The following is a 56,936-nucleotide window of genomic DNA, read 5'->3' as shown; positions in this document are numbered from 1 at the left end:
CATCGACGGCCTGCTGGTCAGCTCCGCGGGCACCGGCTCGGCGATGCTCCGCGAGGCCGCCGGCGCCGGCACGCCGCTCGTGCTCCTCGACCGCACGGTGCCGGGCGTCGCCGCCCCCTGCGTCCGGGCGGAGGGCCGGGCCGCGCTGACGGAGCTCGCGGCGCACCTGGCGGCACTGGGACGGCGTCGGCCGGCCGTCATCGTCGCGCCGGCCGGGACGCCCGTCGGGGACGAGCGCCTGGAGCTGTTCCGGGCGGCCCTCGCCGCCCACGGCATCGCCCTGCCTCCGGAGCGCGCCGGCGCCTCGCCGGACCTGCGCCCGGAGGGCGGCCGGCAGGTGATGCGGCGGCTGCTGGACCTCCCGGAGCCGCCGGACGCCGTGCTGGCCACCGACAACCTGATGGCGCTCGGCGCCCTGGACGAGGTGCGGGCGCGGGGTCTGCGCGTCCCCTCCGACGTCGCGCTCGTCGCCTTCGACGACGTGGCGTGGTTCGCCCACCTCGACCCGCCGCTCACGGCCGTCGCCCAGCCCACGCGCGCGCTGGGCGAGGCCGCCGTGCACACGCTGCTGGAGCGCATCGAGGGCCGCGAGGCCCCGTCCGTGCTGCTCCCCGCCCGGCTCGTGAAGCGCCGCTCCTGCGGCGAACCGGCACCCCGCTGACGGGCGGACCGGCAACCCACTGACATCAGGAGAGGGGCAGCGCATGACCGGCGTCAACGACGACGTTCCGGACGGCCGCGAGCTACTGCGGGTCGAGGGGGTCACCAAGGCGTTCCCGGGCGTCCGCGCCCTGGACGGCGTCGACCTGGACCTGCGCGCGGGCGAGGTGCACGTGCTCCTCGGCGAGAACGGCGCCGGCAAGAGCACCCTGATCAAGATGCTCGCCGGCGTCCACCGGCCCGACACGGGCCGCATCCTGGTGGCCGGCCGCGAGGTCGCGGTCCGTTCCGCGCAGGACGCGGAACGGCTCGGCATCGCCACCATCCACCAGGAGTTCAACCTCGTGCCCGGCCTGAGCGTCGCCGAGAACATCTTCCTGGGCCGCCCGCCGCGCACCCGCCTCGGACTGGTCGACCGGCGCACCATGCGGGCGCGGGCCGCGGAACTCCTGCGCCGCGTACGCCTGGACGTCTCCCCCGCCGCCCCGGTCGCGGAGCTGGGCATCGCCCGCCTGCAGATGGTGGAGATCGCCAAGGCCCTGAGCCTCGGCGCCCGCGTCCTGATCATGGACGAGCCGACGGCGGTGCTCACCTCCGAGGAGGTGGGCACGCTCTTCGGCATCGTCCGCGAGCTGCGCGACAGCGGTGTCGGCATCGTCTTCATCACCCACCACCTGGAGGAGATCGCAGCGCTCGGGGACCGGGTCACGGTCCTGCGCGACGGCCGCTCGGTCGCCGAGGTGCCCGCCACGACCGACGAGGACGAGCTGATCCGGCTGATGGTCGGCCGCGACATCGCCGAGCAGTATCCGCGCGAGCGGCCCGCGGAGCCCGGCGCGCCGCTGCTGCGCGTGCGCGGGCTGACCCGCGAGCCCGCCTTCCGCGACATCGGCTTCGACGTCCGGGCCGGCGAGGTCGTGGGGCTCGCGGGCCTGGTCGGGGCGGGCCGCACGGAGGTGGCGCGGGCGCTGTTCGGCGTGGACCGCTACGACGCCGGGACCGTCGAGGTCAGCGGCCGGGAACTGGCGCGCGGCGACGTCCGGGCGGCGATGCGGGCCGGGCTCGGTCTCGTCCCCGAGGACCGCAAGGGCCAGGGCCTGCTGCTGGACGCCTCGCTGGGCGACAACCTCACCCTGGCCCGGCTGGAACGGGACACCCGGGGCGGCTTCGTGGACCGGCGCGGCCAGCGGCGGGAGGCGGCCGCGGTCGCGCAGCGGCTGAAGGTGCGCATGAGCGGCCTGGAGCAGTCCGCGCGCACCCTCTCCGGCGGCAACCAGCAGAAGATCGTCATCGGCAAGTGGCTGCTGGCCGGGGCCCGGCTGCTGATCCTCGACGAGCCGACGCGCGGCATCGACGTCGGCGCGAAGGTCGAGATCTACCGGCTCGTCAACGAGCTGACGGCGGCGGGCCACGCCGTGCTGATGATCTCCAGCGACCTGCCCGAGGTGCTCGGCATGAGCGACCGGGTGCTGGTCATGGCCCAGGGCCGGATCGCCGGGGAGCTGGCGGGCGAGCGGGCCACGCAGGACGCGGTGATGGAGCTGGCCGTCCGGCCGGTGGACGGCGGCAAGGTGTACGAGGCGAGCGCGATGGAGGGCTCCGATGTCGGCTGAGGTGCTGCGGGCGCCCGGGAGCAGCGCCCCCGGGCAGTGGTTCGCGAGGGCGGTGCTCCGCAACGGCCCGCTGGGCGGGCTGGTCGCCCTGGTCGTGGTGATGGCGGTGCTGTCCCGGGACTTCCTGAACGGGCAGAACCTCCTCAACGTGGGCGTGCAGGCGTCGGTGACGGCGATCCTGGCCTTCGGCGTCACGTTCGTGATCGTGTCGGCGGGCATCGACCTGTCCGTCGGCTCGGTCGCCGCCCTGTCGGCGACCGTCGTGGCGTGGTGCGCGACGAAGGAGGGCCTGCCCGTCTGGCTGTCGGTGCTGCTCGGCCTGGCCGTGGGCGCGGCGGCGGGGCTGGTCTCCGGCGCACTCGTCGCGTACGGGAGGCTGCCCGCGTTCATCGCCACCCTGGCGATGCTCTCGGTCGGCCGCGGGCTGGCCCTCGTGATCTCCGGCGGCTCCCCCATCGCCTTCCCCTCCGCTCTCGGCGGGCTCGGCGACACGCTCGGCGGCCGGCTGCCCGTGCCGGTCCTCGTGCTGGTCGTCACGGGAGCGCTCGCGGCGCTGATCCTGGCCCGTACGTACACCGGCCGCGCGATGTTCGCGATCGGCGGCAATGAGGAGGCTGCCCGGCTGTCGGGGATCGACGTCCGGCGCCGCAAGCTCGTCATCTACGCGTTGTCCGGGCTGTTCGCGGCGGTGGCCGGCATCGTGCTGGCCGCCCGGCTGACGTCGGCGCAGCCGCAGGCCGCGATGGGCTACGAGCTGGACGCGATCGCGGCCGTGGTGATCGGCGGGGCGAGCCTGTCGGGCGGCTCCGGCAAGGCGTCCGGCACGCTGATCGGCGCGCTGATCCTCGCGGTGCTGCGCAACGGCCTCAACCTGCTGAGCGTGTCGGCGTTCTGGCAGCAGGTGGCGACGGGCCTGGTCATCGCGCTGGCCGTGCTGCTGGACACGCTGCGCCGCCGGAGCGCGCGATGAAGCGCGTCCCGGCGGTGACGGCGGCGCTCACCGCGGCCTTGGCCCTGTCCCTGTCCGGCTGCGACCGTGGCGGGAACACCGACCTGGGGCTCGCCCTGTCGACGATGAACAACCCCTTCTTCGTCGGCATCAAGGAGGGCGCCCGGGCGGAGGCGGAGGCCCGCGGCCTGAAGATCAACATCACGGACGCGCAGAACGACCCCACCCAGCAGATCAGCCAGATGGAGACGTTCACCAGTCAGAACGTCAAGGCCGCCGTCATCAATCCGGTCGACTCCGACGCCGCGGTCCCGGCCGTGAGCGTGGCCAACCGGGCGAAGGTGCCGGTGATCTCCATCGACCGGGGCGTGAACGGCGGCCGGGTCGGCTCGACGATCGCCTCCGACAACACCGAGGGCGGGCGGCTGGCGGCCAGGACGCTCGCCGGTTCCCTCGGCGGCCGGGGGAAGGTGGCGTTCCTGGAAGGGCAGCCGGGGACGTCGGCGGCGCGCGAGCGCGGCCGGGGCTTCGAGGAGGGCATCAGGGCCTACCCGGGCATCGAGGTCGTGGCGCGGCAGCCCGCCGACTTCGACCGCACCAAGGGCATGGACGTGATGGCGAACATGCTCCAGGCGCACCGGGACATCGCGGGCGTCTTCGCCGCGAACGACGAGATGGCGCTCGGCGCGGCGAAGGCCCTGGGCTCCGCATCGGGCAGGAGGGTGAAGGTCGTGGCCTTCGACGGCACGCCGGACGGGCTCGCCGCCGTCCGGGCGGGGACGCTGACCGCGACCGTCGCCCAGCAGCCGCGGCTGCTGGGGCGGCAGGCGGTGGACTGGGCGGTGAAGGCGGCGCGGGGCGAGCGGTTGCCGGCCCGTGTGGAGGTGCCGGTCGTGCTGGTGACCAAGGAGAACGCGGACGGATTCGATGGGTGACGAGAAGATGTACGACGTACTGGTGGTGGGGTCGGCCAACGCGGACCTGACGGTCCGGGTGGAGCGCCGGCCCGGCGCGGGCGAGACCGTGCCGGGCACGGATCTGGTCGAGTCGGCGGGCGGCAAGGGCGCCAACCAGGCCGCCGCGGCGGCCCGCCTCGGCGCCCGGACGGCGCTGCTGGCCAAGGTCGGTGACGACGCGTTCGGCGAACTGCTGCTGGCCGGGCAGCGCGAGGCCGGCACGGAGCTGCGGCACGTGCTGGTCGAGGCGGGCGCGCGGACGGGCACGGCGATGATCGTCGTCGGCCCGGACGGGGACAACAGCATCGTGGTCTCGCCGGGGGCGAACGCCCGGCTCCTGCCGGAGGACGTCGAGGCGGCGCGGGAGGTCATCGCCTCCTCGGCCGTGGTCTCCCTGCAGCTGGAGATCCCGCCCGCGACCGTGCGGGCGGCCGCCGAGACCGCCCGGGACGCGGGCGCGCGCGTGGTGGTCAACCCCTCGCCGGCGCCGGACCGGCTGGACACCGAGGTCCTCACGGCGGCCGACCCGCTGGTCGTCAACGAGCACGAGGCCCGGCACCTGACGGAGCTCGTCGACGGCACGCCGGACGCGTGGGCCCGCGCCCTGCGCGACCAGGGCGCCCGCTCGGTCGTCGTCACCCTCGGCGCCGAGGGGGCGCTCACCCTGGACGCGGGGGCCCGGGAGGCGGTGGCGGTGCCCGGCATCAAGGCCGAGGCCGTCGACACCACCGGCGCCGGGGACGCCTTCACGGGCGCCCTCGCGGCCCGGCTGGCCGCCGGCGCCTCGCTGGCCGAGGCGGCGCGCTTCGCCGTACGGGTCGGCGCCGCGTCCGTGACCCGGCCGGGTGCGCAGCCGTCGTACCCGACCCTGGCGGAACTGCCCCCGGAGCCGGGACAGTTCACCTGATTCCCGGCGCACGGCCGTCACCCGCCGGGAGGAACTCCCTTCCCCGGCGGGTGAAGTCTTCGTGACGGGAATTGTGCGGGCGCCATACGCCGGGTGGGGTGAACGCACCGGGAGCGGGGTACGTGGGAGCCCGACCCGTCCGTACGAGCCGGAGGTGCCCGATGCGCCTGATGCGCCGCCAAGCCGCCGCCGTGGCCGCTGCTGCCGCCGTGGCGGCCACTGCCGTCGCCGTCGCCCTGCCGTCACCGCAACCCGCGGCGGCCGACGGGGAGAAGAGCCTCGCCCTGACCGCCGTGCACCGCACCGGGAGCCCGCCCGAACACCCCCGGGAGGGCGACACCTGGGCGGTCTACGCCGACCTGCAGGACCCGTCCGGCAAGCCGGCCGGGGACGGCAGCGCCGTCTGCACGGTCGTCCTCACCCGGTACGAGGGCGTGGTGGCCCAGTGCCGGTACGTGCTGCGGGGGCCGGACGGCACCCTGGTCCTGGAGTCCATGGAGAACCGCTTCGGCCGGGGCCCGTACCGCACCGACGCCGCCGTCGTCGGCGGCACGGGAGCGTACGCGGGCGCCAAGGGCGAGGTGCGGCTCACCGTCGAGAACCGGCGCACGCTCTACCAGGTCCGCCTGAAGTGACCCGGTGAGGCCCTGACCGGCGCCCGTCCTGCGCGGGAGCCGCCGGTCACGGTCACGGGACGGCAGGAGGCGCCGGGACCACCCGGGCGATGAGCAGGGCCACGTCGTCCTGGTCGTTGCCCGGGCGCAGGGACGTCAGGAGGAGGTCGCAGGTGGCCTCCAGGCCGGCGGGGGCGTCCTTCAGGACGGCGAGGAGCGCTTCGAGGCGGGCGTCGATCGCCTCGTCGCGGGTCTCCACCAGGCCGTCGGTGTAGAGGACGAGGCCGTCGCCGGGCGCGAAGTCGACGGCCGTGTTCTCGAAGGGGACGCCGCCGACGCCCAGCGGGGCACCGGCGGGGAGGTCGAAGAGGGCCGGGGGGCGGCCGGGGCGGAGGCGGACGGGTGGGAGGTGGCCGGCGTTGGCCACGCAGCAGCGGCCGCTCCGCGGGTCGTACACGGCGTACAGGCACGTCGCGATCATCTGGTCGAGACCACTGGCGGTGTGGTCGAGGTGGTGCAGCACCCGGGCCGGGTCGAGGCCGAGCTGGGAGAGGGTGCGGGCGGCGGTGCGCAGCTGTCCCATGGCGGCCGCGGCGTTGATGCCGCTGCCCATGACGTCGCCGACGACCAGGGCGCTCTTCTCCCCGTCCTGCGGGATGACGTCGAACCAGTCGCCGCCGACCCTGCTGGCGCTGCCGGCGGGCTGGTAGCGGAAGGCGATCTCCAGGCCGACGGGGTCCTGGGGCCGCTGGGGCAGCAGGCTGCGCTGGAGGGTGAGGGCGGTGGCGCGCTCGCGCTGGTACCAGCGGGCGTTGTCGATGGAGACCGCGGCGCGGGCGGCGAGCTCGGCGGCGAGGGCGGCGTCGTCCTCGCCGAAGGGGCGGGGGTTGCTGATGCGCTTGAGGTCGAGGGCGCCGAGCACCTCGCCGCGGGCGATGAGCGGCACGGCCATGTAGGAGTGCAGGCCGGCGCGGGCGAGCAGGCGGGCCGCGTCGGCGTCGCGGGCGATCTCCGGCAGGTCCTCGGCGTGCACGCGCGAGACCCTGACCGGGCGGCCGGTGCGCACGCAGCGGGCGACGAGCCGGTCGTGGTCGTACTTGGCGATCCGGCCGGGCGGGTCGGCGGCCCGTACGGCGTCGGCGCAGGCCGCGGACGCCGCGGCGTCGGTGCCGCGCGCGGCGGCGACGGCCAGGGCCCGGAAGACCGCGGCACGGCCCGCCGGGGCGCCGGTGCGGCCTTCGACGACGCTGTCGAGGACGTCGACGGCCGCGACGTCGGCGAGCCGGGGCACCACGACCTCGGCGAGCTCGTGCGCGGTCTGCTCCAGCTCCAGCGTGGTGCCGATCAGCACGGAGGCGTCGGCGATGAGCGCGGTGCGGCGCCGGGCCTCCTCGAGGGTGCGGTGGCGGTCGCTGACGTCGACGAGGGAGGTGGCGACGCCGAGGATCTGGCCGCCCGGGTCCTCCAGGCGGTAGTACGAGACGAGCTGGGCCTCCTCCTCGCTCGCGCCGCCGCCCTCGTGGCCGACGGCGATCCGGTCGAGCAGCGGGGTGCCGGTGGCGAGGACCTCGCGCATGGCGGCCTCGATGGCGCCGGTGTCCGCGCGGGGCAGCACCTCGCGGACGGTGCGTCCGGTGCACTGCTCGGCGCGCAGGCCGTAGATGCGTTCGAGGGCGGGGTTGACCATGACGTAGCGCAGGGCGGTGTCGAGGACCGCGAGGCCGATCGGGGACTGGGTGACCAGGCCGAGGGAGAGGGCGAGGTCCCGCTCGACCTTGCGCAGGACCTCCCGGTCGGTGGCGATGCCGAGGGCGAAGAACTCGCCGTGCCGGTCCTCCAGGCGTACGTTGCGGAATTCGACGAGCCGGGTGCCGCCGTCCTTGTGCCGGGCGGGGAAGACCACGGCGAAGGTCTCGCCCCCGCCCATGACCTCGGCGAACAGCGTCAGCACCGCCTCGACGTCGTCCTCGGCGACCAGCAGCCGGGCGGCGTACTGCCCGAGCGCCTCGGCCGCGCTCCAGCCGAAGAGCCGCTCGGCCTGCGGGCTCCACAGGACGATCCGGCCCTCGCGGTCCAGCACTCCGGCGGCCACGCCCAGCACGTCCAGCAGGCCGCCGGGCACGTACGGCGCACGGCCGGAGGTCTGCTGGACGGGGCGGGCCCGGAATGCGTCGGTCGCGCCCATCGAGGACCTCCTTCCGCCCGCCGCAGCGACTCCATGGTCTCTCCGAACCGGGCGGGCGCGCAGCCGCGGGGCGGCCGGGCGACTGCCGCGCGGCGGCGCGGCTAGGGGAGGCGGAGGGTGAACCAGACGGTCTTGCCGTTGCCGGAGGCGTGGTGGCCCCACTGGGCGGCGATCTGCTCGACGAGCCACATGCCGCGCCCGTTCTCGCTGTCGGGCCCGGCCTCGCCGCAGCGGGGCAGGTAGCCGCCGGGGTCGGTGACCTGGGCGACGAGGTGGCCCTCGCCCCGGCTCAGGACGAGCTGGATGCCCTGGGGCGTCCCCGGCACGTGCACGACGGCGTTGGTGACGAGCTCCGAGAGCAGGAGGGCCGCGTCGTCGGCGAGCTCGTGCAGGCCCCACTCGGCCAGCAGGGACCGGGAGAACCTGCGGGCGGCCGCGACGGAACGCTCCGTCGCCGGGAGGGAGAGGGCCTGTGTGGCGCGGCCGGGCGGCCGGGTGCCGGGCGGCAGGCCGGGGTGGGGATGCCGCCGGGAGAGCGGGCCGTGCATGCACAGGGGGATGTGGGGACCCCAGGGAGCGGGGAGCTTCCGCGGGGAGGCGGCCCAGAGGGCGATCGCCGGGTCGGTGGCGCTGGTGAGGGCGTCAGCCGAATGCAAGGGGCTCGCGGTGTCGCGGCTGGTCGCATACATGTGGCTCACGTGCAATCGGGATAGCGCCGAGGGGCGCTGGATGTGGTTCCCCCCACAGTCGCCTGCTTTTCGCCAGAGGTCTATACCCACTTGGTCACGGTGTCCGTGCGCAGTGCGATCGCCGCAGGTGGGGGCCGGTGGGGGCGGCGCAAATTCGCGCCGCCCCGGTGAGCGGCGCCGCTACTTTCTCGGGCACTCCTTCCAGGCCAGGTGGTAGATGGTGTTGAGGTCGCCGTCGGTGGAGTCCATCGTCATGAAGCTGGTGGTCTTGGACGGGTCGGAGGTGCCCGCGTTGACCCGCAGCTCCGTGTTGATGTTGAAGTTCCGCTTCTCGCCGCAGGGGGCCCAGACCAGCGCGGCCACGTCGACGCGGTCGGTGGCCTGCCAGTTGTCCGCGTAGTTGCCGCGGAAGGTGTGGCTGATGGGCGTGGTCACGGAGGACCCCTGGAAGTAGTACGAGGCCTTCTCCGTGCCGCTCGCACCGGGCTCCAGCTTCGCGTAGCCGCGGTAGTCCGCGCTGGCGATGGCGTACGTGAAGCCCTGCGGGACGTGCACGATCAGGTTGAGCTGGCAGTTCTTGCGGAAGTCGGTCGGCTTGGACCCCACGCCCACCTGGGCGAGGTAGTCGCTGTAGGTGACCGTGAAGGCCGTGTTGTCGGGCGCGACGGCCACCGCGGCCGTGCCCGCGGGGCAACCGGAGCCGTTGACCGTGGCGATCTCGATCACGATCTTGTCCGGGGGCGGATTGACGATGATCGACGCGTCGTACGTGGATATCGGTGAGGCGAACAGTGCCGCGAGCGCGGCTCCTGCGATAAGGCCGCCGGGCATGGCTCTCCAATCGGTTGTCCTCGGAATGAGCGACTTCATTTCGGCCGGGATCCCGGAGGACGCCGGACCGGAATGGGTGGGAGCATGGTTCGGTTAGGGCATGAACATGCCATGCCCTGCCTCCCAAGAACCCCTGGGGACGGGGAGCGTTCGAATGGTAGGAGGCGCCACCCGAGTGCGCCAGACTGCGCGTAGGACAACCGTTCCCCGGTTCCCGTCAGCCGCCGGAAGGCCAGGTGAGCGGGGTCGGTGGGCCGTCACAACCCTGCTGCGCCTGTAGACACTTGCTCAATACAGGGAAAACGGCGGGACCGGGCCGCACCCGGAACCGTGAATTCACCCCGATTTTCCCGGCGCCCGCCGGCGGCCGCGGAAGCGTTCCGGAATTCGGGCGGGCGCCGGGCGTAACCCGGAGGGGCCTCAGGGCGTTCCCCTTAGCCCGGGAAAGGCCTGGCCGAGATGGACACAGAGCATGGAGATGAGAACCGCGGCCGTGATCACACCCAGGCACCCCAGCACATCGCGCAGGGTGCTCGCCAGCGGACCCAGCGGCTCCGGCGGGGCCGGCAGCGGCGTGTGCGGGGGGGGTGCGGCGGGCGGGACGGCCGCGCGGTCCTCAGGTCTGGGCGGGCTGTGCATGGGGCGAACTCGTGCGCCGGGCCGGGGCGGTGGCCGTGGCGGGAGCGGGAGCCGGACCGGGGGCGGCACCGGCGGCGGACTGCGGCGCACCGACGCCGTACTGGGCGGCCTGGAGCTCGTACATCGACCGGTACAGGCCGCCCTCGACGGCCATCAGCTCCTCGTGCGTGCCCTTGCCCACCACCCGCCCGTGGTCGAGGACGTAGATGAGGTCGGCGGTGGCCGTGGCGGCGAGCCGGTGGGTGATCAGCAGGACGGTCGTGCCGTCGTCGGTCAGCGTGCGCAGCGACTGGAACGCCTCGGCCTCCGCGCGCGGGTCGAGGGCCGAGGTCGGCTCGTCGACGATCAGCAGGGGCGCGCGGCGGTAGCGCGCGCGGGCGCTGCCCAGGCGCTGCCACTGGCCGCCGGAGATCTGCGTGCCGCGCTCGAAGCCCTTGACCACGAGGCTGTCCCACTGGTGCGGCAGGGACGCGACGACGCCGGTGGCGCCGGACTCGGCGGCCGCGCGCTCGATGCGGGCCTGGTCCGGGGGCGTCCCGGGGCAGCCGATGTGCACGTTGGCGCGGGCGGTCATGGGCCAGCGGGGGAAATCCTGGGAGAGGACGGCCACGTGGTCGAAGAGCTGGTCGCGGTCGGCGTCGCGGATCTCGACGCCGTTCCAGTACAGGTGCCCGGAGGTGGGCAGGTACAGCCCGGCGACCAGCTTGGACAGGGTGGTCTTGCCGGAGCCGTTCGCCCCGACCAGGGCGACGACCTTGCCGGGCGGGACGGTCAGGCTCACGTCGCTGAGCGCGGCCGCCGGGGCGCCGGGGTAGACGAAGGTGACCTTCTCCAGCCGGATCTCCTTCACGCCGTGCGGCAGCGGCGTGCCGCCCGCGGGGATGGCGTGGCGCTCGGCCTCCGCGCAGGCGCGCTCCAGGTCGCCGAGGTACATGGCCTCCTCGTAGAGGCGGTTGGTCTGGGTCACCAGCGCGGTGAGGCTCGCGCCGGCGGCCCGGACGGCGATGACCGCGGTGCCGGCGACGGCCAGCGGCATCCCGCCGGAGGCGAGCAGCAGCCACAGCACGCCGTAGACGGCGAGCGCGCCGCCCCCCGAGAGGGCGGACGCGGCGCTGCACGTGAGCGCTTCGGCGCGGGCGAGGCGCTGCTGCTCCTTCTCGACGGTGGCGGCCATGTCGTCGTAGGCGCCGACGAGCATGCGGCCGGCGCCGTGCACGCGGATCTCGGCGGCGGTGTCGTGGCCGGTGAGCGTGGAGGTGATGACGGAGATGGCGCGCCGGTGCTCGATCCAGGCGTGCCGGGAGGCGTACTGGCGCCGGGCGGTGACGACCGCGCCCCAGCCCTTGGGGGCCGCGACGAGGACGAGCATGAAGACGAGCGAGGGGTGCAGCAGCGCGAGCACTCCGGCCGAAGCGGCCAGTCCCACGAGGGCGTTGACGACCGTGACGGACGAGCCGATCATCAGGCGGACCGAGTCGGTGCCGAAGCGGCCGGCGTCGAGGAGGCGGTGGAAGTCCTTGTCCTCCAGCACCGCGAGCTCGACGCGGACGGCGCCGCGGTAGAAGCGGGCGGTGCACACCCGCTCCACCTTCGGCTCCAGCTGTCCGGCGGCCGCCAGGGAGACGGCCGAGAGCAGGACGGTGGTGGCGGCGACGGACGTGACCGCGAGCAGCGACGGCAGGGCTTCGCGCAGCCGGGCGGGGGTGGGGCCGGCGGTGAAGAGGGCGGTCAGGGCCCGGTTGGCGGCGACCAGCCCGAAGGCGCGCGTGAGGCCCTGGCCCAGTTCGGCGCCGAGCAGCGTGCACAGCGCCCGGGGGTCCTCGTGCCAGGCGGCCCGGGCGACGGTGGCGACCATGGCGGGCAGCTGACGGGCCATCGCCCAGAAGGAGAGCCGCAGCAGGGGCCGTTCGTGGGTGACGAAGGCCTTGTCGGGCCGCAAGGCCCCGCCGAACAGCAGGAGTTCGCTCTCCGACACGGGGAACGTGCGCGGCGGCCGCCGCGCGAAGGGCGTCACCGTGGCTCCGGTGCGGGGTAGGCTCGCGGGCCGGTCGCGGGCGCGGTGGGTGGCGCGCTGCGTGACGCCGCGGTGGACGCGGGGCGGGACATGGAAGCCTCCTGAGGGCGGTGGGACTGGCCGGCGGGTGCGGGCAGGAGGGCGCTGGTGCTTGGCGGCGAGACGCGTCGGTGAACCGATCCGTGCCAAGGGCATGGCCGAGGGGCACGCCGGGGCTGCGGTACGCGGCGGCGTGCCGTGGAAGTCGGACTGAGGGTGGTGGACGGGACCCCGGCGGACGGCTGCTCGTCCGGTGCCGTCGGGGTGTCCGCGGCTTTCCGGTGCCCGTTTCCGGACAGGTAGGACTCTAACCGCCCCGGCCCGCGGGAGCGTTCGCCAACCCGCAGTTCCCCGCAGACTGTTCACTCGTTCAGGTATAAATCACCGCTGGTTCCTGGGAGTTGGTACAACGCGAGCCCGGACCCCCGACGGGGTCCGGGCTCGCGGGCCTGGAGGGAGGGCGGGCGGTCAGTCCTCGTGCGCCGCGGAGGGGAGCCGGCGCAGGTTCAGGGGCGTGTGCTTCTTGAAGGCGTAGTCGAGCATCTTCGCGGCGTCCGGGTAGCGGCTCGCGGCGTCGTTGAGGATGACGCCGACGACGGTGCGGCCGCCGTTCCGCGCGGCGAAGACCAGGCAGGGGCCCGCGGCGGAGGTGGTCCCGGTCTTGACGCCGGTGACGCCGCCGTACGAGCCGAGGAGCTTGTTGGTGTTGTACCAGGTGTAGAGCCGGTTGACGTTCTTGGCCTTCTGCTGGGTGTTCAGGGCGCCCGTGACCGTGCGGAAGGTGCTGTTGCGCAGGGCGTACGCGGAGAGCTCGGCCAGGTCCTGCGGGGTGGAGTAGTTCCGGCCCGCGGAGGAGATGCCGTCGAAGGAGTCGTAGTTGGTGCCGCTCAGCCCGAGCCGGCGGGCCTTGGCGTTCATCTTGGCGACGAAGGACTTGGTGCGGGCCGCCTCGTCGGGGCCGGTGCCGAAGGCGTCGGCGAGGGCGTAGGCGGCGTCGCAGCCGGAGGGGAGCATCAGCGCGTAGAGCAGCTGACGCGCGGTCAGCTTGTCGCCGGTGCGGAGGTCGGCCGTGCTCGCCTCGGTCCGCTGGACGTAGTCGCGGTAGGACTGCTTGATCTCGATCTGCCGGTCGAGGTCCGCTCCCGGGGTGTCGAGGACGACCACCGCGGTCATGATCTTCGTGGTGCTGGCCATGGGCCGCCGGACCGTCGCCGCCTTGCCCCACAGGGAGCGCCCGGAGCGGGCGTCCATCAGGTAGGCGCCCTTCGCGCCGACCGAAGGGCCGGGTGCGGCCTGCGCGGCCGGTGCCGGGAGGGCGGCGGCGACCGCCGCGGCCGTCGCCGTCACCGTTGCCGCCAAGGGCGCTCCCCACGCTCCCCGGCGGCGGTCCTGCTCTCCCCCACGTCGCTGCATCAAGGCTCCATTCCTCGGGTGTCGGGTCGGGGCGAGCGGCATCGTCGCACCGGCCCGCGCGGAGGAAGAAATCCGAACCCCTCACGGGTGAACGGGACTTCGGATGCTGACGGGACGCGCGGGGGCTGGTGTGGTACGAGGAAGAGCCCGCCCGGGGGACCCGGGCGGGCTCTTCTCTTCTCGGGGCGGCCGGTCGCGGGCCGCCGCTCAGCTCGCGGGCGCCGCCGTCCGCGCCTTCTCCCCCGGCGCCCCGGCCCGGGGGGCCAGGAGCCGCTCGGCGAAGTGACCGAAGACGAGGCCGAAGCCCGTCCACAGCAGGAGCTGGATGGCGAGGGCCGACAGGCGGAACTTCCAGAGCAGGCCCGCCGGGAAGTCGTCGGGCAGCTCGTTGACCGAGGGCAGGAACGCGTAGGCGAGGCCGACCGCGACCACGAAGGCCGCGCCCGCCGCGACGGCGGCGTTCCAGTTGCCCAGGCGGGGCGCGAGGCGCTTGCCGAGGATGACCGCGGCGACCGCCAGCAGGACGCTGAGCGCGATCATCAGGAAGTACAGCGCGGTGCGCTTGCCGATCGAGTCGGGGTCGCCGACGGACGGCGGGTTCGCCGGGTACTTCAGGAACGGCACGACGTAGACGGCGACGAGCGCGCCCATCGAGACCAGTGCGGCCGTGGCCCGGGGGCCGAAGCGGCCGATCCGGCCCAGCGCCGCGCAGAAGACCAGCGAGGCGATGCCGCCCAGGGCGACGCCGTACACGAGGATGCCGGTGGCCAGGCCGGCCGTGGACTGCAGGGTGCGGCTGACCGGCTCCTCACCCCCGCCGTGGTCGTGGCTGTGCGCCTCCTCGAAGGCGATGGCCGAGTCCACGTGGGGCTCGCCGAGCAGATAGGCGACGACGAGGGCCAGGACGCCGGCGGCGAGGCCCGCGAGCATGCCGCGGACGAGCAGGGCTCTGACGGAGATCGAGTTCACGGTGGTACCCCCCGGCCGGTCGTCAGTGGCAGGGGAAACCGAGCAGGTGGCGCCCGTCGTGGACCCACTCGTGCACGTTCTCGCCGGAGATGACGGAGGTGGCGCCCTGCTCGGCGCCGACGAAGTACAGCAGGACGAGCATGAGGACGCCGACGAAGAGCGCCCACGGGGCGATCTCCTTCAGCGAGATGGGCGCTACCGCGGGTATGGCGGTGGACGCAGCGGGGGCCGGGGCGGTGGACTGGGCCATGGCAGAACCTCCTGGGAAAACACGCGTCCCAATAATCGGGGCCTAGGACGACAGTGCGGGGTCTGACTTCCCTGCGGGCGTTCCGCCGGGTACACAGTGGCGCGACCGTGCCGGGTTCTCACCGGACTTCCGTCACACCGTCGTCATTGCCACGCGACCGTACCGCGCGCCGGTGGCCTGCGCCACGGCGTACGGATGCGCACCCCGGCGCACGGCCCCCGTGGTGTCCGTGATCTGCTGATTCGCGGCGGACACCGCCCGTTGACAGGCTTACCGGCCAAGGGAGATGACGACCACCATGACCGTCCGTGTGATGCTGATCTCACCCGCCGCGGCCGCCGCGCACGAGGCCCGGTTCGGGGACGACGGCCCTCTCGACGCGACGGCGCTGCGCCGTACGCGGGAGGCCGGACGGCTGCCCGCGGCGGGCCGGGTGCTGACCACGCCGTCCCCCCGCTGCCGGGAGACGGCGGCGGTCCTCGGCGCGGACGGCGCCGGGGCCGAGCCCGCCCTCCGCGACCTCGGCGCGGGCCGCTGGGAGGGCCGCGCTCTGGCGGAGCTCGGCGCCTCCGAACCCGAGGCGGTCGCCGCCTGGTTGACGGACCCGGATGCGGCGCCGCACGGCGGCGAGTCGGTCCGCGGCGTCGTCGCGCGCGTCGGGGCATGGCTGGACGGCCTGGAGGACGGCAGGGTCCTGGCCGTGGCCGCCCCGGCGGTGATCCGCGCCGCGGTGGTCCACGGCCTGGCGCTGCCGGCGCAGGTGTTCTGGCGTCTGGACGTCCAGCCCCTGTCGCTGACCGAACTGACGGGCCGCGGCGGCCGCTGGAACCTGCGCTGCGGGGTTCCGCTGGCGCGGGGGCACGAGGGAACCCCGGGCGATCGAGGTCACCCCACCTCGCCTGCGGGAACACAAAGTTCTTAGGCTAGCCTTACCTTATGACTGTCTCGCAAGTGGGCCCCCCGGAGGTGCAGCCCGCCGGCCAACAGGCCCCGGCGGGGCGCGTGCACGGCAACCGGGCCGTCCTGACCGCCTCGGCCGCGCTCGTGCTGGCGGTCCTCGTGCTGTCCGCCCTGTCGCTGTCCGTCGGGGCCGGCGAGGTCGGGGCCGGGGACGTGCTGGACTACGTCCTCGGCCGGCACGGGGCGCGGGACAGCTCCCGCCTGTCGCTGGTCGTGGGCGACCTGCGCCTCCCCCGCACGCTCACCGCGCTGGCCGTCGGCGCCGCCCTCGGCACCGCCGGCTGCCTGCTGCAGGCCGTCACCCGCAACCCCCTGGCCGAGACCGGCCTGCTCGGCGTCAACGCGGGCGCGTCGCTCGGCGTCGTCGTCGGCATCGCCTTCCTCGGCGTGCACAGCGGCTACGGCTACCTGCTGTGGGCGTTCGGCGGCGCCGTCCTCGCCAGCGCCCTGGTGCTGCTCATCGCGAACCGCCGCGGCGGCGGCTCCCCGATGCGCCTGGTGCTCGCCGGGTCCGCGCTGGGAGCCACCTTCGGCGGCATCACCAGCGTGCTCATCGTGAACTCCGCCGAGACCTACGACCGCTTCCGCTTCTGGGTCCTCGGCTCCCTCGCGGGCGTCGAGGGCTTCACCAAGCTGACGAGCCTCGCGCCCGTCCTCGCCGCCGGCTTCGTCGTGGCGCTCCTCATCGCCCGTCCGCTGTCCGCCCTCGCCCTCGGCGACGACCTCGCCAAGGGGCTGGGCCACCGGCCCGGCGTCATCCGCGTCGTGGTGGCCGTGGCCGTGACCCTGCTCACCGCGGCGTCGGTGGCGCTCGTCGGCCCCATCTCCTTCCTCGGCCTGCTCGCCGGATTCCTCGCGCGGGCCGTCACCGGGCCCCGCCTGACGGCGCAGCTCGTGCTCGCCGGCCTCATCGGCGCGGGCGTGCTCACCGGCTCCGACGTCCTGGCCCGCGTGGTCTCCCGCCCGTTCGAGGCGCCCGTCTCCGTCATCATCGCGCTCTTCGGCGCGCCCGTCCTCATCGGCATCGTCCGCTCCCGGCGGATGGCCTCGATGGGCATGACCGACCCCGCCGCGGACGAGGGCCCGAAGGGCGGCCGCGCGGCCGCCGTCCGGCGGCCGCCGCCCCGCAAGGCAGACGGCGGCGACAGCCTCGTCGTCCGCACCGGCTCCCTGTCGCTGCTCGTGCACCGCCGCGCCGCCGTCGCCGCGTTCGCCCTCGCCGCCGTGCTCGTCGGCGCCGTCGTGCTGTCCGCGTATGCCGGGCAGAGCGAGATGGGCCTGGGCCGCACGTTCAGCGCCGTCTTCGGGTCGGGCGACCGCTTCGACGTCCTGCTCGTCCAGAAGTTCCGGCTCGGCCGGATCGTGGCCGGGCTGGCCGCGGGCGCGGCCCTCGGGCTCGCCGGCTGCCTGACGCAGACCCTCGCCCGCAACCGGCTCGCCACGCCCGAGCTGCTCGGCGTCAACGACGGCGCCACCGCCGCCGTCCTGCTGTCGGCCACGCTCAGCGGCACGTTCGGCGCCTGGTGGGCCGGGCCGCTCGGCGCGCTCGCCGCCGTCCTCGTCGTCACCACCGTGTCCGGCGGCCTCGGGCAGCGCGGCTACCGCGTCCTCGTCGTCGGCCTCGCCATGTCGGCGCTCGCCTCGGCGGTCACCCAGGTCGTGCTCTCGCGCCGCTCCCTGAACTCGGCCAGTTCGCTGTACGTGTGGACGTCCGGCAGCCTCAACGGCCGCAGCTACTCCGCGGCCGTCCCCGTCCTCGTCGGCCTCGCCGTGCTCGTGCCGCTCGCCCTCGTCGTCGCCCGCCACCTCAACGTGCTGCGGTTCGACGACTCCACCGCGGCGTCGCTCGGCGTCGCGCCGGGACGGGTGCGGCTGGTGTGCATGCTGCTCGCGGTCGGCCTCGCCGGCCTGGCGGTCGGCATCTGCGGGCCCGTCGGCTTCATCGCCCTCGCCTCGCCCGTGATCGCCGGCCGGCTGGCCGGGCCGCTGCGGGTGCCCGTCGTCGGGTCGATGCTCGTCGGTGCGACGCTCGTCGTCCTCGCGGACACGGTGGGGCGCGTCGCGCTCGACGGGGCGGAGATTCCCGTCGGGATCGTCAGCACCGTCCTCGGCGGACCGTTCCTGCTGTGGGTGCTGCTGGGGCGGTCGGCGGCGACGCGGGTGTAGTACCGGGGGCTTCCCCCTGCCCGCCCCTTCCCGAACCGGGGGCTCCGCCCCCGGGCCCCCGGTCACGCTGAACGCACTCGTCCTCAAACGCCGGACGGGCTGGTTGGTGCCCGGCCCCAGCCTCGTTCCGCCTGCCCGAGACAAGGAAGCCCATGGAACTGCAGAGTCCCCTCCTCCGCGAGCTCGCCTCCGCCGTGCGGCACGGCGTGCCCGACGCCGCCGGCACCTTCTGGCGGCACGCCGCCACCAAGGGCACGCCCCTCGTCGAACCCGACCCCGAAGGCGACCCCGCCCGGCGCCTCGTCACCTTCCTGTGGCGCGACGACCCGGAGCGTCCCGCCACGGACGTGCTGGCCCTCCTCCACACGGTCACCGACAAGGACCGGCACGCGGGCGACCTCTCGCCGCACCTGATGGAGAAGGTGGACGGCACGGACGTGTGGGCCATCAGCCACCGGCTGCGGGCCGACCACCGGGCCTCGTACCAGTTCTTCGTGGCCCGCGGACCGCGCGAGGAGACGCTGCGCGCGGACCGCAGGTCCTGGCTGAACGTCCTGGATTCGGCCGTGCCGGACCCGCTCAGCACGCTGCCGCGGCTGCCCTCGCGCGACGGGCGCAACCCCTCGTCCGTGATGGCGCTGCCGGACGCGCCCGCCCAGCCCTGGTGCGATCCCCGTGCGGACGTGCCGCGCGGCACGCGGACCGAAGCCGTCGTCGACGGGCGGCGCGTCCACGTGCACCTGCCCGCCGGGCACCGGGCGGGCGGCGGCCCGTACCCCGTCGTCGTGCTCCTGGACGGCGAGATGTGGGGGCCGGTCCTGGACTTCGGCACCACGCTGGACAACCTGTACGCGGACGAGCGCCTCCCGGAGGCCGTCACGCTGATGGTGGACACCATGGGCCGCGCGCGCCGCATGGAGGACCTCAGCTGCAGCGAGGAGTTCGTCGACTGGATGGCGGACGTCCTGCTGCCCTGGGCCGCGCGGTCCTGCGGGGCGGCGGACGACCCGGCGCGCACGGTCGTCGCGGGCCAGAGCGCGGGCGGTCTCACGGCCGCGTTCGCGGCGTTCCGCCGGCCGGAGCGGTTCGGCAACGCCCTGTCCCAGTCGGGCTCCTTCTGGTGGCCGGACGGCACGGAGTTCGACGGCGGCAGCGAGTGGCTGACCCGGCAGTTCGCGGTGAGCGAGAAGCTGCCCGTCCGCCTCCGCGTGGAGGTGGGCCTGCAGGAGTGGATGCTCCTCCCCCAGAACCGCCACCTGCGCAACGTGCTGGAGGCCCGGGGCTACGACGTCGCCTACGGCGAGTTCAACGGCGGCCACGACTACGCGTGCTGGCGCGGGGGACTCGCCACCGGGCTGGCCGCCCTGCTGGCACCGAGGTAGGCCTGCCCGGCGGGTCACGACGCACGCGTCGTTGCGGCAGTCACGCATTCCGCCGGACCCTCACTCCCGTAGTGCAACGCCGTTGCGGCGGAAGGAAAAGCCCGCCGCAACGGCGAGGTACCACGACGCAGCCGTCCGGCGGTGCCGTCCCCGGCCGCAGCGCAGTCCGACGACGGCCCCGCCGGGCCGGCCCGTGCGTCAGGCCGCGGCCTGCATCTCCTCGTCCCGCGGCTCGTCGTCGAACGGCGGAGGCGCCGGCGCCTCCTTGGGCATCCGCAGGGCGACGAACATGCCGAGGGCGACCAGCCCGGCCGTGACCAGGATCGCCGCCCGGTACGGGCCGGGGTCCGTGTCCTGGCCGTGCGCGCCGCCGGAAGCGGCGATCACCGCGGCGGTCGCGGCGATGCCCAGCGCACCGCCGAGCGTGCGCACGATGGTGAACAGGCCCATCGCCTGGCCCATCGCCGGCGGCGGGACGTCCGCGAACCCGGCGATCTGGACGGTCAGCACGGCCGTGCCGAGCACGAGGCCGACGCAGAACATCAGCGCGCGCACCGCCCACGCGCTCTCCGCCACGCCCGGCACGGCCAGCGCCGCGAACACGCCCGTGGCCAGCAGCAGGGCGGGCACGGCGAGCAGGCGCGGGCCCAGCTTCGGCATCAGCCGGTCGGCGACCTGGGAGGCCAGCATCAGGCCGAGCGCCTCGGGGAAGACGCTCAGGCCCGCGTCCAGGGCCGAGGCCCCGAGCGCCGCCTGGTAGAGCAGCGGGAACGCGAAGAGGACGCCCATGAGGCCGGCCGAGGTGACCAGGGCGAGCACCGTGGCCGAGGCGAAGACCTTGTCGGCGAGCAACCGCAGCTCCAGGAGCGGGTTCTTCGCCCGGAGCAGGTGGACGCAGCCGGCGACGAGCAGGATCAGCCCGAGCGGGCCGGCCACGGCGACGGACGGCGACGTCCAGCCGTGCGAGGGGCCGAAGCCCAGCGCGTACGTGAGCAGGCCGAGCGCGGGGGTGGCCAGCAGGAAGCCGGTGAGGTCGAAGCCTCCGTCGGCGTCCTCCTTCTCCTCGCGCAGTCCGGCCACGCCCAGCAGGACCGCGGCCGCGCCGATCGGCACGTTGACGAAGAACAGCCAGTGCCAGGAGAAGTGCTCGGTGAGGAAGCCGCCGAGCGGCGGGCCGAGGGCGGGCATCAGGGCCGTCGGCACGATGAGCACCTTCGACAGCTTCATCCGCTCGTGCGGCGGGAAGGCGCGGAAGAGCAGCGTCATGCCGACCGGGGTGAGCAGGCCGCCCGCGACGCCCTGCACGACGCGCGCGAGGACCAGCGCCGTGAGGCCCTGGGAGAGCCCGCAGGCGGCCGACGCGGCGGTGAAGACGGCGAGGGCGCCGAGGAAGACCTTCTTGGTGCCGAAGCGGTCGCCGAGCCAGCCCGCGACGGGCAGGGCGACGGCGAGCGCCACCAGGAAGGCGACCTCGACGGTGTTGGCGGCGGAGACCGGTTCGCCGAAGTCCCGGGCGATGGTCAGCAGCGCCGGGCCCACGATGGTGGAGTCGAGGCCGTTCATGCACATCGCCGCCGTGTACACGATCACGACGGCGACGCGCGGGTTGATGCCCTTCACCCCTGGGCCGCCGGGGTCAGGTCGGTCCAGTTCTCGGTGATCCAGTCCAGGGCCTGCTGCCGCGCGCAGGGGCCGTGGACGGCGGTCCAGCCGTCCGGTACGGCGGCGAAACCCGGCCAGAGGCTGTGCCGGCCCTCGGCGTTGACGAGGACGAGAAAGGGTCCGTCGCCGTCGAAGGGGTTGGCGGGTGCGTCGCTCATGGGGTCAGTTCTCCAGGTTCTGCAGGCGGTCGGCGATCACGCTCGCGATGTGCGCGATCGGCTCGGGCAGGGTCATGTCCTTGTGCGAGCAGGCGACGTCCGTGTTGTCGATGCGCCCGGTCACGTAGGGGGTCCAGGTGTCGGGGGTCAGCTCGTCGTCGATGGTGTCGACGGTGGCGCGGAAGAAGAGCACGTCGCCCTCGTAGACGCGGTGGTCGAAGGCGCGCACCAGGAAGTTGGTGTTGAGGTAGGTGCGGTTGAGGGCCTCGATGGTGGCGTCGTCGAGGCTGGCCAGCGGGGAGCCCTCGCGGCGCAGCACCTCGGTGACGTGGGCGAGTTCGAAGGGCTTGCCCTCCAGGCTGTCCGGTCCGTAGCCGCCCATGGCGAGGAGCGCTTCGAGGGCCTCGGCCTGGTCGGGCACGGGCAGCTCGCGGAAGCCCTCGGCGGGGTAGGCGTCGAGGATGGCGAGCAGGGCGACCTCGTGGCCGAGGTCCTGCAGGCGGGTGGCCATGGCCTGGGCGATGATGCCGCCGGTGGACCAGCCGAGCAGGCGGTACGGGCCTTCCGGCTGGACCTCGCGGAGCCGGTCGACGTAGTGCGCGGCGAGCTCCTCCAGGGTCCGCGGCAGCGGCTCGGCGGCCGTGGCCGGGCCGACGCCCTGGGCCTGCAGGCCGTAGATGGGCACGTCGGCGGGGAGGTGGCGGATGAGGCCGGCGTAGCACCAGCTGAGGCCGCCGGCGGGGTGGACGCAGTACAGCGGCGCCTTGTCGCCTTCGGCGGCCGGGCGCAGCGGCAGCAGGACGTCGAGGGCGTCCGTCTGCCGGGAGGCCTCGATCGCCGCGTCGAGGGCGGCGACGGTGGGCGCCTGGAAGATCGTGCCGATGCCGACGTCGGCGCCGAGGGCGTCCTTGACGCGTCCGGCGAGGCGGACGGCGAGCAGGGAGTGGCCGCCGAGGTCGAAGAAGTTGTCGTCGACGCCGACCCGGGGCAGGCCCAGGACGTCGGCGAAGATCGCGCAGAGCTGTTCCTCGCGGGGGCCGCGGGGGGCGCGGCCCCCGGTGACGGCGGAGGCGAGGTCGGGGGCGGGGAGGGCCTTGCGGTCGAGCTTGCCGTTGGCGGTGAGCGGCAGCCGGTCGAGGAGGACGACGACCGAGGGCACCATGTGGACGGGGAGCCCGCCGGCGGCGTGCTCGCGCAGCGCGGCCGGGGTGGTCTCGCGGGCGGGGACGGCGTAGGCGACGAGGCGCTTGTCGCCGGGGGTGTCCTCGCGGACGACGACGGCCGCGTCGGCGACGTCGGGGTGGTCGGCGAGGACGCCCTCGATCTCGCCGAGCTCGATGCGGAAGCCGCGGATCTTGACCTGGTGGTCGGCGCGGCCGAAGTAGTCGAGGTTGCCGTCGGGGCGGCGGCGGGCGAGGTCGCCGGAGCGGTACATGCGGGTGCCGCTCTCGCCGAAGAGGGCGGCGTACGGATCGGCGACGAAACGTTCCGCCGTGAGGGCGTGGCGGCCGAGGTAGCCGCGGGCGAGGCCCTCGCCGGCGACGTACATCTCGCCGGTGACGCCGGGCGGCACGGGCTGCAGGTACGGGTCGAGGACGTAGACCCGCAGGTCGGGGATGTTGACGCCGATGGTGCTGGAGGCGCCGGCGGCGGCCTTCTCCCGGTCGAGGGCGATGTACGAGACGTGCACGGTCGTCTCGGTGATGCCGTACATGTTGACGAGGGTGGGCGCGTTCTCGTCGTGACGCTCGTACCAGTCGGCCAGGCGGGCCAGTTCGAGGGCTTCGCCGCCGAAGACGACGTAGCGCAGGGCCAGTTCGCTGCCCGGGCTCTCCTTGTCCGCGGCCATCAGCTGATAGAAGGCCGACGGCGTCTGGTTGAGCACCGTGACGGACTCGGCGGTGAGCAGGCGCAGGAAGGCGGCCGGGTCGCGGCTGACGAGGTGGGGCACGACCACGAGGCGGCCGCCGTGCAGCAGGGCGCCCCACATCTCCCACACGGAGAAGTCGAAGGCGTAGGAGTGGAAGAGCGTCCAGACGTCGGTGTGGTCGAAGCCGAACCACTGGTCGGTGGCGGTGAAGAGCCGGACGACGTTGTGGTGGGTGACGGGGACGCCCTTGGGGCGGCCGGTGGAGCCGGACGTGTAGATGACGTAGGCGACGTCGTCCGGGCGCACGGGCCGGACGCGCTCCTTGGGGGTGAGGTCGCCGGTCGCGTACGCGCCGGCCTCGGTGCCGTCGACGAGGACGGTCGGCAGTTCGTGCGCCGGGATGCGGGCCGCGGTCGCGCTGTCGGTGACGACGGCGGCGGGGGCGGCGTCCTGGAGCATGTACGCCAGACGGTCGGCCGGGTAGTCGGGGTCCATCGGGAGGTAGGCGGCGCCGGCCTTGGCGACGGCCAGCAGGCCGGTGACCAGCTCCAGGGAGCGCGGCAGGGCGAGCGCGACGATGGAGCCGGGGCCGATGCCGCGGGCGGCCAGCAGCCGGGCGAGGCGGTTGGCGCGGGCGGACAGCTCCGCGTAGCCCAGCGACGCGCCGTCGCAGGTGACGGCCGTGCGGTCCGGGTGGCGGCGGGCGGCGTCCTCGTAGAGCTCCACGAGGGTCTGCTTCGAGGGCGCGGGGGCCGGGGTGCCGGTGTTCCACGCGACCAGCAGCTGGTGACGCTCGTCGTCGCCGAGCAGCGGCAGCAGGCCGATGGGCGTGCCGGGGTCGGCGGCGGCCGCGGCCAGCAGGCGGGCCAGGTGGGCGGAGAGGCGCTCGGCGGTGGCGCGGTCGAAGAGGTCGGTGCGGAACTCCAGGAAGCCGGCGATGCCCCCGCCGGGCTGCTCCCCCGCGTTCAGGGTGAGGTCGAACTTGGCGGTGCCGGACGGCGTGGCCGCCATCGCGGCGGTCAGGCCCGGGCCCATGGCGAAGGCGGCGTCGGGCAGCGACTGCCAGGCGAGCATCACCTGGAAGAGGGGGTGCCGGGCCAGCGAGCGCGGCGGGTTGAGCTCCTCGACGAGCCGGTCGAAGGGCAGGTCGCCGTTCTCGTACGCGCCGAGGGTGGCGGTGCGGACGCGCCCGAGGAGGGTGCGGAAGTCCGGGTCGCCGGAGGTGTCCGCGCGCAGCACGAGGGTGTTGACGAAGAAGCCGACGAGGCCTGCGGTCGCGTCGTCGTCGCGACCGGCCACGGGGGTGCCGAGGGGGATGTCGGTGCCGCAGCCGTAGCGGGTCAGGAGGGCCGCGAGGGCGGCCTGGACGACCATGAAGACGCTGGTGCCGGTGGTGCGGGCGAGCGCCTCGACGGCGGCGTGCGCGTCCGCGCCGAGGTGGAAGGGGACGGTGTCGCCCGCGTAGGCGGCGACGGCGGGGCGCGGCCGGTCGGTGGGGAGTTCGAGCTGGTCGGGCAGGCCGGCGAGGGCCTGCTTCCAGTGCTCCAGCTGGCGGGCGGCGAGCGCGGTGGGGGCGTCGGCGGTGCCGAGGAGCTGCTGCTGCCAGGCGGTGTGGTCGGCGTACTGGACGGGCAGGGGCGCGAGTTCGGGCGCGCGGCCGGCGGCGCGTGCGGTGTAGGCGGCGGCGAGGTCGCGGGCCAGTGGCGTGGTGGAGGCGCCGTCGCCGGCGATGTGGTGCAGGAGGAGGAGCAGGGTGTGCTCGGTCCCGCCGTCAGTGCTGTGCTCACCCGGGGGACGACCCCCGGAACCCCCCGTGAAGAGCGTGACGCGCAGCGGGGGTTCGGCGGCCAGGTCGAAGCAGTGCCGGACGGCGGCGGTGACGTCGGCCGTCAGCGGGGCGGTGTGCAGCTCGGGGTACGCCTCGTCCGCCGTGAGGATCCGCTGGTAGGGCTCGTTGTCAGTGGCCGGGTATACGGTCCGGAGTGTTTCGTGACGCTCGGTGAGGTCGCGCAGGGCCAGGCGGAGTGCGTCCTGGTCGAGCGGGCCGGTGAGGGTGAGGAGCAGGGGGATGTTGTACGTGGGGCTGGGGCCTTCGAGCCGGTGCATGAACCACAGCCGCTTCTGGGCCGGGGAGAGCGGCATCCGCTCGGTGCGGGGTGCGGGCACGAGGGCGGGGCGCTCGCCGGCGTCCCCGTCGGTGACGCCGCCGAGGAGGGCGGCGAGGGCGGCGGGGGTGGGGTTGCGGAAGACGTCGGCGAGGCCGAAGCCCTCGTCGAGGGCCTCGCGGATGCGGGCGGCGAGGCGGCCGGCGAGCAGCGAGTGGCCGCCCAGCGCGAAGAAGTCGGCGTCGGGGGACGCCGGGGCGTCCAGGCCGAGCACGTCCTGGAAGAGGCCGCAGAGCGCGGCTTCCCTCGGGGTGCGGGGCTCGCGGGCGGCCGGGCCCGCGGTGGGCTCCGGGTCGGGCAGGGCGCGGTGGTCGAGCTTGTCGTTGGCGGTGCGGGGCAGGGCGTCCAGGGCGAGGATCGCGGCGGGCACCATATGGGCGGGCAGCTGCCCGGCGAGGTGGGCGCGCAGGGCCTCGGTGTCGAGCTCCGCGGCGGCCGTGCCCTCGGCGGGGACGGCGTAGCCGAGGAGGCGCTTGCCGTGGGCGGTGTCGCGGGCGATGACCGCAGCCTGTGAGACGGCGGGGTGGGCGGCCAGCGCGGCCTGGATCTCGCCGAGTTCGATGCGGAAGCCGCGGATCTTGACCTGGTCGTCGGCGCGGCCGAGGAATTCGAGGGTGCCGTCGGGGCGGCGGCGCACCAGGTCGCCGGTGCGGTACATGGTGGCGCCCGGGTCGCCGTGGAGGGCGCCGAAGGGGTCGGCGGTGAAGCGCTCGGCGGTGAGGTCGGGGCGGCCGAGGTAGCCGCGGGCCAGACAGGCGCCGGCGATGTACAGCTCGCCGGTGACGCCGTCGGGCGCCGGGCGCAGCGAGTTGTCGAGGACGTAGGCGCGCGAGCCGCGGACGGGGCTGCCCTGCGGTGTGCCGTCCTCGCCGGGCAGCCAGTAGTAGGCGTCGACGGTGGTCTCGGTGGGGCCGTAGAGGTTGACGGGGCCCAGGCCCTCGGTGCCGGCGAGGCGGCGCCAGAGCGGGTCGGGCACGGTCTCGCCGCCCACGACGACGACGGCCGGGCGGTGCCGGCCCGGGTCCAGCAGGCCTTCGGCGAGGAGCGCTTCGGCGTAGGAGGGGGTGACGTCGAGATAGTCGAGGCGCTCGTCGTGGACGTAGGCGGCGAGGGCGGCGGGGTCGCGGTAGCCGGCGTCGTCCAGCAGGTGCAGCTCGTGTCCGTGGACGAGCCAGATCAGCGGGTCCCAGGAGGCGTCGAAGGCGAAGGAGGCGCTGTGGCCGATGCGCAGGCGGTCGCGGCCGGTGCGGGCGACGGCGCGGGCGATGTGGTCGCTGCCGTGTCCGGCGTGGAGGTTGGCCAGTGAGGCGTGGGTGACGACGACGCCCTTGGGGCGGCCGGTGGAGCCGGAGGTGTGGATGATGTACGCGTCCTGGCGGAGCGCGGGCGCGGCCGGTGCGGTCGCCGGGCGGGCGTCGATGCGGGCGCGGGTCACCGGGTCGTCCAGGAGCAGGACGGGCACGGTGTGCGGGGGCAGTCCGCGGACGGCGTCGGCGGTGCCGATCAGGCAGCCGGGGCGCGCGTCGTCGAGGACGGCGGTGAGGCGCTGGGCGGGGTGCCCGAGGTCGAGGGGCTGGCACACGCCGCCCGCCTTGAGGACGGCGAGGAGGGCCACGACGGTGGAGGCGCTGCGGGGCAGGGCCAGGGCGACGGCGGTGCCGGGGGTGACGCCGGCGGCGGCGAGTTCGTGGGCGAGGCGGTTGGCGGCGGCCTCCAGCCCGGCGAAGGTGAGGGTCTCGCCGGCGCTGCGGACGGCGGTGGCGTCCGGGGTGCGGGCGGCCTGCGCGGTGAACAGCTCGGGCAGGGTGTGCTCGGCGGGCGGCTCGCCGCGGCCGGCGGTGGCCCGGCGGATCGCGTCGGCGTCCAGCAGGTCGAGGGTGCCGACGGGCCGCTCCGGGTCGTCCAGGAGGAGGGCGGTGAGCCCGTCGAGGTAGCGCAGGAAGGCCTGTTCGTGGGCGGCGAGGTCTTCCGCGGTGTAGCGGCCGGGGTTGGCGTCGAGGCCGAGGATCAGGGAGTCGCCGGGGCCGGGGACGACAGTGACGGCGAGGTCGTCGACGGGGCCGGCGGCGAGGTTGCGGACGGTGCCGGGCAGGCCCGCGAAGTCCAGGCCGCCGTCCTCGAACGGCTTGATGTTGACCATCGGCCCGAACAGCGGCCGGTCGCTGCCGGCGAGCCCGAGGTCGCGGCGCAGGTCCTCCAGGCGGTAGCGCTGGTGCCGGCCGGCGGCGCGCGCTTCGAGGACGACGCGGCGCACGAGTTCGGCGCCGGTGTCGTGGGGGTGGACGGCGAGGCGCAGCGGCATGACGTTGACGGTCATGGCGGGGGTGCGCAGGCCGGCGCGGCTGCGCCGGTTCTTCAGCGGCAGGCCCAGGAGCACGTCCCGGGTGCCGGATATGCGGTGCACGTAGCCGGCGGTGGCGGCCATGACGAGCTCGGCCCAGGTGGCGCCCTTGGCGGCGGCCGCCGCCTTCTCCAGGCGGGTGCGGGTGCCCGCGGGGAGCGCGGCGGTGCGGCGCAGGACCGTCGTCGCGGGGGCGGTGGGGCGGGCGGAGAGGGAGGCGGGCTCGGGCCGGTCGGCGAGCCGGGTGCGCCAGAAGTCGCCGTCGGTGGCGTGCTGGGCGCTCGCGCGGTAGGCGGCTTCCTCGTCGGTGAGTTCGCGCAGGGGGGCGAAGTCCGCGGCGGTCGGCTCCTCGCCGGCGGCCAGCGCGGTGTAGACCTCGGCGACGCGGCGGCCGATGAGGGTCAGGGCGTACGCGTCGACGGCGAAGTGGTGGACGCGCTGGTACCACCAGTGCAGTCCGTCGTCGATGCGGAAGAGGGCCTGGGTGACGAGCGGGCCCCGGGTGAGGTCGACGGGGCGGTCGAGGTCGGCGCGCATCCAGGCCTCGGCCTCGGCCCAGGGGTCAGCGGAGGTGCGCAGGTCGATCCGGTGGAGCGTCAGTTCCCGGCCGGCGGCGAGGCGCTGGGCGGGGACGGCGTCCTCGTCGGCGGGGCCGGCCGGGACGGCGAGGAGGGAGAGGGTCTCCGCCTCGCCGGCGGTGCGGAGCAGGGCGCGCTCGAAGAGCTCCTCGTCCAGGGGGCCCCGGATCTCCACGCAGTCGCCCGTGTTGTAGACGGGGTTGTCAGGGGCGAGTTCCTGGGCGTACAGGATTCCGGCCTGGGCGGCGAGCAGGGGAAGCTCGGCCTGATCGGTCTCGGCCTCGTGGTGACGCATGGCGTGGGGACTCCCGTTGTAGGACAGCGATCTGGCCACACCGGTACCCCCCGGTATGTCAGCTTAGGTAAGCCTAAGCTATTTTCTGCCTATCCGTGAGACTCTCCCACCCCAGCGTGCGGATCGAACAGGAGCATCGAACATGACCGCGGCCGACGGCCTCAAAACCGCCCTGCGCGAGCGCGTGCTCGCCCATCGCGACGACCTCCTGTCGCTGAGCCGGCGCATCCACGCGCACCCCGAGACGGCCTTCGCCGAGCACCGCGCCGCCGGCTGGTGCGCCGACTTCCTGCGCGGGCACGGCTTCGACGTGACCGCGCCCGCGTACGGCCTGGACACCGCCTTCGCCGCCACGACGGGCTCGGGCCCGGTCACGGTGGCCGTCGTCTGCGAGTACGACGCCCTGCCCGGCCTCGGGCACGCCTGCGGCCACAACCTGATCGCCGCGGCCGGTCTCGGCGCCGCCCTGGCCCTCGCCCCGCACGCCGACGAACTGGGCCTGACCGTACGGGTCCTGGGCACGCCCGCCGAGGAGCGCGGCGCCGGCAAGGCGCTGATGCTTCAGGCGGGCGCCTTCGACGGGGTCGACGCCGCGATGATGGTGCACCCGTGCCCGTTCGAGGTGGCCGAGTTCCGCTCGTTCGCGCTCGGCACGCTCTCCGTCGCGTACACCGGCAAGTCCGCCCACCCGAGCCTCAACCCGCACGAGGGCCGCAACGCCGCCGACGCGCTCACCGTCGCCCAGGTCGCCCTCGGGCTGCTGCGCCAGCAGCTGCCGCCGCAGTGGAAGGTGCACGGGGTGACCACGGGCGCGGGCACGGCGCCCAACCTGATCCCCGACCGGGCCACGGCCGAGTACGAGATCCGCGCCTCCGCCGCGGAGGACCTGCGGGAGCTGCGCGAGCGCGTCGAGGCGTGCTTCCGCGCGGGCGCCCTCGCCACGGGCTGCGAGGTCGAACTGACCCGCCCCGAGCCGGACTACCTCGACTTCCGCACGGACGCGGAGCTCATCGCGCTCTGGCAGGACAACGCCCGCGCGCTGGGCCGGCCGGAGCCGCTGCGACGGGACGCTTTCGCCTGCACGGACATGGGGAACGTCTCGCACGCGGTGCCGGCGATCCATCCGGTGCTGGACATCTCCGGGGGCGCGTGCGGGCCGCACGAGGCGGAGTTCGCCGACGCGGCGGTTTCGCCTCGCGGCGAACAGGCCCTTCTCGACGGGGCGGTCGGGATGGCGTGGACGGCCGCGGACTTCGCCGACGCGCGCCGCTGAAGCCGCGGGCTGGGCGGACCTTGCGGTCCGCCCAGCCCGCGGAATCGTTACTTGAGCGCCTTCGCGATGTCGTCCACGACGACCGTGCTCGCGATCGGGCCGCCGCGGGTCGACCAGACCGAACCGTCCACCGTCACGGCGTGGTTCTTCTTGACCGCGTTCAGGTCCTTGTACGCGGGCTTCTCCTGGACGTCCTTGAGCGCCTTCTCCCCGTCGGAGGTGAGGGTCGACAGGAACAGCCAGTCGCCGTCGATCTCGTTGATCTTCTCCAGGCTGAGCGCCGGGGTGTGGGCGTTGCCGTCCTTGTCCTGGTTCTTGGGCCGCTTGAGGCCCATGTCCAGGGCGACGCCGCTGGCGAACTGCTTCTTCTCCATCCAGCTGGGACCGTCCGGGTTCCAGCGGACGATGCTGACCTCGGCACCCTTGTTGCCACCCAGGCCCTCGCCGGCCTTCTTGGCCTTGGCCTCGTAGTCGCCGATGACCTTGTTGGTCTCGTTCATCTTGTTCAGGGCGTTGCCGATGCCACGGAAGGAGAGCTTCCAGTCATCGGTCGGGGCCATGGTGACCAGCGTGGCCGGGGTGATCTCGCGCAGCTGCTTCAGCATCTGCTCGTCCTGCATGTCACCGGCCAGGATGAGGTCGGGCTTGGCCGCGACGACCTTGTCCATCACCGGCTGCAGCAGGTTCCCGACGACGTTGATGCCCTGGACCTTGTCGGCGAGGTAGGCCGGCGGCTTGCTCAGGCCCTGGCCGTTGGTGATGCCGACCGGCTTGACGCCCAGCGCCAGCACCGCGTCCAGGTCTTCCTGGGTGAGCGTCACGATGCGCTTGGGGTTGGCGGGGACCTTCACCGCGGTGCCGGTCGCGTCCTTGACGGTGCGGGTGCCGCCGCTCGCCTCGGCCGCGTTGCCGGACTTCTCCGAGTCCTTGCCGGAGTCGGAGCCACAGCCGGTGACCAGCAGCGCGGCCGCCCCCACGGCGGCGAGCACCTGCACCGCGCGGCGCGGGGCGAAGGGGAGGAGGCGGGTGGGTGTGGTCATGGAAAGCTCCGGACGTGGCGAAGAAGGCAAGGGAAAAGAAAGGACAAAGGCCGGCGGGAAGCGCGAGGAACCCCTCGCACGGACCCACAATAGACATTAGGTTAGCCTTACCTTAAAGCTCTCCCCCCGGGAGGGTCCACAAGAACCGGCGATCTTCTGGAAAGGCCCGCCCGTGGAGCTCCGCGTCGAACAGCTCGTCGCCGGTTACCCCGGCCACCGCGCCGTGGCAGGGGTCGACCTGACCATCCCCTCCGGCCAGGTCGTCGCGATCGTCGGGCCCAACGGCTGCGGCAAGTCCACGCTGCTGCGCTCCGTCGCCCGGCTCCACCAGCCCGAGTCGGGCCGGGTGTACGCGGGCGACGCCGACATCTGGCAGCTGAAGCAGCGCCAGGCCGCGCACCGCATCGCCCTCCTCCCCCAGTCGCCGCTGGCCCCCGAGGCCGTCACGGTCGCCGGGCTCGTGCGCTACGGCCGCCACCCGCACCAGGGCCTGTTCCGCCAGTGGTCGCGCGACGACGAGCGGGCCGTCGCAAAGGCCCTGCGCGCCACCGGCGTCGCCGCGCTCGCCGACCGCCGGCTCGACCAGCTCTCCGGCGGCCAGCGCCAGCGCTGCTGGCTCGCGATGGTCCTCGCCCAGGAGACGCCCGTCGTCCTCCTCGACGAGCCGACCAGCGCCCTCGACATCGGCCACGCCGTCGAGGTCCTCGACCTCGCGCGCGAAGTGGCCCTCGCCGGGCGCACGGTCGTGATGGTCCTGCACGACCTCGCGAGCGCCGCCCGCTACGCCGACAGCATCGTCGCCATGAAGGACGGCCGCGTCGTCGCCCACGGCGCCCCGCGCGACGTCGTCGACACCGCCCTCGTGCGCGAGCTCTACGGCATCGACGCCGACATCCTGGAGGCCCCCGCCGACGGCTCCCCCGTCGTCGTCCCGGCCCGCCGCGCGCCGGTGGTGGCCGCCGCGGCGCTCTCGTAGGCCACGCGCACCGGAGGCCGGAAGCCGGGGCCGGGAAGCGGGGTCAGAACCCGGCGGCGTACCGCCAGAAGTCCCGCATCAGCGCGGTCGGCGTCGGCCCGGTCATCTGCACCTGCGTGAGCAGGATCGCGACCAGTCCGGTCGACGGCACGATGTGCGCGGCCGTCCCGGTGCCGCCGACCCAGCCGTAGCGGCCCGGCACGTTCCAGGGCTCGGCGGCCGTGACGTCGACCGAGCCGCCGAACCCCCAGCCCTGGCCCTCCAGGAACAGCGCGGCGCCCTCGCGCTGGGGCGGCGTCAGGTGGTCGGTGGTCATCCGCCGTACGGAAGCGGGCGACAGCAGCCGCCGGCCGCCGGGCGCGGTGCCCCCGGCGAGGAGCATCCGGGCGAAGGCGTGCCAGTCACCGGCGGTGGAGACCAGCCCGCCGCCGGCGGCCGGGAACGCGGGCGGGCGGCTCCACTCCCCGTCAGGGGGGTCGGCCAGGTACAGGCCGCCCGCCGGAGCGGGCCGGTAGAGGGTGGTGAACCGGCCGAGCTCCGCGGCCGGGACCGCGAATCCCGTGTCGGCCATGCCCAGCGGTCCGAAGAGCCGCTCGGCGAGGAAGCCGGGCAGGGGACGGCCCGCGCCCCTGGCGATGAGCACGCCCAGGATGTCGGAGCAGGTCTGGTAGAGCCAGGCGTCCCCCGGCTGGCGCAGCATCGGGACGCGGGCCAGGGCCGCCAGCCACGCGTCCGGCGGCGGGGCCTGCTGCGGGGCCAGCAGGTGCCGGTGCGCCTCCCGGTGCAGCAGCGCGACCGCAGGCAGCGAGAAGTCGGCCGGGAAGCCGTAGCCCGCGCGGAGGGTGAGCAGGTCCTCCACGGTGATGGGGCGGGCGGCCGGGACCACGTCGTCGACCGGCGCGTGCGGCGTGCGGACCACCACCGGGGACGCGAGCTCCGGCAGCCACCGCCGGACCGGGTCGCCGAGCGCCATCCGGCCGTCCTCGACCAGCATCATGGCGGCCGCGGCGGTCAGGGGCTTGGTGAGCGACGCGATACGGAACAGCGAGTTCTGCGCGAGGGGTGCGCTGCCCTCGCCACCGGCCGAGCCGATGGCCTCCGCTTCGGTGCGGCCGCCCCGCGCGACCAGCGCCACCGCTCCGGGCACCGCCCCGCCGCGGACGTACGGTTCGAGGACCCCGCGCAGGCCCGTCACGAGCCCGCCGCGGGCCCGGCCGTCCGCAGCGGGGTGATCTGCTCGATGTCGTAGCGGACGCGCAGCGCCGCGATGGCCTCCTGGTCGACCGGCGGGCCCGCCTCCAGGATCTCGAAGAGCTCCTCGAAATAGCGCTCGTGGTCGGGCGGCGGCGAGGCCTGGAAGAACATCCGCACCGGCTCGGACGTCGGGTTGGCGAACGCGTGCGGGCAGCCCGGCGGGACGAGGATCACCGTGCCCGGAGTGGCCCGTGCGTACCGCTGGCCGGCGGCGGAGCGCCACTCCCGCCAGTGGTCCGGCGTCCGGACGAGCGGTTCGAAGGCGAGCACGTCCACTTCGCCCTCCAGGACGTAGAAGAGCTCCTCGCTGCGGGTGTGCAGGTGCGCGCCGACGTCGAAGCCGGGCGGGACGACGACCTCGAAGCTGGAGGCGGCGCGCGAGTGCTCTCCCGTGACCTTGAAGGTGACCTGCTGGGCGGGGGTGACGAGGGTGCGGCCGCCGCCGGGTGGCACGACGAGACCGTCCTGGGCGGAGATCAGGGTCATGGCGGCGGTCCTTCCCGGCGGTGCGTCACGGCGTGGCGGAATCACGCCCTCCGACGCTCGGAGATTTCCCGTTCGCACCGCGCGGCACCCGTGCCCTCACCCGTACGGCTCACACCTCGCGGGACAGCCGCTCCACGAGCCCGGGGTCGGGCTGCGGCACCTCGCCGAAGTCCGCGTCGTCGCCGTCGACCGTGAGGCGGTTGACGACGCTCTCCAGCGCGGCGGGCAGGTGGGGCGTCAGACCGCTGTGCCACTGCACGAGGAGCTCGTGGCGGGCCGCGTCGGACAGCAGCTTGCGGCGGCTGTCCACCCGGGAGGCGGGCCGCGGCGGCTCCTGCGGGTCGTGGGCGGCCTGGGCGCGCCAGAACGCGGCGTCGCGGAACTCGCCGTTGCGGCGGTGCGAGAGGTGCAGGCAGTACGCGGCGGTCCGGCTGCCGCCGCCGGCGGCGAACTGCCACCAGAAGTCGGCGGCCCCGGTGTGCCCGGTGACGTGCAGCAGGCAGGCGAAGACCAGGGCGCCCTCGGGGTCGATGCCCCGGTCGTCCGCGAACCGCTCCAGGCTCGCCGCCGCCTCGACGGCGTTGATCACCAGCACGCAGGCGAGGTCGAGCTCGTGGCCGGCCTCGTCGCGGGCGCTCGGGCCGTCCGCCAGGGAGGCCTTCTCCGGCCGGCGGCGGCCCGGCCGGCGCCGGCTCTCGAACGCCACGGCGATGGCGCGGGCGTCCGAGGTGAGCATGGCTTCGATGACGTCACCCTCGGTGTCGTGGCTGCGCGGCATTACTTCCCCCTGCCGGAGTGCTGGACCTCTAATGCGGACAAGGCCGCGGAAACCTTGCGTTTGGCGTGGCCGACGAGGGAGCGCACGGCCGCCCGGTCGACGCCGAGCAGGTCCGCGACCTGGCCCATGCTGTAGCCGATCACCAGGTGGAGGACGAGCGCGTCGCACTGCCGCTCGGGCAGCCGCGCGATCGCCGCGTACAGCGCGATGCGGCCCTCCAGGAGCCGGAACCGCTGCTCGCGCTCCGGCCCCCGGGCCTGCGCCGCGCGGTGGAAGGCGGCCGTCGCCAGGGCCGTGCCGCGCCGGTGCCGGGCCAGCCAGCCGGCGACGTGCTCCTTGAGCAGCGACCAGGCGTAGGAGTCGGCGCGGGGCTGCCGCAGGGCGTGCGGCCACTGCACGCACAGCCGCTCGAAGGCCGCCTCCGTGATGTCCGCGGCGGCCTCGGCGTCCCCGGTGTGCAGATATGCGTAGGCGCCCCATCTGTGCTCGTGCAGTTCACGGAAGGCCGTGAAGGCGATCTCCATCCGGCGCTCGGCCGGGACCGCGGTCCCGGTGGGCGCGGGCGTCCGACCGCTGTCCGTCATGGGCGCCTCTCGTCCTGAGTCCCTCTGCTTCTTCTGCGTTGTTCCAATGAACCGGAAAAGCAGGCCCCGCCGTGCCGCAACCGCGCAAATAGTCCGGCCCTCCGCACCGGAAGGGTTACCCGTCCGTGACCGGGGACAGGTATGGGGCAGCCGTAACGCGACGGGAAGGCAGAGAAGATGGGCGAGACCCGCGAGGATCCCGTGGTCGACCTCCGGCTGGACCGGGCCCACTCGGCCCGCATCTACGACTGGTTCCTGGGCGGGCGGACGAACTTCGCCGCCGACCGCGAGGCCGCCGGTCGGGTCCTCGCCGTCTTCCCGTCGGCAGGGGAAGCGGCCCGGATGAACCGCGCGTTCCTGCACCGGGCCGCGCGCCACCTCGCGCGCGAGGGCCTGACCCAGTTCCTCGACATCGGCACCGGCATCCCCACCTCGCCCAACCTGCACGAGACCGTGCAGGAGGTCGTCCCCTCGGCCCGCGTCGTCTACACCGACAACGACCCGATCGTCCTGGCCCACGCCGCCGCGCTGCTGCGCGGCCGCCCGGAGGGGCGCACGGCGTACGTGGAGGCCGACGTCACCGACCCCGGCAGCGTGCTGCGGGCGCCGGAACTGCTCGCGACGCTCGACCTCGGCCGGCCGGTGGCCCTCACCCTCAACGCCCTGCTGCACTTCATCACCGACGACGGCCGGGACCGCGCGCACGCGGTCGTCGAGCGTCTCAAGGCGGCGCTGCCCAGTGGCAGCGCGCTCGTCGTCACGCACGGCACCTCCGACTTCTCCCCGCTGGCGGCGGGCCGGATCATGGACATCTACGCGCGGGCCGGGACGCCGCTCCAGCTGCGCAGCAAGGCCGAGTTCCACCGGTTCTTCGACGGCTGGAAGCTGGTGGAACCGGGCATCACGCTCGCCCACCGCTGGCGCCCGGACGAGCCCGCGGAACGGAGCCGTCCGACGCCCGCGGAGGCGGTCTGTTACGCGGCCATCGCCTTCAAACCGTGACGCTTCGGCTGATGTGACCGCGGATTCCGCCGGCCCCTCGCCGCGGTGGCCGGCTCATCGCGTTGCGGCGGGCACGTTCCTTCCGCCGCAACGGCGCGGGACCGCGACGTGGCGGACCGGCGGTGCCGGACCGGGCCGCGGCCCGGCAGGATCCGCGGCCCGCTCATATCGCGTACTTCCACACCGTGAGCATGAACGCGCCGTACCAGCAGCCGAACAGCGTCGCCGCGCACAGCGCGGTCACGGCCGTACGGCTGCGGGCGGCTGCCAGGGCGCGGGCCGCGGGGACGAGGAAGAGGACCGCGGGTATGAGCAGCCGCAGTTTGGAGTGCGAGTAGTTGCTCTGGGCCAGGGTGAGGACCACGATGCCCGTGCCGTACACGAGCAGCGGCGGCCAGGTGCCGCGGTGCCAGGTGAGCACGGTGGCGCAGAGGAGGCCGAGGAGGAGCACGGCGGTGCTCACCGGGACCCAGCCGTCGCCCCGGCGCAGCGTCTCGCCGAGGAAGTCGAGGAAGGCCGCGCCGTTGTCCCAGTGGGTGCCCCAGCCGGCCTCCTGGATGCGGAACCAGGCACCGAGGTCGCCGACGCGCTGTCCGACCCACCACAGGTAGAGGGGCGTGCCGAGGCAGCCGAGGGCGACGGCCGCCAGGGGCCGCGCGCCGAGGCGGCGTTCGCGCAGCAGGTGCAGTCCGGCGGCGACGGCGAGCGCGGCGACGACGGCCGCGGCGGCCGGCCTGGTGAGGCCGGTGAGCAGGGCCAGGGCGCCGGCGGTGAGCCAGGCCTTGCGGTGTGCGGCCAGGAGCGTGCCGGCGGCCAGGGCGAGGAAGAGCGACTCGCTGTAGGACATGAGGAACGACAGGGACATCGGCTGCGCGCCGGCGAGCAGCACGATCGCGATGACGGCGGTGCGGGTCCCGTGGAGCGCGGCGAGCAGGCGGTGCACGGCGATCAGCGCGGCGATCAGCGCGAGGTGGGCCGCGACGATGCCGGAGGTGCCCCAGCCGAGGCCGGTGACGGCGTGGACGGCGCGGATCAGCATGGGGAACAGCGGGAAGAACGCGAGGTTGTTGCCGGTGAGGCTGCCGTCCTCGGCGTAGGAGTAGCCGGGGGCGTAGCCGCCCTGGGCGATGCTCACGTAGAGGTTGCCGTCCCAGGCGAGGAGGCGCTCGCGGAGGCCGGGCCCGTCCGGGTCGCTCATGGCGGCCAGGACCAGGAGGTGGAGGACGGTGGTGACCGCGTACACGGCGAGCCCGGGCAGCGCCAAGCGGAAGATACGTTTCCCTCGTTGCCGCGCGGACGGGGCCCGCGGCTTCGGCGGGGCCGGTATCGCGCCGGGACCGGCGGTGGAGGGGTCGGGGGCGAGTGCCGTCATGGGCGGTCATGCCATTTCGTCGCGGGGCGTACGGGAGTACGCGGTGGGGTGGTGCGGGGGCCGGGCCGTCAGACGGCGGGGTAGTGCTCCGTGCGGGCGGCCGTGATCAGCGCGGAGACGTCCGTCCAGTCGAGGCCCTCCCGGCGGGCCCGGCCCATCCAGTCGGCGAGCTCGCCGCGCAGCGGGGAGTCGGCCAGGGCGCGGGGCCGCGCGGGGGCGGCGCTCACGAAGGTGCCGACCCCCGGCCGGGCCTCGACGAGCCCGAGGTGTTCGAGCTCGCGGTAGGCCTTGAGCGTCGTGTTCGGGTTGAGTTTGGTGACGGCGGCGACGCGGGCGGCGGTGGGCAGCTGGTCCCCGGCGGTGAGGATGCCGAGGCGCAGCGCTTCCCGGACCTGCTGGACGATCTGCAGGTAGGCGGCCATGCCGCTCTGCCGGTCGATCCTGAATTCGACCATGGTGCGGCCCCCCTCATCCCGTCCCTGCGTGCGGCGACCGTGCGGCGCGGGTCACAGCGGGCGCCTGCGGCCCCACCACAGGGTGAGGGCGAGGATCGCGAGGGCCGCGGCCAGCACGAGCGCCGCGTAGGTCCACTGCATGCCGGGCATCTGGTCGTACCCGAAGTATTCCAGGCGCTCGGCGACGATGCCCTTGGCCCTGCACTCCGCGGGGGTGCCGTTGAAGCACTCGCCGAAGCCGTGGAGCCCGCCGTGCGCGTCCACGGTCCAGTTGTCGAACCGCACCGCGCCTTCGGGCAGCCCGGGTTGTCCCTCCTCGACCGGGTTGACGAGCACGCGCGGCTGTGTGAAGACCCGCCGCAGGGGTCCGGCCAGGACCTCCCAGGCGAAGGAGAAGCCGAGGGTGAGCACCATGGCGGGCACGGCGCGGCGCAGGAGCGTGCCGAGCGCGGCGCCCACGGCGAAGTGGAGCAGCGCCAGCGGGACGGGCACGGGGCCGGTGTTGTCGAAGATGTCGCCCGCGCTCCAGTCGCCGGCGTTGAAGAGGTCGTGCGCGGGTTCCCACCAGGCGGTGAAGGCGGCGGAGAGCGCCGCCGCGCACACGACGGTGACCAGCGCGGCCGTGCCGAGCTTGACGGCGAGCCAGCGGCCGCGGGTGACCGACTGCGTGGTGACCAGCTGCACGGTGCCGCGCTCGCGGTCCCCGGCGATCAGCGGGGCGCCGAGGAGGACGCCCGCGACGACGGGCACCAGCGACATCAGCGACGTGGCGTTCTGGAAGGACTCGGCGTACGCCTGCCCGGAGGCCTCCACGACCTTGAAGGGGCCGTGGGCGCGGGCGGGTCCGAGCCAGCCGAGCGTCACGTGGCGTTGCCAGAGCATGTGCACGCAGCCGGCGGCGGTGAGCAGCAGGCAGGCCACGAAGGCGGTGCGGTGCTGGCGCCAGACCAGCCAGGGGAGGCCGCGCAGGATGCGGGGCGGCTGCTTGCCGGCCTGCGCGGCGGGGGTTTCCTGTACGGCCGTGCTCATGCCGTCACCTCTTCGTCTTCCTTCTCGTGCGGGCCGTCGACGAGGGCCGCGGCGGTGAGCATGGGGGGTGCTGCGGGCGAGCGCAGGTAGGCCAGCAGGACTTCCTCCAGGCCGGGTTCGGCGATCTTCCAGTTGCCCTCGACCGGGCCGTGGGGCCGGATGAGGGCGGTGAACTGGCGGCCCGTGGTGCGGGATTCGACGACCGTGTGCCGGGCGATCTCCGCCGGGACGCCGTCGACGAGGTGCACGCCGGTCACCAGCCGGTGGGCGGCGAGGAGTTCCTCGGTCTCGCCGGCGAGGCGGACCCGGCCGCCGGCGACGGCGAGGAGGTGGTCGCACATGGTCGCCACGTCGGCCAGCCGGTGGGAGGACATCACGACGGTGGTGCCCTGTTCGGCCGCCTCGGCCAGCAGGAGGCCGCCGAGCTCGTGGGCGGCGAGCGGGTCGAGGTCCGCCATCGGCTCGTCGAGGAGCAGCAGGCGGGGGCGCTTGCCGAAGGCCAGCGCGAGTGCCACGCGGGAGCGCTGCCCGCCGGAGAGGCTGCCGATGCGGGCGCCGAGGGGCAGCTTCCCGGAGCGCACGATCCGCTCGGCCGCCGCCTGGTCCCAGCGCGGGTTCAGCTCGCGGCCCAGGCGGAGGGTCTCCTCGACCGTGAACCGCGGGAAGAGCGGCTTGTCCTGGGCGAGGAAGGCGGTGTCGGCCAGGCCCGCGGGGTCGGCGACCGGCGAGCCGAAGACCTTCAGGCTGCCCTCCGTCGGCCGGACGGTCCGTGCGGCCATGCCCAGCAGCGTGCTCTTGCCGGCGCCGTTGGGGCCGACGAGCCCGCAGACCGCGCCGGCCGGGATCCGGACGGAGAGGTCCTGGACGGCCCGGCGCCGCCGGAAGCACTTGCCCAGTCCCCGCGCCTCGACGGCCCAGCGGCTCGCGCCGTCGGCTGATGTCATTCCCACCCCACCTGCCCCGCCTGCTAATTAACTAGTCAGCTAGTGGAATGAGCATATAGATCGCCTCTGGAGTGTCAATATCCGGCCTAGAAATGGGCAAATAGGGAGATTGCGGACCTAGGTCGTAGCGTCCGCGGCCTTCCGGCGGGCCCGGTGGGCGGCCGCCGTCGCGCGGTTGCCGCAGACCTGCGGCGAGCAGAAGCGCCGCGACAGGTTGCGCGACGTGTCCACGAAGACCTCGGCGCAGCGGTTGCCCACGCACACGTGGAGCCGCTCCATGCCGGTCGTGGTGACCACGGTGAGCAGGCCCATGGCGGCGTTGACCGCGTACTGGTCGACGACGGGGGCGCCGGGCGCGGCGACGTGCAGGTGCCACGAGCCGTCGTGGTCGGTGTAGTGCGGGACGGCGCCGCGGGCGGCGAGGAGGTCGTTGAGCAGGGCGACGGCCGTCGCCGCGTCCGGGGCGCCGAAGACCTCGCGCAGCACGGGCCGGAGCTCGCGCGCCGCGGCGAGGTCCTCCTCGGTCGGGGCGGCGGGCGACCGGATGCCATGGGCGTCGAGCAGGGCGGACAAGGCCGCAACATCGGGCATCTTCTCCACATTGCGCACGATGTTGTAGGTATTGACCAGGTCCTCAGCCAGGGTCACCGAACCGTCTGAGTAACTAGTAAACCTCACCATGACTCCGTACTATTGCTGCTCGTGGTCGCCACCGCATCACCTACGGCGGCGCTGTTTCCTGTTGCCCGCATGTTCGCGGAGGACATCGATGGACCCGCAAGAGGCATTACCCGCCGAGGGGGCGGCGCCACCGCTGGAAACACCCGCCCCCGCCGCCGGATTCCGGGCGGAGGCACTCTACGGTCTGCGGGCCGCCGTGCCCCTGGCCGTCGCGGTCTTCGGATTCGCGGTCTCCTTCGGCATCGTGGCCCGCGCGGCGGGCATGGGCGTGCTGGCCCCCGTGGTGATGTCGCTGACCACGTTCGCCGGGTCCGCGCAGTTCGCCGCCGCCTCGGTGCTCGGCACCGGGGGCGGGGTCGCCGCGGCGATCGTCGCGGCCGTCCTGCTCAACTCCCGCTACCTGCCCATCGGGATCAGCGTGGCCCCCGCCATGACCGGCGGCGTCCTCAAGCGCTTCCTCTGCGCCCAGCTCGTGGTGGACGAGTCCTGGGCCGTCGGTCACATCGGCAACGGCCGCTACTCGCGCGGCCGGCTGCTCGGCGCCGGCGTCCTCGTCTACGCGGCCTGGGTCGGCGGCACCGCCGTCGGCCTGCTCGGCGCCCGCTACCTGGGCGATCCCGAGCGCTTCGGGCTCGACGTCGTCTCGCCCGTCCTGTTCATCGCCCTCCTCAAGGGCCAGATCACCAGCCGCAAGGCGCTCGCCGCCTCGATCCTGGGCGTGGCCATCGCCCTGGCGCTGGTCCCCTTCGCCTCCCCGGGCGTCCCCCTCATCGCCGCCACCGCCGCCTGCCTGCTGGGACTGAGGAAATGACCGGACTCTGGCTCGCCGTCCTGCTGGTCGGCGCCGTCTCCATGGCGCTCAAGGCCACCGGCCCCGTCCTGCTCGGCGGCGAGGAACTGCCCGCGGCCATGCAGCGCGTCGTCACGCTCATGGCGCCCACCCTGCTGGCCGCCCTGATCGCCACCCAGATGTTCGGCCAGGGCAGGTCGCTCGTCATCGACGCCCGCGCCGTCGGGCTCGTCGTCGGCGCCTTCGGCGTCTGGCGCAAGTGGCCCACCCTGCTCGTGGTGGTGCTCGGCGCCGCCGCCACGGCCCTCACCCGGCTGGTCACCCCATGACAGGGACCGCGGATGTCCCCCGCGCCCGCGTGTCCCACCCTCCGCTCCCCCACCGCCAGGAGATCTTCTTGGACAGCGCAGTCACCACCGTCGCGCCGCACGGCACGGCGCTGCCCACGGCGGCCCTGTGGGACGCGGGAGTACGGCTGGCCGCGGCGGTGTCCCTGCCGCCGCTGCCGCTGCTCCCGGCGGTCGCGGGCATGCACTGCTCCGGGCCGCTGCGCCACGTCGCGCACACCGAAGGCGTGGTCTCGATCTTCATCGGCATCGACGCGGCGGCCGAGGGAGACGTCCTCCTCGTCGACAACTCCGGCCGCACGGACGAGGCCTGCGTGGGCGACCTCGTCGCCATCGAGGCCCGGCAGGCCGGCATCGCCGGCATCGTGATCTGGGGCTGCCACCGCGACACCGACGAGCTCGCCGCCATCGGCCTGCCGGTCTTCAGCCTCGGCCCCTGCCCCGCCTCCCCGCGGCTGGGCGCCGGCCGGCCCGCGCCCCCGTCCCTCCCGCCGTTCCCGGGGCGGGACGGGGACCGGCTCGCGGCCGACACCGACGGCGTGGTGCTCGTCCCCGGCGCGGTCCACGAGGAGGTCGCGGCACTCGCCGGGCGGATCGTCCGGGCCGAACGGACCCAGGCGGAGCGGGCCCTGAGCGGGGTCAGCCTGCGCGAGCAGCTCGGCTGGGACCGCTTCCTGGAGCGGCGGCGCACCGACCCGGGCTATGCGTTCCGCTCCCATCTGGCCCAGGTCGACGGAGCGCTGGAGTAGGCGGGCCCGGGCGCCTACGAGGGAAGACCCCGCAGCAGCAGGTGCCGGCGGGACCAGGGGTGGGGCTCCGGAATCCCGTCCCTGTGGCGAGGCGAGAACGCGAGCACGGCGAGTCCGTTCACGAAACAGTTCAAGGAGGTCTCCTCCGCTCATGCCGTCGAGGCCGGTACAGGCACAGCGGGCTCCGGCCCGGTTCCCGGTGGACCCCCGCCGCCGGGGACCGGACCAGGGCCCGCTGCGCCGCGCCCCCGGCCGGGCCGGGGGCGGCTTGTGGAACGGGCTACGGCCCGGCCGGCGGCAGATGGGCCCGCGCGAACTCCAGCTGCCGGCGGAACAGCGCCACCCGCTCCTCCACGCCCGTCACGCTGTGGCCCCCGTCGTGCACGTGCAGACCGTGCGGGACGCCCCGGCGCGCGAGCCGCTCGGCGTAGTCCTTCACCTGCCCCACGGGGCAGCGGGCGTCGTTGGCGCCGGCGAGGATGAGCACCGGCGCGCGGACGGCGTGGACGTAGGTCATCGGCGAGGACTCCCGGTAGCGCTCGGGCACCTCCTCCGGCGTGCCGCCGAAAAGGCTGCGGTCGAGGGCCTTGATCTCCTCCATCGCGCCGTGGTGCGCCGCCGCGCAGTCGGCGACCGGCGCGCCGGCGAGCCCCAGCGCCCACTCCCCCGGCCGGGTGCCGAGCGCGAGCAGGGTGAGGTAGCCGCCCCACGACCAGCCCGCCACGACCAGCCGGGCGGGGTCGGCCACGCCGTGGTCGACCGTCCACTGCCGGACGGCGGACACGTCCTCGAGCTCGGTGAGGCCGACGCGGCGCCGCAGCGCCTCGGTCCACTCGCGCCCGTAGCCGGTGGAGCCGCGGTAGTTGACGCGCACGACGGCGAAGCCGTGGTCGGTCCAGGCGGCGACGGCCGGGTCGAAGGCGTCCTCGTCCTGCTCGTCGGGGCCGCCGTGCAGCAGGAAGACGGTGGGGTACGGGCCCGGGCCCGCGGGCGTGTTCAGCAGGGCGTGGATGCGGCCGCCGGGACCGTCCACCCACAGGTCGCGGGCGTCGGCGGCCGGGGGCGGCGGCTGGTCCGGCAGAGGCGGCCGCGGGTCCTCCAGCAGGCCGCGGAACTCCGGCGGGCGGGCCGAGCTCGACCACAGCAGCCAGGCGTCGCCGCCGGGCCGGGTGCGCGCGTGGGCGATGACGCCGGCCGGGATGCCGATCCGCTCCAGCCGCCCGCTGCCCAGGTCGTAGCGGTGGAGGGTGGAGCGGGCCTCGTGGTCGTGGACGACGAGCAGCGAGCCCGCGTCCTGGAACCACTGGACGGACACGTCGCCGGGCAGGCCCAGGCGCAGTTCGGTGCGCTCGCCGGTGCGCGGGTCGAAGAGGACGGGTTCCCAGCGGTCGTCGCGCTGGTGCGTCAGCAGCAGGCGCGGGTCGCCGCGCAGGGGCGAGAAGCCGACGGCCTCCAGGCCGCCCTCGTCGTCGGCGAGGTCGGCCACGGTGGTGCCGTCGTCCGTGGTGAGGACGCGCACGCCGAGGTCCCAGAGGTCACCGCGCTCGCTGTGCGCGATGACGGCCAGGTCGAGGGAGCGGGAGAGGTCGACGGCGTAGGCCGGTTCGTCGTGCCGGTAGAGGGGACGGGCCGCGCCGCCGGGCAGGACGAGGTGGACGGCGGCGCCCTCTTCGGTCGAGCAGCCGAGCAGGGCGTGCCCGTCGAGGCCGACGGCCAGGCCCGAGGGCCAGTACAGCCCGGTGGAGGGGACGGCCGGGGTGTCGGGGCCGCCGGTGAAGGGCTGTCGCATCCACTGCCCGTACTCGTCGCCGTCGCCGTCGTCGAACCACCACACCGCGTCCCCGGAGGCCTCGATGGCGCACTGCTGGGTGCCGGCGGGCCGGTCGGTGACGCGGCGGAGGGTGCCGGCCGCGCGGTCCCAGGCGTACACCTGGGCGATGCCGGAGAGGTCGCTGACGAAGACGCAGCGGTCGGGCGCGCTCTTGGCCCAGGCCGGGAGGGTGTGGCGGGGGGCGCGGAAGCGTCGTTCCCACACGGGTCCGTCGGCGAGGTGCTGCCGGGGTGCGGTCGTGGTCATCGAGGGGGTTCCTCCCGTGGCTGCCTGAGGTGTGCGCCCCCGCCCCTCGCACAGCGATCGGCCGCCGCCGGCGGAGGGCCGGGGCGGCCGGCGGGCGGCGTCGGTCGCCCGCCGCGCGGGGTGGTGGCCCGTGCGTCAGTGGCAGCCGCAGCTCGCCGAGGTGACCCGGTTCATCCGGCGCCTGGGCCGTTCGCCGCCGGTCTCCGTGCCGGCGCCGGCCAGGGCCTCGGTGCTGCCGGGGGCCGTGACCGTGCTGGTGGAGCAGGCGAGCGTGAGCTGGTACGGGGTCTGCGGCAGGGCGCCCAGGACGATGTGGACGGAGACGGCGGCCTTGCCGGCGGCCGCGGAGTTCGCCTCGGTGTTGAAGGGCAGCGGCTGCGTCCCGCTGCTGAGGCCGAACTCGATCCCCGAGAGCAGTGCGTGGTCGGGGTGTTCGGCGAAGAGCCGCTCCAGCTCGGCCGCGGCCGTGCCGGAGCCGGTGGCGGCGGCCTTGAGGTCGGTGACCGCGCCGTTGTCCACGGTGAGCACGAGCGGGTAGTGCGAGAGCCCGGTCAGCTGCTCGTAGATCTCGTGCCGGCGGTCGGCGCTCGCGCTGCGGGCGCGGACGACGGGCCAGCCCTTGACGGTGATCTGCCCGGAGAGCGCCGTGCCGGTGACGTCGGTGGCCAGGCGCAGCCGGCCGGTGGGTGCGGTCCGCACGGCGCCCGGCTGGAAGAGGCCGGCGTCGGTGCGCGACCAGGTCGGCCTGTCGTAGGTGAGCTCGGCGACGGAGCCGGTGAGCGCCTCGGTGAGCTGCAGGCCGCCGGAGGCGGCGAGGGCCGAGGCGAGCCGGTCGGCGCGGGCCTGCACCTCCGCGGTGTCGGTCTTCTCCAGGGCCGCCAGGACGGTGCCGGCCTGGTCGAGCGCGAGCGGGCCCTGGCCGGCGCGGATCGCGGCGACGGTGCGGCCGGGACCGACGTCGGTGGCCGGGGCGGTGAGCAGGGCGTCGGCGGTGGCTATCACGAGGACGTCGCAGTCGTCCGGCACCTCGGTGCGCAGGATGTCGCCCAGGGTGCGGCCGGGGGCGGCCGTCACGACGGCGCTCTGCTCGTACCGGCCGCCGTCGTCGAGGCTGAAGAACCCGGCGAGTGCCTCTTCCAGGACCAGTACGAAGTGTGTGCGGCCGACCGGATACTGTCGGTAAGCCTCGGGGCGGACCATAATCATCGCGACACCACTCCCAGATATGCGTGTTGCGTGTCGGCGAGGCGGGTCGAGTCAGCACCTCGACCCGCCTCGCGTCAGGGCTGTTGAATTCAGCCCGTCACCCGGGTTCAGCCCAGCAGGGTCCCGAGGTAGTTGCTGTTCTTGCGGACCTTGATGGTCTTCTTCATGGGAACTCACCTCCCGCCAATGGCCGTTGTTCTCGGATGGACTGCGGGGCGATTAGCCCAGCAGGGTCCCCAGGTAGTTGCTGTTCTTGCGGACCTTGATGGTCTTCTTCACGGGAACTCACCACCCTCCATCGGCTCGGATCCGGCCGGGTACCGGGCGATTAGCCCAGCAGGGTCCCGAGGTAGTTGCTGTTCTTGCGGACCTTGATGGTCTTCTTCATGGGGAATCACCTCCCGTCGTCGTGGATTTCGCGCTCCCGCCGCGTCCGCCGGCGGCCGCTCAGGCGGCCGGCGCGATGCGGACGCTCGGGGCGCCGCCCTTGTTGCCGAGCACCACTTCACCGCTCTCGGTGTAGACGGTGGTGTCGGGCGAGATGATGTCGAGGTGGTACTGGGTGAAGGGCGTGAGCCCGAGTCCCCAGTGCAGGCAGCCGCGGTCGCCGCCGTAGACCTCGTTCATCGCGTGGTTGCCCCGGACGATGTCCAGGCTGGTGTTGAGGGCGTGTCCGATCTCCCAGACCAGGGTGTAGCGGGAGTCGATCTCGAACATCGCCTCGAAGACGTCGGCGACGGGGGCCCCGGCGGGGCGGTGCGGGCGGAGCGAGGTGATCGCTCCCTTCCGCACCTCGGCCACCACGGCCTCGTGCTCCAGCCCGGCCAGCTTGCCCTGGAGGCGGGCCTGGTCCTTGCGGAGGAAGGAGGGCGTGCCGTTGTGCAGGATCGGGAAGCCCCGGAAGGCGATGCTGCCTTCCAGCGGGAGGTGCAGCGATTCGTCGAACTCGACGATCTGCATGGGCAGGACGCTGATCTCACCGGAGGGCACGATCTGCTGCTCGCCCCATTCGAGGGGGCCGGCCTGCTGGTTCCAGACCAGGTCGTCGGCGAGGTGGTCGAGGACGGCGCGGGTGCCGTGCCGCTCGTCGACGTACACCAGGTGGTCGGTGGATTCCGCGAGCTCGAAGAACCGGTCGCTGAACTCGGCCTGCTCCTGGGCGGAGGTGCGCTCGATGACGCCCAGGAAGTGCCGGATGATGCCGAGGTCCGTCGGCGTGGAGTTGCACGCCATGCCCATCAGCTTGCGGCGCGGGCCGAGTGCCTCCTCGGACGGGGACTCGAAGAACCGGTAGGGCGAGATCACCAGCGAGTGCGAATTCTGCGGAACCGTTTCATCGGCAAGCATCTTCTCGAAGTCGTCGCCGGGCTTCAGGATGATCGTCCGGTACTCCGCGTAGGGGGCGTCCTTGACGATTTCGAATTCCTGCACCATCTCCTGATTGGTGATCAGGCAGAAGATGCTTCCGTCGGCCGGGCCGAACTGACTGAATCGCGCCGGGTTGATCTTGATTGCCATAATCGGCGATACCCCCAGGTGGCTGATTACCTGGCCGCAAGAAAACAGCACCCGGCGAACCCCGCGCAATATGCCGGGGGGTAATGGCCGGAACATATGCCGGTTTAAGGAGCGAACCTGTCCGTTTTGTGCGGCTGGTGACGCTTGACCGACTCCGTGGGCGTCTTGCGGTAGATAAATCCATGCAATCCGGGGTCCGGGCCGCCTCGCGAACCGGCAAACAGACCGTATGCCCGCTTCACCCTTCACTTCTACAGCACCCTCCGCACCCCGCCCACCCCCGACCGGGGGAGGCTCGAGAGCCTCCGAGGCAAATGAAAAAACCTCCGTCGTACGCTTTCGGCCATGACCATCGGGGCGATTGCCGCCCCGTGCGACGTCAAGGGCTGGAATCATCGGCTCCGCCAGTTGTGATCTGAATCACTCCGAACACTGAACCATGGATTCCGGACACGAGCCGGGCGCGGGCCGGGCACAAGAATGCCGGGCGGTCGCGCGCAGTCGGGGGTGTCTGCGCGGACCGCCCGGCTCGTGTGCCGCGGCTGTCCTGTGAGCGTCAGGGCATTACGCGGCTGGCTTCTTGGGGCGGGGGATGAACAGGCAGGCGATGGCCGCCAGGGCCGTCGCGACGAGGACGAAGTCCCAGCCGTGGTCGAAGGCCGTCACGGCGGCGTCCGCGCTCTCCGGGGCGCCGATGAAGGCGACCAGCAGGGCCACGCCGAGCACGGAGCCGACCTGGCGGGCCATCGTGACGACCGCCGAGCCCGTGGAGAAGCTCTGCGGGGGCAGCGCGGACACGGCGGCGCCGACCAGGGTCGGGACGACCATGCCGACCCCGACGCCGGTGAGCAGCATGCCCGGGAGCAGGCCCGCGGCGTACTCGTGGGCGGTGTCGAGCCGGTAGACCCACCAGCCGATGCCGGCGCCGAAGAGCACGCTGCCGACCGCGGAGACCGCCGCCGCGCCGAACTTCTTGATGACGGGGCCCACGCCCATCGCGAAGGCGGGCACGAGGACCGGTCCGGGCGCGATGGCCAGACCCGTCCTCAGCGGCGACCAGTGCCACACGTTCTGGCACCAGAGCACGGCGGAGAGCAGCATCGCGCCGAAGGAGACCGCGAACAGGAGGTTCGCGAAGGTGGCCGGGCCGACGCCGGGAATCCTCAGCAGGCCCAGCGGCAGGACCGGCGAGGGGTGCCGGGCCGAGCTGGCGACGAAGGCGCCCAGGAGGACGACGGCGGCCAGCAGGGAGCCGAGCACCTTGCCCGAAGTCCAGCCCCAGTCCTCGCTCTTGACCAGGCCCAGCGCGAGGACCGCGATGCCCAGCGTGAGCAGGACCGCGCCCGTCAGGTCCAGCCGCGCGGCGGCGGGTCGGGCCGCGATGCGCGGCAGCACCCGGGCGCCCAGGAGGAGGGCGAAGACGCCGATCGGCAGGTTGACGAGGAAGACCCAGCGCCAGTCGAGCTGTGTGAGCAGGCCGCCGATCACGGGGCCGAGCGCGGCGGCGAGGCCGCTGATCGCGGTCCAGCCGCGGACGGCCGGGATCCTCTTCTCCGGCGGCGCCGCGGCGAGCAGCAGGCCCAGCGAGGACGGTATGAGCATCGCCGCGCCGACCGCCTGGACGACGCGGGCCCCGACCAGGAGCCAGACACCCGGCGCGACGGCGCACAGGGCGGAGGCGACGGTGAAGACCGCGATGCCCAGCAGGTACGCGTTGCGGGGGCTGGTGCGGTCGGCCAGGCTGCCCGCCGGCACCAGCAGGGCGGCGAAGATCACCGCGTAGGCGTTGAGGATCCACGACAGCGATGCCAGGGAGGACCCGGAGAACTGGGTGCCGATGTCCGGCAGCGCGACGTTGACGATGAACATGTCGAGGTTGGACATCGCAACCCCGGCCACCACCACGGCGAACACCGGGCCGAAAGCGGGCTTCGTCACGCCGACCGCCCGTCCGGCGGCAGTCTGAGTCATCGCTCTCCTCGCTAGTGAGTTGGCTTTTCCAACTCACGTGAGCATACAACGTTCTCCCGGAATGCGGCGGTGTGATGTGGGCGTCACATCAACATGGCTGATGGTTTGTCAGTCCGTGACGGCGTGGTGGGCCAGCACCCCCGCGACCACGAGGAGCAGGCCGGCGACCGGGCCGAGGCAGCTGCCTCCCAGCAGCCACAGCGGCAGCCGCCACGGTTTGCCGGCCGTGGCGGCGCGGCGGTCCGCGACCAGGGTCAGCAGGGCGGCGGGCACGATCGCGGCCGCCACGCCCAGCCACCAGTACAGGCAGGCCGCCGGATGCGCGACGAGCGCGCCGGGGTGACCCGACAGCACGAGCGCGGCCAGGACGGCGGCCGCGGCGACGGCGGCGGCCGCGGCCGTGGCGGACACGGCCGGCACCCACCGGCCCGGCCGGCGGCTCGCCGTGCGGCGGGCGAGCACGGCCGCGGGGACGACCAGAGCCGCCGCCAGGACGGCGGCGACGAGGGTTCCCGCAGCCAGGAAGAACGGCAGGAAGACGATGCCGAAGACTCCGCTGTCGTCCTCGGAGGGCGAGAGCTTGTCCGTCGTGGGAGCGGTCGGCTGCGCCGAGGCCCGGAGGAAGGAGGCGAGGGCGGCGACGGCCGCCTCCGCGACCAGGGCGCCGGTCGCGGTGGCGAGGGTGGAGGGCGCCCAGAGGCTACGACGTGGGGTTTCTTGCTTCACGGGCCCATCTTGCGGGGGCGCTTGCCGCGCGATGCGCGGGGGTACGGGTGCCGGTGCCCCGGCGGGTTCCGGTGTCCCGGGCCGCTCCTTCCGCCTCAGCGGATTCCGGTGCCGCGCGCCGTTCTCCCCGCCGCCACGGCGCTCAGCCACCGGAAACGCGGCCGGCGGTGCCGCACCCACCTGAGGTGAGCACGGCACCGCCGGAAACCGCCGCGGGAGTTGAGCGCCGCCGCGGCGGAAGGAAGGTGCGCAGCACCGGAAGCAGCCGAGGTCGGCACGGCACCGCCGGAAACCGCCGCGAGGGCTGAGCGCCGCCGCGGCGGAAAGAAGAGGGGTGCCGCATCCGGAGACCACCCCCCTGGAGGGGACCCGGGCTCAGCCCAGCTTCACCGGAAGCGTGGCGAAGCCGCGCTGGACCAGCTGGTCGCGGAACGTGGGCTCGGCGGCGAGCGCGAGCCCCGGGAAGCGCCGCAGCACCGCCGGCAGGGCGAGCTCCGCCTGCATGCGGGCGAGGCCCGCCCCCAGGCAGTAGTGCGCGCCGCCGCTGAGCGTCAGCGCGTGGTTGCCCTTGCGGTACGGGTTGAACGTGCCGGGGTCGGCGTACTGCCGCGGGTCGCGGTTGCCCGCGGCGATCAGGAGCGTGACCTTCGTGCCCGCGGTCAGCGGGACCCCGAAGAAGTCGATGTCCTTGACGGCCATGCGGTTGAGGGCCTGCGCCGCGGGGTCGAAGCGCAGGACCTCCTCCACGTAGCCCTCCGCGAGGGAGTCGTCCTCGCGGAGCGCGTCCGCGTGCTCCGGGTGCTCGATCGCGAGCCGCAGCGCGTTGCCGATGAGGTCCATCGGGGCCTCGGTGCCGGCGACGAGCAGCAGCATGAAGTTCGCGACGAGCTCCTCCTCGCTGATGCCGCCCGTCGTGTCGAGCTGGCGGACCATCTCGCTGACGAGGTCGTCGCCGGGCTCGGCCCGCCGCTTGGCGACCAGGTCGCGGAAGTAGACGGCCAGTTCCTCCATGGCCGCGTCGCCGGGCAGGAGCTGCGCGAGGTCCTGGATGGGCTCCAGCGCGGTGGTGATGGCGCCGATGTGGCCCCGGAACCCGGCCTGCTCCTCCTCGGGTATGCCCAGCAGCTCGCCCATGATCGCCATCGGCACGCGGAAGGCGAACTCGGCCATGAAGTCGACGGGGGCGCCGCCCTCGCCGAGCGCGGCCAGCCGGTCCACCAGGCCGCCGACCAGCCGCTCCACCGCCGGCTGCAGCGCCGCGATGCGGCGCGGCGTGAAGCCGACGCTGAAGAAGCGCCGGTAGCGGTCGTGGTCGGGGTTGTTGCTGAAGAGCATGTTCTTGGTGAGCCACACCCAGGAGGAGTGCTCGCGCCAGCCGGGCATCATCGTGTCCTGCACGGCCCCGTCGGTCGACAGGAGGGCGGGCTCCCGCAGCGCCCGGGCGCACTCGGCGTGCCCGGTGACCACCAGCTGGCCGGGGCCGAGCGGCAGCAGCGGCCCGTAGGAGCGCAGCGCCTCGTAGAGCGGGTAGGGGTCCCGCTTGCCGGCCGGGCTCAGCAGCGTCATCATCGCCCGGCCGGGATCCATCACCGATGTGGTCATGTCACTTCTCCTAGAGGTCTACAGCGGTTCTGCAGCGGTGCCACGACTACAGCGGTGCCATGACGAAGTCGGCCTTGGTGGTGCCGCAGTCCGGGCACTCCCAGTCGTCCGGGATCTCCTCCCAGGGCGTGCCGGGTGCGATCCCCTCCTCCGGCAGTCCGAGGGACTCGTAGTAGACCCAGCCGCAGACGAGGCACATCCATGCCCTTTTCCCGACGTCTTCGCTCACGGGATGGTCTCTCCAGTTCTCGTTCCGTGTTCGGCGACGAACGCGGAGATGGCGCTTTTCGCTTCGGGGGACATGAGGATCCCCATGTGGCCGCGGCCCGGGGCCTGCTGGAGCCGTACGTCCTTCAGGCCGGCGGCGATGGCCTCGGCCTCGCAGTACGGGACGACGGGGTCCCCGGGGTCGTGGAGGGCCAGCACCGGGACGTCGAGCTCGCGGCCGAGGCCGACGACGTCCCAGTGGCTGACGGGCACCCCGTTGCGGCGGTGCAGTTCGCGGTAGATGCGGTCGACGATCGCCCGCGAGAGCATCAGCTCGCCCTTGGACCACCGCTCCAGCACGGCGGTGAGCGTGCAGGTGGGGGCCACGAGCGCGATGCAGTCGACGTCCGGCCGCTCCTCCATCGCCACCGCGCCGACGGCGGCGATGGAGCCCAGCGAGTGGGCGACGATCACCTTCGCGCCGCCGAGCGAGTCGAGCGCGGCGCGGACGGCGGCGGTGTACTGGGTCATGGTGGCCTGCGTGCCGCGGTTCACGCCGTGGGCCGGGGCGTCGAACGCGGCCACCCGGTAGCCGAGTTCGCGCAGCGGGGCGATCAGCGAGTACATGCTGCTGCTGTCGGCTCCCCAGCCGTGCACGAGGAGCGCGGTGGGCCGGTCGTCGTCGCCCCACAGGTAGCCGCCGTGCACGTCGGGGTTGCCGAGGACGTCGAACCCGCGGGCTCCGAGCGGCAGGACGTTGTCGGGCTGCGTGCCGAGGGCACGGGTCCGGCTGAAGACGTCGGTGGCCCAGCGGCCGCCGGGGCCCGGGGCGAGGGCACCGGCGGCCGCGTGGGCGAGCCTTCTCAGGAAGAGGGGCGTCATGAGGGCGTCTTCACCGTCACCGGCTTGGCGTCCGCCGGGGCGATCCGCGTGCGGTTGAAGTCGGTGTAGAAGCCCGACTCCGTGTCGTAGAAGTGCAGCCGCCGGATGATGGTGCTCAGCTGGCTGATCTTCACGCGCTCCTCGCGGACCATGCCCGGATAGGCGTCCTTCAGGGCGCGCTGCGCCTTCTGCAGGTTGTAGAAGGGGACGACCGGGGCGACGTGGTGGGCCGTGTGGATGGAGATGTTGTGCGTGAGGAACAGCAGCCACTTCGGGTACACGAAGTCGGTGGTCACCAGCAGCCGGCTGGCGTTGCGCGTCCAGTGCTCGTTGGTCAGGTACGGGATGTCGCTGGAGCTGTGGTGCATCAGCGTCGTGGCGCTGAACCAGGCGTGGGTCGCGAGCCACGGGGCGACGAAGTAGATCAGGAAGCCGGTGAAGCCGGTGAACCAGATCAGCGGCACGAAGTAGGCGACCATGACGGCCAGGACGAAGACCATCGACCGGCGCACGTCGCGGCGCGCCTCGCGCTTGGGGAAGTAGCTCGGCCGGAAGCCGGACTCGCGCCAGTAGTTGATGGTGCCGCCCCAGAACGCCCAGGTGCGCGTCCCGTGGTAGATGATCTTCTCGTGCCACGGCATCCGGTCGTAGAGCGCGGCCGGGACCGGGCGCCAGTCGGTGTCCAGCTCCAGGTTGTTGGTGTGGCTGTGGTGCAGGTTGTGCACGTGCCGCCAGGCGTGGAACGGGTAGATCAGCGGCAGCAGCGAGACGTGCCCGATCGCGAAGTTGAACTTGCGCGAGCGGGAGAAGGAGCCGTGGCCGCAGTCGTGCGCGATGCAGTGCAGGCCCCAGCCGCCCAGGCCGGCGACGATCCACAGCGGGATCCACAGCAGCCAGTGCGGTGAGAACGCGATGCCGACGAGGGCGCCGATGTACAGCGCCCAGCTGACGGCGAAGCCGAGCAGGCCGCGGCCCACTCTCGGTTCGAAGAACTCCCTCGGGATGGCCCCCGCGAGCCTTTCGCCCTCGATCTGCTCCGACTTGCGCTTGAAGTCCTCGAACGCGCGGTCCGGAGCGGACGGAAAGTTGTATGCCCCCATCGTCGTGGTTCCCTTCAGCCGGTCCGGCGGGACAGCCTGAGTTCCTGCGCCAGATAGCCGCTCAGGTCGTCGATGGTCTGGTGCTCGTAGAGCAGGCCGGGCGAGAGGCGGCGCTCGACGACCTTCTCCAGGGCGCCGGAGACCTGGACGGCGACGCGCGAGTCGAGCCCGTAGGACTCGAACGACTTCTGCGTGTCGATGTCGGCGGGCGGCACCTCGATCCGCTGGGCCAGGTGCTCGACGAGCCACTGGCGCAGGGAGTCCTCCGTGAGCGGGCCCTGGATCTGCTGGGCGTCCTTCTTGCGTCCGAACATGGTGGTTACGCTCCTGCTGGTGTGCGAGGGTGAAAGGTGTTGCGTTCGTGCGGGTGGAGCACTGCTGTGGGGGCAGCTGCGGTCACGCGGCCTGCTTCATGGCGCGCTTCCGCTCGATGGTGGCCTTGTCCGGTTCCCGGAGGTCCCAGACGACGCCGGCCTTGCCCAGGCCGAAGAGGAGCCAGCCGCTCAGATCCGGCTCCCACCAGGTCACGCCGTGGCGGTACGAGCCCGGGAAGGCGTGGTGGTTGTTCTGCAGGCCCTCGCCGAAGGTGAAGGCGGCGACGGGCCAGTTGTTGGCGCTGCGGTCCTTGTTGTCGAAGGGGCGGCTGCCGATCGCGTGGCAGATGGAGCCGACGCACCAGGCGGCCTGGTTGGCCACGAAGATGCGCGCGAATCCGCCGAAGACCAGGCCGGTCAGCAGCGACATCGGGGTCTGCTCAACGGCGAAGCCGGCGATCGCCGGGATCAGCAGGCCGGTGAGGACCCAGGCCGGGTAGGTACGGCTGTACCACATCAGCCGGCGGTCGCGCAGGACGTCGGGGGCGAAGACGCTCCACTTCGAGGTCTCGTCGCTGAGCATCCACGGCATGTGCGCGTACCACAGGCCGCGCAGCCGGGCCTTGATGCTCCAGCCGTGCAGGTTCGGCGAGTGCGGGTCGCCCTCGCGGTCGCTGAAGCGGTGGTGGCGGCGGTGGGTGGTGACCCAGAACATCAGCGGGCCCTGCGCCCCCATGGACCCGGTGATCATCATGATGCCCTCGAACACGGCTGAGGTCTTGAACGCCTTGTGCGAGAGGTAGCGGTGGAAGCCGATGGTGATGCCGCCCATGTGCACGAAGTACATGACGACGAACAGGACCAGGTCGGTGGTGGTGTAGTTGCCGGTCCACAGGAACCAGGCCGCGGCGGCGGTGCCGATCAGCGGCAGCGTCATCGTGGTGAGCGCGGAGAAGCGCTTGATGCGGGCACTGGCGGGGTCGAGCTTGACGATCGCCGACGCGAGCGGGTCGGCGGTAGCGGAAGACACGGGCCGCTCCCTTTCTACTCGGAGTTCTGCGCAGGCCGTGCGCGCTTGGGATAGCGCACGTTGGTGACCAGGCCCAGGACGTCCAGCAGCCGGATGAAGCCGCCGGCGATGTCGATCTGCCAGAAGGTGTGCCGGTTGTGGGCCAGCGCGGGCTGGGCGTGGTGGTTGTTGTGCCAGGAGCCTCCGACCGAGAAGGGCGCGAGCGACCAGACGTTGCGGCTGTTGTCCCGGGTGCGGTGGGGCCGGCTGCCCAGCGTGTGCCCGATCGAGTTGACGCTCCAGGTCACGTGGTCGAGCAGGAAGATCCGGGCGAGGCCGCCCCAGAGCAGGCCGCCGGCCGCGCCGCGGAGGCTGCCGCCGGTCAGCGCCCAGCCCAGCACGGCGGGGAGCGCGAGTCCGGCCAGGACCCAGACGAAGTAGTACTCGTTGATCTTCATCACGAGCCGGTTCTTCATCAGATCCGGGACGTAACGGCTCCAGTTCTGCCGGCGGACGGTGAACAGCCAGCCGACGTGACCGTGCCACAGGCCGCGCAGCCGGGGGTACTTGCGCCCGTCCTGCATCGGCCGGGGCGAGTGCGGGTCGCCGTCGCGGTCGGTGAACGCGTGGTGCTGGCGGTGGGTCGCCACCCAGAAGACCACGGGGCCTTGCGCGGCCATGCTGCCGGCGATGCCCCAGAAGGCGGTCACGCCCGGCTTGGCCGCGAAGGACAGGTGCGAGAAGAAGCGGTGGAAGCCGCCCTCGACGCCCAGGGACGTCAGCAGGTACATCCCGATGAGCAGGCCGAGGTCGGTGCCGGTGAAGCCGTAGTGGTACGCGAAGACCACCGCTCCGGCGAAGCCCAGGGTGGGCACGCCGACCGTGAGGTAGGCGAGCCGGCGGGCCGAGGCGTCGGTGTCGGTCGCGGCCTGCTGCTGCGGGGCCGCGGCCGGGCGGGCCGTCCGCGGGGCGCCGGATCCGGCGGCCCGGGCTGACTCAGGCGAAGTCGTCATGGTGGGCTCCCGTCACCGCACGGCCTGCGGCGTGTCGTCGGCGACCGGGGACAGCGTCTTCAGCGTCCCCTGGAGGTAGGCCTTCCGGGTCGCGTCCCGGCGGACCTTGCCGCTGGTGGTCATGGGGATCGCGCCGACCGGCCCGAAGTGCACGGCGGCGGGCCGGACTCCGTGCTCGGCCGTCACCGCGGCGATCACCGCGTCCAGCACGGCCGCCCCCTCCGCGGCCAGCCGGCGGGCGGTGCCGCGGTACTCGGCGGCCACCACGAGCTGCTCGCCCTGCTCTCCGGGGACGGAGAAGGCGGCGCAGCCGCGGACCTGCTCGTGGGCCTGGCGGACGGTGAGCTCGATGTCCTGCGGGTAGAGGTTGCGGCCGGCGATGACGACGAGGTCCTTGAGCCGGCCGGTGATGAACAGCTCGCCGTCGAGCAGGAATCCGAGGTCGCCGGTGCGCAGGTGGGTGCGCCCGTCGTCGCCGGCCGTGCGCGCGGTGAACGTGGCGGCGGTGAGGTCCGGCCTGCCGAGGTAGCCCTGGGCCACGTTGGGCCCGCTGACCCAAATCTCGCCGACCCGGCCGGCCGGGACCGGGTTCAGGGTCTCCGGGTCCACCACGGTCACCTCGTGGCCGTCGGCGACGGTGCCGCAGCTGACGACGTGCGCGACCCGCCCCGGCTCACCGGACGCGTCCCGGGAGCGGCGGACGATGCCGTTCTCCAGGGCTTCCTTGTCGAGCCGTTCGGTGCGCAGCGGGGTGCCCGTGGGCTTTCCCGACACGTAGAGCGTCGCCTCGGCCAGGCCGTAGCAGGGAATGAGGGACGTCTCGTCGTAGCCGCGGGGCCCGAATCGCTCGCGGAACTTGTCGAGGGTCACCCGGGAGACGGGCTCGGAGCCGCAGAAGACCTGGCGCAGGGTGCTGAGGTCGAGGGTTTCCAGCTCGTCGTCGGTGATGCCCGACGTACACATGTCGAAAGCGAAGTTGGGCCCGACGGAAATGGTGACCTTGTGGTCGGTGATCGCCTTGAGCCAGCGGTAGGGCTGCTGCACGAAGTGTGCGGGCGACATCAGCACCAGCGGCCAGCCGCCGTGCACCGCGAGCATGATCGTGCCCATGAGGCCCATGTCGTGGTACGGCGGCAGCCAGGTGCAGCCGACGCGGTCGGCCTCGTAGCCCATGTTGTGTTCCAGGGCGCGGCAGTTGCTCACCAGGTTTTCGTGGGTGAGCACGATTCCCTTGGGGTCGCCGGTG

At 73.8% G+C, this 56,936-nt stretch carries 46 protein-coding genes and 1 pseudogene (2 of these 47 cut by a window edge); 14 read left to right on the top strand and 33 right to left on the bottom strand.

What is annotated here, in order from left to right; all coding sequences use genetic code 11:
* The 5 genes and pseudogenes from ACOTKD_RS22860 to ACOTKD_RS22840 all read left to right on the top strand — a co-directional run.
* On the top strand, positions 1-661 hold the 3' portion of the coding sequence (locus ACOTKD_RS22860) for a LacI family DNA-binding transcriptional regulator (protein WP_424890860.1). The gene continues 341 nt to the left of window position 1, outside the view; only the last 661 of its 1,002 coding nucleotides appear in the window; the start codon falls outside the window, past its left edge; the stop codon is at positions 659-661.
* Positions 662-704: 43 nt separating this feature from the next.
* A complete protein-coding gene (locus tag ACOTKD_RS22855; RefSeq protein ID WP_424890859.1) occupies positions 705-2,273 on the top strand; it encodes a sugar ABC transporter ATP-binding protein in 1,569 nt (522 codons plus the stop codon).
* Positions 2,263-4,157: pseudogene (locus ACOTKD_RS22850) on the top strand (substrate-binding domain-containing protein). Before ACOTKD_RS22855 ends, ACOTKD_RS22850 begins: the two are co-directional and overlap by 11 nt.
* A gap of 7 nt (positions 4,158-4,164) precedes the next feature.
* A complete protein-coding gene (rbsK, locus tag ACOTKD_RS22845; protein ID WP_424891061.1) occupies positions 4,165-5,085 on the top strand; it encodes a ribokinase in 921 nt (306 codons plus the stop codon).
* A 170-nt stretch (positions 5,086-5,255) separates the two neighbouring features.
* Positions 5,256-5,720, top strand: coding sequence for a hypothetical protein (locus ACOTKD_RS22840; RefSeq protein WP_424890858.1), 465 nt, complete (start codon positions 5,256-5,258; stop codon positions 5,718-5,720).
* Positions 5,721-5,772: 52 nt separating this feature from the next.
* On the opposite strand, the gene ACOTKD_RS22835 is transcribed toward ACOTKD_RS22840, so the two are convergent.
* From ACOTKD_RS22835 to ACOTKD_RS22805, 7 genes are all read right to left on the bottom strand, one after another.
* A complete protein-coding gene (locus ACOTKD_RS22835; RefSeq protein WP_424890857.1) occupies positions 5,773-7,884 on the bottom strand; it encodes a SpoIIE family protein phosphatase in 2,112 nt (703 codons plus the stop codon).
* Positions 7,885-7,985: 101 nt separating this feature from the next.
* Positions 7,986-8,573: an ATP-binding protein gene (locus ACOTKD_RS22830; protein WP_424891060.1), complete on the bottom strand. Its 588-nt coding sequence runs from the start codon at positions 8,571-8,573 to the stop codon at positions 7,986-7,988.
* 180 nt (positions 8,574-8,753) lie between these two features.
* Entirely contained in the window at positions 8,754-9,404 is a 651-nt protein-coding gene (locus ACOTKD_RS22825) for a DUF4360 domain-containing protein (protein WP_424890856.1), read from the bottom strand.
* Positions 9,405-10,020: 616 nt separating this feature from the next.
* Positions 10,021-12,057 (bottom strand): ABC transporter ATP-binding protein, encoded by a 2,037-nt coding sequence (locus ACOTKD_RS22820; RefSeq protein WP_424890855.1) that lies wholly within the window; start codon positions 12,055-12,057, stop codon positions 10,021-10,023.
* 507 nt (positions 12,058-12,564) lie between these two features.
* Positions 12,565-13,509 (bottom strand): D-alanyl-D-alanine carboxypeptidase family protein, encoded by a 945-nt coding sequence (locus ACOTKD_RS22815; protein WP_424890854.1) that lies wholly within the window; start codon positions 13,507-13,509, stop codon positions 12,565-12,567.
* Between the two features lie 207 nt (positions 13,510-13,716).
* Positions 13,717-14,478 carry a CbtA family protein gene (locus tag ACOTKD_RS22810; RefSeq protein ID WP_424890853.1) on the bottom strand — a complete coding sequence of 254 codons (762 nt, stop codon included), beginning with the start codon at positions 14,476-14,478 and terminating at the stop codon, positions 13,717-13,719.
* 22 nt (positions 14,479-14,500) lie between these two features.
* Positions 14,501-14,728, bottom strand: coding sequence for a CbtB domain-containing protein (locus tag ACOTKD_RS22805; RefSeq protein ID WP_424890852.1), 228 nt, complete (start codon positions 14,726-14,728; stop codon positions 14,501-14,503).
* 298 nt (positions 14,729-15,026) lie between these two features.
* Between ACOTKD_RS22805 and ACOTKD_RS22800 the strand changes: the two genes are divergently transcribed.
* The 3 genes from ACOTKD_RS22800 (at position 15,027) to fes (ending at position 19,236) form a co-directional block, all read left to right on the top strand.
* Positions 15,027-15,650, top strand: coding sequence for a histidine phosphatase family protein (locus ACOTKD_RS22800; RefSeq protein WP_424891059.1), 624 nt, complete (start codon positions 15,027-15,029; stop codon positions 15,648-15,650).
* Between the two features lie 14 nt (positions 15,651-15,664).
* Positions 15,665-17,854 carry a Fe(3+)-hydroxamate ABC transporter permease FhuB gene (fhuB, locus tag ACOTKD_RS22795; RefSeq protein WP_424890851.1) on the top strand — a complete coding sequence of 730 codons (2,190 nt, stop codon included), beginning with the start codon at positions 15,665-15,667 and terminating at the stop codon, positions 17,852-17,854.
* 152 nt (positions 17,855-18,006) lie between these two features.
* Positions 18,007-19,236 (top strand): enterochelin esterase, encoded by a 1,230-nt coding sequence (gene fes / locus ACOTKD_RS22790; protein WP_424890850.1) that lies wholly within the window; start codon positions 18,007-18,009, stop codon positions 19,234-19,236.
* 198 nt (positions 19,237-19,434) lie between these two features.
* On the opposite strand, the gene ACOTKD_RS22785 is transcribed toward fes, so the two are convergent.
* From ACOTKD_RS22785 to ACOTKD_RS22775, 3 genes are read right to left on the bottom strand one after another with little or no spacing between them, the layout of a single operon-like run.
* Entirely contained in the window at positions 19,435-20,856 is a 1,422-nt protein-coding gene (locus ACOTKD_RS22785; RefSeq protein ID WP_424890849.1) for a DHA2 family efflux MFS transporter permease subunit, read from the bottom strand.
* Complete coding sequence (locus ACOTKD_RS22780) at positions 20,853-21,056, bottom strand: MbtH family protein (RefSeq protein WP_424890848.1); 204 nt, start codon at positions 21,054-21,056, stop codon at positions 20,853-20,855. The genes ACOTKD_RS22785 and ACOTKD_RS22780 overlap by 4 nt, the downstream gene beginning before the upstream one ends.
* 4 nt (positions 21,057-21,060) lie before the next feature.
* Positions 21,061-28,305, bottom strand: a complete 7,245-nt coding sequence (locus ACOTKD_RS22775; protein ID WP_424890847.1) for an amino acid adenylation domain-containing protein — start codon at positions 28,303-28,305, stop codon at positions 21,061-21,063.
* Between the two features lie 142 nt (positions 28,306-28,447).
* On the opposite strand from ACOTKD_RS22775, the gene ACOTKD_RS22770 reads away from it, so the two are divergent.
* A complete protein-coding gene (locus ACOTKD_RS22770) occupies positions 28,448-29,578 on the top strand; it encodes a M20 family metallopeptidase (protein WP_424890846.1) in 1,131 nt (376 codons plus the stop codon).
* A 47-nt stretch (positions 29,579-29,625) separates the two neighbouring features.
* Here ACOTKD_RS22770 and ACOTKD_RS22765 read toward each other — a convergent pair whose 3' ends face one another.
* Positions 29,626-30,618: an ABC transporter substrate-binding protein gene (locus ACOTKD_RS22765; protein ID WP_424890845.1), complete on the bottom strand. Its 993-nt coding sequence runs from the start codon at positions 30,616-30,618 to the stop codon at positions 29,626-29,628.
* 172 nt (positions 30,619-30,790) lie between these two features.
* On the opposite strand from ACOTKD_RS22765, the gene ACOTKD_RS22760 reads away from it, so the two are divergent.
* Complete coding sequence (locus tag ACOTKD_RS22760; protein WP_424890844.1) at positions 30,791-31,594, top strand: ABC transporter ATP-binding protein; 804 nt, start codon at positions 30,791-30,793, stop codon at positions 31,592-31,594.
* 43 nt (positions 31,595-31,637) lie between these two features.
* On the opposite strand, the gene ACOTKD_RS22755 is transcribed toward ACOTKD_RS22760, so the two are convergent.
* The 4 genes from ACOTKD_RS22755 to ACOTKD_RS22740 all read right to left on the bottom strand — a co-directional run bounded on the left by ACOTKD_RS22755 (position 31,638) and on the right by ACOTKD_RS22740 (position 34,696).
* Positions 31,638-32,789, bottom strand: a complete 1,152-nt coding sequence (locus ACOTKD_RS22755) for a serine hydrolase domain-containing protein (RefSeq protein ID WP_424890843.1) — start codon at positions 32,787-32,789, stop codon at positions 31,638-31,640.
* Positions 32,786-33,334: a cupin domain-containing protein gene (locus ACOTKD_RS22750; RefSeq protein ID WP_424890842.1), complete on the bottom strand. Its 549-nt coding sequence runs from the start codon at positions 33,332-33,334 to the stop codon at positions 32,786-32,788. The genes ACOTKD_RS22755 and ACOTKD_RS22750 overlap by 4 nt, the downstream gene beginning before the upstream one ends.
* A gap of 109 nt (positions 33,335-33,443) precedes the next feature.
* Positions 33,444-34,112, bottom strand: a complete 669-nt coding sequence (locus tag ACOTKD_RS22745; RefSeq protein ID WP_424890841.1) for a hypothetical protein — start codon at positions 34,110-34,112, stop codon at positions 33,444-33,446.
* A complete protein-coding gene (locus tag ACOTKD_RS22740) occupies positions 34,112-34,696 on the bottom strand; it encodes an RNA polymerase sigma factor (protein ID WP_424890840.1) in 585 nt (194 codons plus the stop codon). The genes ACOTKD_RS22745 and ACOTKD_RS22740 overlap by 1 nt, the downstream gene beginning before the upstream one ends.
* A 177-nt stretch (positions 34,697-34,873) precedes the next feature.
* On the opposite strand from ACOTKD_RS22740, the gene ACOTKD_RS22735 reads away from it, so the two are divergent.
* Positions 34,874-35,698 (top strand): SAM-dependent methyltransferase, encoded by an 825-nt coding sequence (locus tag ACOTKD_RS22735; protein ID WP_424890839.1) that lies wholly within the window; start codon positions 34,874-34,876, stop codon positions 35,696-35,698.
* Between the two features lie 163 nt (positions 35,699-35,861).
* Here the strand turns inward: ACOTKD_RS22735 and ACOTKD_RS22730 are convergent, their stop codons facing one another.
* The 5 genes from ACOTKD_RS22730 to ACOTKD_RS22710 form a co-directional block, all read right to left on the bottom strand.
* On the bottom strand, positions 35,862-37,070 hold the full coding sequence (locus tag ACOTKD_RS22730; protein WP_424890838.1) for a hypothetical protein: 1,209 nt from the start codon (positions 37,068-37,070) through the stop codon (positions 35,862-35,864).
* A gap of 68 nt (positions 37,071-37,138) precedes the next feature.
* Positions 37,139-37,525, bottom strand: coding sequence for a GntR family transcriptional regulator (locus ACOTKD_RS22725; RefSeq protein ID WP_424890837.1), 387 nt, complete (start codon positions 37,523-37,525; stop codon positions 37,139-37,141).
* A 51-nt stretch (positions 37,526-37,576) separates the two neighbouring features.
* Positions 37,577-38,554 carry an ABC transporter permease gene (locus ACOTKD_RS22720; protein ID WP_424890836.1) on the bottom strand — a complete coding sequence of 326 codons (978 nt, stop codon included), beginning with the start codon at positions 38,552-38,554 and terminating at the stop codon, positions 37,577-37,579.
* Positions 38,551-39,504, bottom strand: coding sequence for an ABC transporter ATP-binding protein (locus tag ACOTKD_RS22715; RefSeq protein WP_424890835.1), 954 nt, complete (start codon positions 39,502-39,504; stop codon positions 38,551-38,553). Before ACOTKD_RS22715 ends, ACOTKD_RS22720 begins: the two co-directional genes overlap by 4 nt.
* Before the next feature lie 111 nt (positions 39,505-39,615).
* A complete protein-coding gene (locus ACOTKD_RS22710) occupies positions 39,616-40,146 on the bottom strand; it encodes a CGNR zinc finger domain-containing protein (protein WP_424890834.1) in 531 nt (176 codons plus the stop codon).
* Between the two features lie 121 nt (positions 40,147-40,267).
* Between ACOTKD_RS22710 and ACOTKD_RS22705 the strand changes: the two genes are divergently transcribed.
* From ACOTKD_RS22705 to ACOTKD_RS22695, 3 genes are all read left to right on the top strand, one after another.
* A complete protein-coding gene (locus tag ACOTKD_RS22705) occupies positions 40,268-40,990 on the top strand; it encodes an AzlC family ABC transporter permease (RefSeq protein WP_424890833.1) in 723 nt (240 codons plus the stop codon).
* The gene (locus tag ACOTKD_RS22700; protein WP_302866243.1) at positions 40,987-41,298 is read left to right on the top strand and encodes an AzlD domain-containing protein; all 312 of its coding nucleotides are present in this window, start codon (positions 40,987-40,989) and stop codon (positions 41,296-41,298) included. The genes ACOTKD_RS22705 and ACOTKD_RS22700 overlap by 4 nt, the downstream gene beginning before the upstream one ends.
* A gap of 68 nt (positions 41,299-41,366) precedes the next feature.
* The gene (locus ACOTKD_RS22695; RefSeq protein ID WP_424890832.1) at positions 41,367-42,065 is read left to right on the top strand and encodes an RraA family protein; all 699 of its coding nucleotides are present in this window, start codon (positions 41,367-41,369) and stop codon (positions 42,063-42,065) included.
* Positions 42,066-42,345: 280 nt separating this feature from the next.
* Here ACOTKD_RS22695 and ACOTKD_RS22690 read toward each other — a convergent pair whose 3' ends face one another.
* From ACOTKD_RS22690 to ACOTKD_RS22630, 13 genes are all read right to left on the bottom strand, one after another.
* A complete protein-coding gene (locus ACOTKD_RS22690) occupies positions 42,346-44,142 on the bottom strand; it encodes a prolyl oligopeptidase family serine peptidase (RefSeq protein ID WP_424890831.1) in 1,797 nt (598 codons plus the stop codon).
* A 135-nt stretch (positions 44,143-44,277) separates the two neighbouring features.
* A complete protein-coding gene (locus ACOTKD_RS22685) occupies positions 44,278-45,348 on the bottom strand; it encodes a hypothetical protein (RefSeq protein ID WP_424890830.1) in 1,071 nt (356 codons plus the stop codon).
* 447 nt (positions 45,349-45,795) lie between these two features.
* Positions 45,796-46,866 (bottom strand): hypothetical protein, encoded by a 1,071-nt coding sequence (locus ACOTKD_RS22680; protein WP_424890829.1) that lies wholly within the window; start codon positions 46,864-46,866, stop codon positions 45,796-45,798.
* A 564-nt stretch (positions 46,867-47,430) separates the two neighbouring features.
* Positions 47,431-48,837 (bottom strand): MFS transporter, encoded by a 1,407-nt coding sequence (locus ACOTKD_RS22675; protein WP_424890828.1) that lies wholly within the window; start codon positions 48,835-48,837, stop codon positions 47,431-47,433.
* Positions 48,838-48,945: 108 nt separating this feature from the next.
* Entirely contained in the window at positions 48,946-49,563 is a 618-nt protein-coding gene (locus ACOTKD_RS22670; RefSeq protein WP_424890827.1) for a hypothetical protein, read from the bottom strand.
* Between the two features lie 375 nt (positions 49,564-49,938).
* Positions 49,939-51,165: a cytochrome P450 gene (locus ACOTKD_RS22665; RefSeq protein WP_424890826.1), complete on the bottom strand. Its 1,227-nt coding sequence runs from the start codon at positions 51,163-51,165 to the stop codon at positions 49,939-49,941.
* Between the two features lie 46 nt (positions 51,166-51,211).
* A complete protein-coding gene (locus tag ACOTKD_RS22660; RefSeq protein WP_372504645.1) occupies positions 51,212-51,394 on the bottom strand; it encodes a rubredoxin in 183 nt (60 codons plus the stop codon).
* On the bottom strand, positions 51,391-52,254 hold the full coding sequence (locus ACOTKD_RS22655) for an alpha/beta fold hydrolase (protein ID WP_424890825.1): 864 nt from the start codon (positions 52,252-52,254) through the stop codon (positions 51,391-51,393). The genes ACOTKD_RS22660 and ACOTKD_RS22655 overlap by 4 nt, the downstream gene beginning before the upstream one ends.
* A complete protein-coding gene (locus ACOTKD_RS22650) occupies positions 52,251-53,354 on the bottom strand; it encodes a fatty acid desaturase (RefSeq protein WP_424890824.1) in 1,104 nt (367 codons plus the stop codon). Before ACOTKD_RS22650 ends, ACOTKD_RS22655 begins: the two co-directional genes overlap by 4 nt.
* A gap of 14 nt (positions 53,355-53,368) precedes the next feature.
* A complete protein-coding gene (locus tag ACOTKD_RS22645) occupies positions 53,369-53,668 on the bottom strand; it encodes an acyl carrier protein (protein ID WP_359106343.1) in 300 nt (99 codons plus the stop codon).
* Between the two features lie 82 nt (positions 53,669-53,750).
* Positions 53,751-54,698, bottom strand: coding sequence for an acyl-CoA desaturase (locus ACOTKD_RS22640; protein WP_424890823.1), 948 nt, complete (start codon positions 54,696-54,698; stop codon positions 53,751-53,753).
* Positions 54,699-54,712: 14 nt separating this feature from the next.
* The gene (locus ACOTKD_RS22635) at positions 54,713-55,690 is read right to left on the bottom strand and encodes an acyl-CoA desaturase (protein WP_424890822.1); all 978 of its coding nucleotides are present in this window, start codon (positions 55,688-55,690) and stop codon (positions 54,713-54,715) included.
* 12 nt (positions 55,691-55,702) lie between these two features.
* Positions 55,703-56,936, bottom strand: partial view of a fatty acyl-AMP ligase gene (locus ACOTKD_RS22630; RefSeq protein ID WP_424890821.1) — the 3' portion only. It continues 509 nt past the right edge of the window; only the last 1,234 of its 1,743 coding nucleotides appear in the window; its start codon lies off the right edge, out of view; it ends in the stop codon at positions 55,703-55,705.

This window comes from Streptomyces sp. XH2, from assembly GCF_049725035.1.
Classification (GTDB): Bacteria; Actinomycetota; Actinomycetes; order Streptomycetales; family Streptomycetaceae; genus Streptomyces; species Streptomyces roseoverticillatus.
Note: the sequence above shows the minus strand (reverse complement) of the source record. Positions and strands in the feature narration are given on the sequence as shown.

Coding starts and splice junctions, on each gene's coding strand:
- ACOTKD_RS22855 (WP_424890859.1), top strand. CDS start 705: ATGACCGGCGTCAACGACGACGTTCCGGACGGCCGCGAGCTACTGCGG.
- rbsK (WP_424891061.1), top strand. CDS start 4,165: ATGTACGACGTACTGGTGGTGGGGTCGGCCAACGCGGACCTGACGGTC.
- ACOTKD_RS22840 (WP_424890858.1), top strand. CDS start 5,256: ATGCGCCGCCAAGCCGCCGCCGTGGCCGCTGCTGCCGCCGTGGCGGCC.
- ACOTKD_RS22835 (WP_424890857.1), bottom strand. CDS start 7,884: ATGGGCGCGACCGACGCATTCCGGGCCCGCCCCGTCCAGCAGACCTCC.
- ACOTKD_RS22830 (WP_424891060.1), bottom strand. CDS start 8,573: ATGTATGCGACCAGCCGCGACACCGCGAGCCCCTTGCATTCGGCTGAC.
- ACOTKD_RS22825 (WP_424890856.1), bottom strand. CDS start 9,404: ATGCCCGGCGGCCTTATCGCAGGAGCCGCGCTCGCGGCACTGTTCGCC.
- ACOTKD_RS22815 (WP_424890854.1), bottom strand. CDS start 13,509: ATGCAGCGACGTGGGGGAGAGCAGGACCGCCGCCGGGGAGCGTGGGGA.
- ACOTKD_RS22805 (WP_424890852.1), bottom strand. CDS start 14,728: ATGGCCCAGTCCACCGCCCCGGCCCCCGCTGCGTCCACCGCCATACCC.
- ACOTKD_RS22800 (WP_424891059.1), top strand. CDS start 15,027: ATGACCGTCCGTGTGATGCTGATCTCACCCGCCGCGGCCGCCGCGCAC.
- fhuB (WP_424890851.1), top strand. CDS start 15,665: ATGACTGTCTCGCAAGTGGGCCCCCCGGAGGTGCAGCCCGCCGGCCAA.
- fes (WP_424890850.1), top strand. CDS start 18,007: ATGGAACTGCAGAGTCCCCTCCTCCGCGAGCTCGCCTCCGCCGTGCGG.
- ACOTKD_RS22780 (WP_424890848.1), bottom strand. CDS start 21,056: ATGAGCGACGCACCCGCCAACCCCTTCGACGGCGACGGACCCTTTCTC.
- ACOTKD_RS22775 (WP_424890847.1), bottom strand. CDS start 28,305: ATGCGTCACCACGAGGCCGAGACCGATCAGGCCGAGCTTCCCCTGCTC.
- ACOTKD_RS22770 (WP_424890846.1), top strand. CDS start 28,448: ATGACCGCGGCCGACGGCCTCAAAACCGCCCTGCGCGAGCGCGTGCTC.
- ACOTKD_RS22765 (WP_424890845.1), bottom strand. CDS start 30,618: ATGACCACACCCACCCGCCTCCTCCCCTTCGCCCCGCGCCGCGCGGTG.
- ACOTKD_RS22750 (WP_424890842.1), bottom strand. CDS start 33,334: ATGACCCTGATCTCCGCCCAGGACGGTCTCGTCGTGCCACCCGGCGGC.
- ACOTKD_RS22745 (WP_424890841.1), bottom strand. CDS start 34,112: ATGCCGCGCAGCCACGACACCGAGGGTGACGTCATCGAAGCCATGCTC.
- ACOTKD_RS22740 (WP_424890840.1), bottom strand. CDS start 34,696: ATGACGGACAGCGGTCGGACGCCCGCGCCCACCGGGACCGCGGTCCCG.
- ACOTKD_RS22735 (WP_424890839.1), top strand. CDS start 34,874: ATGGGCGAGACCCGCGAGGATCCCGTGGTCGACCTCCGGCTGGACCGG.
- ACOTKD_RS22730 (WP_424890838.1), bottom strand. CDS start 37,070: ATGACGGCACTCGCCCCCGACCCCTCCACCGCCGGTCCCGGCGCGATA.
- ACOTKD_RS22725 (WP_424890837.1), bottom strand. CDS start 37,525: ATGGTCGAATTCAGGATCGACCGGCAGAGCGGCATGGCCGCCTACCTG.
- ACOTKD_RS22720 (WP_424890836.1), bottom strand. CDS start 38,554: ATGAGCACGGCCGTACAGGAAACCCCCGCCGCGCAGGCCGGCAAGCAG.
- ACOTKD_RS22705 (WP_424890833.1), top strand. CDS start 40,268: ATGGACCCGCAAGAGGCATTACCCGCCGAGGGGGCGGCGCCACCGCTG.
- ACOTKD_RS22700 (WP_302866243.1), top strand. CDS start 40,987: ATGACCGGACTCTGGCTCGCCGTCCTGCTGGTCGGCGCCGTCTCCATG.
- ACOTKD_RS22690 (WP_424890831.1), bottom strand. CDS start 44,142: ATGACCACGACCGCACCCCGGCAGCACCTCGCCGACGGACCCGTGTGG.
- ACOTKD_RS22685 (WP_424890830.1), bottom strand. CDS start 45,348: ATGATTATGGTCCGCCCCGAGGCTTACCGACAGTATCCGGTCGGCCGC.
- ACOTKD_RS22680 (WP_424890829.1), bottom strand. CDS start 46,866: ATGGCAATCAAGATCAACCCGGCGCGATTCAGTCAGTTCGGCCCGGCC.
- ACOTKD_RS22675 (WP_424890828.1), bottom strand. CDS start 48,837: ATGACTCAGACTGCCGCCGGACGGGCGGTCGGCGTGACGAAGCCCGCT.
- ACOTKD_RS22665 (WP_424890826.1), bottom strand. CDS start 51,165: ATGACCACATCGGTGATGGATCCCGGCCGGGCGATGATGACGCTGCTG.
- ACOTKD_RS22655 (WP_424890825.1), bottom strand. CDS start 52,254: ATGACGCCCCTCTTCCTGAGAAGGCTCGCCCACGCGGCCGCCGGTGCC.
- ACOTKD_RS22650 (WP_424890824.1), bottom strand. CDS start 53,354: ATGGGGGCATACAACTTTCCGTCCGCTCCGGACCGCGCGTTCGAGGAC.
- ACOTKD_RS22645 (WP_359106343.1), bottom strand. CDS start 53,668: ATGTTCGGACGCAAGAAGGACGCCCAGCAGATCCAGGGCCCGCTCACG.
- ACOTKD_RS22635 (WP_424890822.1), bottom strand. CDS start 55,690: ATGACGACTTCGCCTGAGTCAGCCCGGGCCGCCGGATCCGGCGCCCCG.